Raw genomic sequence first — 55,664 nt, 5'->3', positions numbered from 1 at the left:
AGCCTGCGGCCGACGCCACAAACCCGTGACCCGATTCCGCGTGCACGCAGACGAGTCCGTCAGTCGCCCGCCCGCACCGGAAGCCTTTCAGCTCAACGGCAGCGTCATCCGCGAGGACGGGCAGCCGCGTGAGCGCGTGCTCACTCTCCCCGGTGCCGGGGCCCAGTTGGGCTTCCATCAAGGTCATTCCCACCCGGCAACCGCCGTAAGTGACACCATCCGCCGTGAGCAGGACAGTGCCGCCCTTGAACCCGAGGGTGGTGCCATGGCAATCGTCTGTCACCTCGGCAGGTTCGGGATAACGAGCGAGTTCGCAGTACACCGCTGGGACGGCAAGCAGGGTGTCATCGCGTGTTCCGCCGGAGAGCCGCGGGTCCACGGGTGAATTGATGATCCCGCCCTGCTCAGTGGTGATGGCGCAGTACGTATTGCGGTCCTGTGTCAGGAACGCGGCCACGTCCCCGTCGAGCTGCTGAAGCTCGGTGACGGGAACCTCCGGCATGGCTACCAATTCCTCGAGCGGGCTGAGCTCCGGTGCGAGGCTGGGAGTGGGATTGCTGATGGGAATCTCGACGCATCCGCTCACCGTCAGCAGCGCAGTCAGAGCCAAGATTACGACGACGACGCGCGCCCTGGCACACGCCCGGACTCCCCCGATGACCGGTTTCATAGTCGCACTAACCCACTTTGGTGAGCGGTGCGTAACGCAGCAGCAGTCGCTTCTCGCCGATGTCGAACTTCACCTTGGCGACCATCTTGTCCCCGGCGCCCTCCACCGCGAGGACGGTGCCGTTGCCGAAGGTGGTGTGGTTGACCTTGTCTCCCGCGGACACTGCGACAACTTCCTTCTGGGGCTGCACCCTGCCTGCCGCCTTGCCGGGCAGACCGCGACCGGAATCATTGCCCGAGGCGCCACCGGCTCCCCAGTAGGAGCCGCTGAATCGAGGGCCGTTGATGCTCTGGCCTCCAGTCCAAGCCGGTCGTGCACTTCCTTCACGCTTCCAGTCGATGAGCTCCTCCGGCACCTCACCCACGAACTGGCTTGCGGGGTTGTACTGGCTCTGACCCCACAGGCTGCGAACCTCGGAGCGCGTGATGTACAGCCGCTTCCGTGCACGGGTCAGGCCGACGTACGCCAGACGGCGTTCCTCGGCGAGCTCAGCGGGATCGGTTGCCGAACGTTGGTGCGGGAAGATTCCCTGTTCCATGCCGGTGAGGAAAACCACCGGAAACTCAAGTCCCTTCGCCGTATGCAGGGTCATCAGTGTGACAACGCCCTGCCGGCGTGCCTCGGCTACGGCCTTCTCGACGTCCTCGTCCGAGCCTGCCGGAGCATTCGGAATCTGGTCTGCGTCCGCCACCAGTGAGACCTGCTCCAGGAACTCACCGAGCGCGCCCTCCGGGTTCTCCTGCTCGAATTCGCGGACAACCGCCACCAGTTCAGCGAGGTTCTCCACGCGTGATTCGTCCTGTGGATCTGTGCTGGTACGCAGCTGCGCCAGGTACCCGGTCTGCTCCAGGACGGCTTCAAGTGCCGCTGAGGCGCCCGAACCGGATGCCACCTCCGCAAGATCGTCGATCAGCTTCACGAAAGAAGCGACAGCGTTGACCGATCGCGTGGCCATTCCCGGCGCCTCGTCCGCACGGCGCAGTGCCTCCATGAAGCTGACGCGGTCACGTTCGGCGAGCGCTGCGATTGCATACTCTGCCCGGTCGCCGATGCCACGCTTGGGTTCGTTCAGGATGCGCCGCAGGTTGACGACGTCGTCCTGGTTCACCAGCACGCGAAGGTAGGCCAGCGCGTCCTTGATCTCCTTGCGCTCGTAGAAGCGCGTTCCACCGACCACCTTGTAGGGCAGCCCGACGCGCATGAGGATTTCCTCGATGGACCGCGACTGCGCGTTGGTCCGGTAGAACACTGCGACGTCGCCGGGCCGCAAGTCCTCTTGATCCTGCAGACGGTCAATCTCGTCTGCGATAAAACGAGCTTCCTCGTGTTCGTTCTCGCCGACGTAACCGACAATCTTCTCGCCGTTGCCCTCGGCAGTCCACAGCCGTTTCTCGGGCCTGTTTGGGTTGCGGGAGATTACCGCGTTGGCCGCGTTGAGGATGTTCTGGGTGGACCGGTAATTCTGCTCGAGCAGAATGGTGCGGGCGTTCGCGTAATCCTTCTCGAACTCCACGATGTTGCGCACATCCGCCCCTCGGAAGGCGTAGATCGACTGATCCGAGTCGCCGACCACGGTCAGCTCGGCGGGTTCGTCAACCGTTTCGCCCTGGACGCCGACAATCTCCCGGACCAGCGCGTACTGGGCGTGGTTTGTGTCCTGGTACTCATCGACCAGCACATGCCGGAACCGCCGGCGGTAGTAGTCGGCGACTCCCGGGAAGGCACGGAACATGAACACCGTCTGGGCGATCAGGTCATCGAAGTCCATGGCGTTGGCCTGACGGAGCCGCTGAGCGTACCCCTTGTACACCTCTGCCACTGCCTGCTCGAACGGGTCCGAGTAGTTGGCCGAGGACGCGTAGGACTCCTCATCAATGAGCTCATTCTTCAAGGCCGAGATCTTGTGTTGGATTGCTTTCGGCGCAAACCGCTTGGGATCGAGGTCCAGACCCTTCGCAACCAGCGTGATGAGCCGGAGGGTGTCCGCCGAATCGTAGATGGAAAAGTTGGAATTCAGCCCGATGGACGCTGCTTCACGTCGGAGGATCCGCACGCAGGAAGAGTGGAACGTGGAGATCCACATGCGCTTGGCAACCTCACCCACCAGGCCCTCGATGCGCTCCCGCATCTCCGCGGCCGCCTTGTTGGTGAACGTGATCGCGAGGATCTGGCCCGGATGCGAGCGCGCGGTAGCCATCAGGTAAGCAATACGGTGGCTGAGAACCCGGGTCTTCCCGGAACCCGCCCCCGCCACGATCAGCAGCGGCGATCCGCTGTGTTTGACCGCCTCCTCCTGCTGCGGGTTGAGCCCCGCCAGGAGTTCCTTCGCGCGGGCCTCATCGACATGCCCCCCGCGGCGGTGATGCTCCGACGAGTCAGGGGACGACGACGGCGCGCCGCGCCTGCCGGCTGCGGGTGTGCTGAGGTGCGGGTCGAAAAGCAAATCCATGGTGCCTTTAAGTCTAGGTGCTGGCACGGACAGAACCTGTCCGCCGTCGTCGTGCTGGCCGTTCCTCCCACCGAAAGCGGACGTTCATTGGGAAGGAACCGTTCGTTCCCAGTGAATCATCCCTTTCACTGGGAACGTTGGGCAGGGCAACTTGCCCGGAACATGGCAGTGCCCGCCGGAACAGCCGATCCGGCGGGCACCTCGAAGGGACTTGAGGTTTAGCGGACGGTGGCTTCGCGGTCCTCGGGCTCGGTGCCCAGTTCCAGAAGCTTCCCGCTCTTGCGGTCCGCAAGGTAAGCCTTCATTTCGCGCTTGATTACCGGCAGGAGCATGTATACACCCAGCAGGTTGACGAACGCACAGACGAAGAGCGCCGAGTCCGCGAAACTGAGGACCTGGCCGAAGGTCAAGACACAACCGGTCACAGTGAAGAACAGGAAGACAATCTTGTAGATGACTTCCGAGGTCTTGCTGCGCCCGAACAGGTATTCCCACGCTTTGAGTCCGTAGTAGGACCAGGTGATCAGCGTGGAGAAGGCAAACAGCGCAACGGCTACGGCAAGAACGATCGGGAACCAGTCGATCACCGTGGCGAATGCATCGGATGTGAGGATCACGCCGTCGGGCGCATCGCCTCCGCCCTGCACCTGGTCAATACCAGCCTGCAGGCTTGGTGCACCGGCAATGACGATCGTCAGTGCGGTCATAGTGCAGACGACAACGGTATCGATGAGCGGTTCGAACATTGCGACGAAGCCCTCGCTGACCGGGCGGCGGGTCTTCACTGCCGAGTGCGCGATCGCAGCTGAGCCAAGGCCTGCCTCATTGGAGAAGGCTGCACGCTGGAAGCCCACGATCATGACGCCGACGATGCCGCCGGCCATACCTGCGGGGGCAAACGCACCTTCAATGATCGCGCCAAATGCTGCGGGGACCTGGCCGATGTTCACGATGATGACGAAAAGGCATGCGGTCACGTAGATGATGGCCATGGCCGGGACGAGCCTGCTGGTGGTCGCGCCGATGGACTTGATGCCGCCGAGGATCACGGCACCAACCAAAGCGGCCAGGACAATGCCGAAGATCAGTGCAGCGCCTGCGTTCCCGAGGAACCCGTCAGTGCCGCCAGTGACTTCCTGCGCCTGGGCGAAGGTCTGGTTGGCCTGGAACATGTTGCCGCCCGCGACGCCGAAGATGAGGATCGCAACCGCGAAGATTCCGGTCAGGATCTTCGCCGGCCATTTGCCGAACTTGGCGAACGCGATCGGTAGGTACTTGAACGGGCCGCCCGACACTGTGCCATCCGGATGGACCTCGCGGTACTTCACGCCGAGTGTGCACTCCGCGAACTTGGTACACATGCCGAGGAGGCCGGCGAGGATCATCCAGAAGGTTGCACCGGGCCCGCCCAGCGCCATTGCTGCGCCGACACCGGCAATGTTGCCAAGCCCTACGGTGCCGGACAATGCCGACGTCAGAGCCTGGAAGTGCGGAACTTCTCCCGGGTCATCCTTGGATGAATAGCGCCCTCGGATGACCTCATAGGAGACCTTCAAGCCGCGGAACTGGATGAAGCCGAAGTAGATCGTGAAGATGACGGCGGCGGCGATCAGCCACGCAACCACCACCGGAAAGCTGACCTCGCCGATAGTGATCGGAACGAAGACAACTGCAGCGAACCCCTCCGCGATCGGCTCGAAGACGGCGTCTATGGCGTCCTCGATGGCGGCTAGCCATCCCACCTGATCAGCGACTGTAGACATGGGTAGTACTTGGTTTATAGCCATTCGTTAAAGACAACCCGTTTCGGTCTGTGATTGCAATCACAGACGGGCTTCTTCATCCATCGTGATGAAATCGAGATCAAATTCGCACTAGATTTTCCTGAACGGCTACAGGATCATATCGGGCTAGCATGGGCGTATGGGCAAGACGAAGGCGCAGATCGCACGCAAGCACGGACCAGCGGCAGCCGGCCTGCCGGTCCCGGCCACGGGGGAACGGAAAGAGGCGCCCCGCTCAAACGGCAACCTCATCCTCATTCCTGCCATCTCGGCCGCGCTCTTCCTGTTCTGGTACTTCCACCTGCTGACGCTCTCGCAAATGACCCAGCTATCCGGCGGGTTGACGATGCCGGACATGCTCTTCGGCGGATACGACGCGAACTACATAACCGGGCTCCAGTCAGCCATGAGCGCGGACGCGCTCGGGCAGTTAAGCTACGTGCACAAGACCGCTGGAACGCTCTTTCCGCTCATTTTCGGGCTCGCCTGGCTGCTGCTCATCGAGCTCAACGCCGGGCGGCGGAAGCTCCGCTGGATTCTGTGGACTCCGGTACTGCTGTTCGTCGTCGTGGATCTGTGGGAGAACATCGCAATCGACTCGCTTCTTGCGGCCTCCACGGCCGACGGCGGTGCCGTCGCCCTCGCGTCGACGCTGACGGTTTCGCGCTGGGTGCTGTTCGGGTTGTGCTGCGTGGCCGGGCTTCTCGCGGTGCTGCTCCCTCGCGCTGTGCGGATCGGCAGCCCGAAGACGGTAAGCTAATACCGCTTGCGATTCAGGTTGCGTTCTGCGCACCACCCGCCTCTGTAGCTCAGTAGGATAGAGCGTCCCTCTCCTAAAGGGAAGGTCGTCGGTTCGATTCCGGCCAGGGGCACGTACCGATGGACAGCCCTCCCCATCGTGCCCGTCTTTGCCGGCCGGTAGGTTGATTCCCATGGGGACATTCACTTCAGTGCCGGGGCCAACGCGGATTGTCCGAATCTCGGACATTGCCTGGGCATTAGCCCTGGACGCCGCCGGCACGACGTTCGCGGCGCACGACAGCGACAATATTGCGGCGAACACCCCGAGCGCTACAGCGGCCCTTCCTCAGGAAACCGTGAATCTGGCGTGGGCAGAACTGCGCACGGCGGGCATCGCGCGCGGCGACGCCATCACTGACGCATGGCTCGGCGTAATTAACCTCATCCTCTTCCCCGGCACCCTAGTTCGGATGACCGCCGAATACAACGGGCTCTCGGGCCAAAGCGAACTGAGCATCACGGGCAGTCGCGGCGCGTGCGTTTACCGCCGCCGCACCATCGAAAGCCTGCCCAACGGCGGGACCCGCATCACCGGACGCGAACCCGCCGTCGAGATCAGCCTGTTCAACGCTGCGCAGTTCTGGGGAAGTGCCGTGCGCGTCCTTCCCCCGGTGGAGGAGCTTCGCGCCGACGCCGCCAATGCCAGGGATGTGACCGGCGAGACTCCCGTCGTAGTTCCGCGAGAGGTCTCCGCCGCAATTGCGACGCACCTGCAACAAAAATCCGACGACGACGGCGGGTTGGCTGCTGCCCTCCCCGGACTCGACGTTCCGGCGGAACTGACCGACGTCGTCGTTCATCAGACTGCGTCCGTGACGGCGACTATGGAAACCCGGGCGGGCGGCCGGGTTCTCACCTGGGCGGGGATGTGGTCGTTCGCGGACGATCAGCTGTACGTGATCCGGACCCGTGCCGACGAAGGCGCGGTCACGTTGACGCGGGTCCAACCGGGCCATGTGGCCCGTGAGTTGTCCTTTGCCCTGGTGGGTGCGTATGACTTTGCTGGATCGGCTCAGGGGGCGCGGGCATGAGCGCCATGCTGGGAATGGACCCTGCCCAGGTGCGGGACTTTGCCCGCGCGTTGGATTCCGCCGCGGGGAACATTGAACTGATCGGCGCCCAGGTGAGCGGCATTATTTCCACCATCCCCTGGCAGGGTGGAGACGCCGATGGGTTCCGGTCAGCCTGGAATGGGGGTCGCCGGTTGGCGTTGATTCGCATTTCGGATCAGTTGCGGGAGCACGCCCAGGTTGCCCTGGAGAACGCTGACGCGCAGGACCGCACCAGCGATGAGCTTCAGACGCGGGCTGGTGCGGCCGGTCCTGGCTCCGGTTCCGGTGACCAACCGGACTTCTGGGACGAGCTCTGGTATGCCGCCGAAGAACTTTGGGACGGGTCCGGCGACGTCTTCGACAGCGCGGTGGACACCGTCGGCGACGGCGTGGAGGACGTGTCCGGATGGATTGAGGATGGCCTCGCATGGGTTGCCGACGACATCGACCTCCGGATCGACAACCTCGGTGACGCTTACGAGAGTTCATTCGAGCACTCGCTCCACGCCGCAGGCATGTTCCACAGTTTTCGGAACGGCGAGCCGCCCTCGGTCACTGAGGCGGTCGCCACTTCGATCCTCCTCTACGGAGGCTCCATCAATTTCGCCGGAACACTCCTGACCGGCGGAGCTTACAATCCACGACTCTTCGATGATGGAAGCGCATGGGCCGGCGAACCTATCCCGGTTCCAGTTGAAGCGGACGGAGCTAGGCCCTCAGAGTTTGGACACCTGCCCACTCATGTGCCAACCAGCTTGCAGGATATTGCCCGAAACACCGTCAGAGCCTACGGCGATGCAGATGTACCGGGCACGGGTGATGGTGCGGTTCGAATTACGAGAATCATCAGCGACGGGAAGCCCGCCTACATCGTGGACATCCCGGGTACACAGGAGTGGTTCCGCACCGGAGAGCCAGCAATGGACGTCACCGGCAACGTGGTTGTGGCCTCGGGGCAGCTTTCCACCGGTTCACACGCCGTAAGCCTGGCGATGGAACAGGCAGGCATTTCACCGAACGATCCGGTCATGCTGTCGGGCCACTCGCAGGGCGGCATGATCGCGGCCACGTTGATCGGTGACTCAGGATTCATGGAGAAGTTCAACGTCACCAATGTGATGACGTTTGGTTCGCCCATCGACACGAATCACTTCCCGGGTGACGTGGATGCAATCGGATTCCAACACGAAGCCGACGTCGTACCACGGCTCGATCTTGGTGGCCTGCTGGCGGGTGACGGGCATTCGCCGGTTGGCGTCGCAGAAGTGATGCTGAACGGGGTTCCTGAAGTGTCGTTACCGAACCCCACCCATCTTCTGGACGTAGCGGGAAATCATCATGCTGGTGCTTACGCTGAATCGATCGGGGCCGCCGAGCAGGATCCTTCCGGACTCGCTTACCAGTATGCCGCTATGCCGTCGACTAAAGTCTTCCTGACTGCTGATCCCATGGAGGTACATTCCTGGGTCATCCCCATCGCAAGGAGGCACTGATGTCGAGGTCACGGCTCCTGCTTCTCCTATTGCTATGCCTAGCCAGCCTCTCTGCAACCGGCTGCTTCAGCGAGTCGAGGGAAGATAGGTATGCAGAAGCAATCGCCAGTGTCGAGGGGGTCGACAGCCAATCTGTCAGCTATTCGAACCATGGAGGCATGAGTAGCACGACCCGGATCGAGGTCGCCACCTCCACTAACGACCGCCAGGAACTGCTTCGCATCCTGGAAGACAGTTTGAGAGCGTTCGCTGCCGAAACCGGTGACGAATCAACCGACTTGAGTTACCTCGTGTACTCGCAAGATCGCTCCGCCTACGTCACTCCCAGCGATCTCAGTCCAGACCTCGATTTCCTGAACGACATCCGCGCCTACTTCGATCTGTAAGCAACACCCATGCATTCCAGCCCGGCCCTCCGTGCCTTCCTCCCGGGAACCTGGGAAGTCCGCCGCACCCTGAAGGATCTGACGTCCGGCACCAAAGGCACCTTCAACGGGACCGCGACTTTCACCAAGCACGACGACGACGGCGCCCTCCTCCACCGCGAGCACGGCACCCTGGCCTGGGCCGGCCTGGCCCCAACTACCGCTACACGGGCGCTGACTTGGCGGCCGGGCATCGACGATTACTCAATGAACGTGTTCTTCGAGGACGGCCGGTTCTTTCACGCACTGAATCTGGAGAACGGATCAGATACCCCGGAACACCTCTGCCAACCGGATCTCTACCGGGGCTCATTCGCCATCAAGGACAGCGATTCCTGGAATTACACCTGGCGGGTGACCGGTCCGAACAAGAATCTGAGGCTGACAACCAGGCTTTCGCGGCAGCCGGATCAGACCACTTCAGCCAGATAGCCGGCTTCCGAATGCTGCGCGAACGGCAACGCTTGCCAACACCGAGCCAGGATGTCAACGGCACGTTCCGTCTGCTCTGCCGGATAACTGAATGGAATGCGCAGGAACCGTTCAAACGCGCCATCGAGCCCGAAGCGCGGCCCGGCGGCCAACAACAAGCCCTCGTTGCGTGCGGCCAGGGTGAGCTGCGAACTTACGGGACGTCCGAGCCCAACCCAGAGAGCGAGCCCTCCCCTCACCTCTGGAACGTCCCAGCCTGGTAGCCGGTCCCAGAGCAGCGAAGCCAGTTGGTCACGCCCTTCGCGCAGCCGGCGCCCGCGCTCGGCCAGGATGGACTCGTACTGTCCGAGCACATCCGCTGCGATCAGCTGCTCAAGGATAGGCGTACCAAGGTCGGAGGAGAAGCGGGCCCTTACCAGCCGCTGCACCAGATCCGGCTCCGCCCGAATCCACCCGATACGAAGCCCACCCCACACTGTCTTGCCCAGCGAACCAATGAGCACGGCCGGCCCGTAGGCTGCGAGCGGAAGGGGACGACCGCCGTCGTCGTCGTCGATCGCCAGTTCAGCCATGGTCTCATCGGCCACAACAACGGTGCCGTACTTTGCAGCGGTCCGCAGGAGTTCGGTTCGTTGCTCCGGCCCCATGGTGCGGCCGGTCGGGTTCTGAAAATCCGGCATGACATAGGCGAGCGCCGGATGGGTGCGTGCGAAGGACTGCCGAAGGGCGTCCTCGTCCCAGCCGCCGCCGGTGGTGACGTTCACCGGTACCAGCCTCCTGGCTGCCGAGCGCAGCGCGTCGTAGGCGTGGGGATAGCTTGGCGTCTCGACGACGGCGGTATCACTGCGGTCCAGCAGCACCCTGGACAGAAGCGCTATTGCGTGTTGTGCGCCGATCGTCACCATAATCCGTGAGGGGTCGGTGGGCAGGCCGCGTGCGGCATAGCGGTCGGCTATGGCCTGCCGGAGCTGGGGCAATCCGACAGGGTCATAGCCCGGGCTACCCAGAAACGCGGGAAGCGAAGCGGCTGCCCGGGTTGCAGCATCCGCCAGTTGGTGCGCGGCGGGTAGCGCGGCCTTGCTGAAATCGAGCAGTCCCTGGCCCGGAAGCTCCGCCGCCACTGGTTCGCCGGCAGGAAGCATTGCAACGCTGCCCGATCCGCGTGTGCTCGAAAGGTACCCGGCATCGCGCAGACGGGCGAATGTAGCCGTGACCGTGGTCCGGCTCAAGCTCAGTTGCCGGGCAAGTTCACGTTCGGCCGGGAGACGTGCCCCGATCGGGATCCGTCCATCGAGGATGAGCAGGCGGATGCGGTCTGCGAGCGCACTGTAGGCGGGATTTCCGCTACGCCAATCAGCGAGGAGCATGACCAACCGGCGGGCCGAAAGAGTTTGCATCAAGCCAGTTTATGTAAATTGGCCTCTTGTGGGAAGGCCAATATCGCAGTTCACTGGAACAATGCCCTTCCTTCTCGTGCGCCGCATAGTGCAGCTTCTGCTTGGCCTTTTCCTCTACGGCTTCTCTATCGGCATGATGATCCGAGCCGGGATCGGTGTCTCACCGTGGGATGTCCTTGGCCAGGGCGTTTCGCTGCAGAGCGGCATCCCTTTTGGACTGACCACCAACCTGATTGGCCTGGCGGTCCTGCTGCTCTGGATTCCCATCCGGCAGAAGCCTGGCGTCGGAACCATCCTGAACGTCCTGCTGGTCGGGCCGAGCGCTGAGGTGGCTCTCGCCGTCGTGCCGCAGCAAACCGAGCTTTGGGTGCAGATTCTCCTCTTCACGGCAGGGCTGCTCCTCCTTGCAGTAGCTACCGGGCTCTACATCGGAGCCCGGATGGGCCCCGGACCGCGCGACGGGCTCATGACCGGCATCAACCGCCGGTGGGGGTGGGCCATCTGGAAGGTGCGCACCGGGATTGAGGTCTCAGTGCTCGCCCTCGGCTGGGTGCTGGGCGGAACCGTGGGCGTTGGCACCGTCGCCTTTGCGCTTCTGGTGGGCCCGCTGGTGAATATCACGCTCCCCCGGTTGCAGGTACCGGAGGGCAAGGAGTCAAAGCTCGACGGCGAAGCAACCCCGACCAGCGCTACTCCGTGAGTGCTGCGTCGAGCTCCTCCGGCAGCTCATCCGGCGCAACTGCCTTCTGGACGGCGAACTGCGTACGGTGCAGTTCCGCGTAACGGCCATCGCTTGCAAGCAGCTCGTCATGGGTTCCCCGCTCCGCGATGTGTCCCTCCTCGATCACCAGGATCTGGTCCGCACTTCGTATGGTTGACAGCCTGTGTGCGATGACGAGCGCGGTCCGACCCTCCAGCGCTTCGCTCAGGGCAGCCTGCACTGCTGCTTCCGATGTTGAATCCAGTGCAGCGGTGGCCTCATCCAGGATCACTACACGGGGCTGGGCCAGCAGCAGCCGGGCGATGGTCATGCGCTGGCGTTCACCGCCGGACAACCGGTAGCCACGCTCTCCGACCATGGTGTCCAGCTGATCGGGCAGCGCCCTGATCAGGGTTTCCAGGCGCGCCCGGCGCACCGCGTCCCACACCTCCTCATCCGTGGCGCCGGGGCGCGCCAGCCGGAGGTTGGCTCCGATGGTTTCGTGGAACAGGTGGCCGTCCTGGGTCACCATTCCGAGCGTGTGCCGCATAGACTCGAACGTCACATCGCGAACATCCTTCCCTCCGATCCGGACCGCGCCTTCGTCGACGTCGTACAGTCGGGCCAGCAACTGCGCGATCGTGGATTTTCCTGCTCCTGAAGTGCCCACCAGCGCCACAGTCTGACCGGGTTCTATCCGGAAATCGATGCCGTGCAGAACCTCCTCACCACCGCGGGTGTCCAGCGTGGAGACCTCCTCAAGGGAAGCCAGCGAGACCTTGTCCGCAGACGGATATCCAAACCGTACGTTGTCGAATTCAACGGCAACCGGACCGGCCGGGATGGTTCCGGCGTCGGGCTTTTCCTTGATCAGCGGGTCCAGGTCCAGCACCTCGAACACCCGCTCGAAGCTCACCAGCGCACTCATGATCTCGACGCGTGCGTTGGCCAGCGACGTCAAGGGTGCATAGAGCCGCGTGAGCAGGAGCGCGAGGGTCACCACCTCGCCGGTGTCCAGCGCTCCGCCCAGTGCAAGCGTTCCGCCGAGCCCGTACACGAGAGCCAGTGCGAGAGCTGAGACGAGCATCAGTGCCGAAAAGAACACGAACTGCAGCATCGCCGTCCGGACGCCGATGTCCCGGACCCTGGCAGCTCTGATCCGGAATTCGTCCGACTCCTCATCGGGACGCCCGAAGAGCTTCACGAGCGTGGCGCCCGGAGCCGAGAACCGCTCAGTCATCTGCGTGCTCATGGTCGAGTTGTAGTCCGCTGCCTCACGCCGCAGCGACGCCAGCCGGCGTCCCATCCGCCGGGCGGGCAGCAGGAAAATCGGCAGCATAACGATCGCGAGAACTGTCACCAGCACAGACGTGCTGAGCATGACAATCAGGGTGAGGATCAACGCCACCAGGTTGCTGACCACTCCGGAGAGCGTTCCGCTGAACGCCTGCTGCGCACCGATCACGTCGTTATTCAGCCGGCTCACCAGCGCGCCGGTCCGGGTCCGCGTGAAGAACGCAATCGGCATCTTCTGCACATGGTCGAACACCGCGGTGCGCAGGTCGAGGATCACTCCCTCGCCGATGCGCGAGGAGTACCAACGTGTGGCCAGGCCCACACCAGTGTCCGCGACCGCAACGAGGGCGATGACGACGGCGAGCCACACGATGGTCTCCACGCCGGTTCCGGCGATGATCGCGTCGACCACCTGCCCTGCGAGGACCGGGGTGGCAACTGCCAGGAAGGCCGAGACCACCGAAAGCACAATGAACAGCACCAGCTTGAACTTGTACGGCACGGCGAAAGAGAGGATCCGCTTCAGCGTCTGTCTCGAAAACTTGTTGTTACCGTTCTTGGCGGAGGAGATCCGGTAAAGGGAACTCCAGGCCGCGCCTTCCATGCTCATGGATCGCCTCCCGTTGGTGGGTTCTCAGCTTAGGACCTATCGCGGACACTTTCGGTCCGCTCCGGTGACGGTGCTGCCGAGGGCGTAATTCACCATGGGCAGCACCTCGGTACCCAGCAGTTCGATGGACTCAAGCACCTGCGCCTGCGGTACCGAGGAGAAGTCCAGCTGCAAAATATGCCGCTCATGTTTCATGGCCGAGTGCGTGAGCACAATCTTCTCGGCGACTTCCTCGGGTGTACCGACGTACAGCGCACCGGTCCGCGCAGCCTGCATGTTGTAGGTAACTCCGCTGGGTTTGGGGAACCCGCGTTCCGCCGATATCCGCGTCATGGTATCCAGCCAGTAGGGCCGAAACGCCTCCTGCGCCCCCTGCCGCAGGACGAGGCCCACGCCGCTCACTCCCAGCCGTGGGACCCCGCCGGACGATGCATGAAACTCGTCCCGGTAGAGCGCCGCGTGCTGCGCAAAGTTGTCCACCGCGCCGCCAAGCAACGCGAAGATAACCGGCCGTCCCAGCCTGGCGGCCCGAACCGACGACGACGGCGTCCCTCCCGTGGCGATCCAGATGTCCAGTTGCTCGCGGGTTGGCCGGCGCAGGATGAGCGCGTCCTGCAGCGGTGCGCGGAAGCGGCCGGACCAGGTTACGCGTTCCTCGGCATTGAGCTGCAGCAGGAGCTGGATCTTCTCCTCATACAGTGCGTCATAGTCCTCCAGTGCCGCCCCGAACAGCGGGTAGGACTCGATGAAGGAACCGCGGCCGGCCGTGAGTTCCGCCCGTCCACCGGACAGCAGGTCCAACGTGGCGAACTGTTGGTACACACGTACCGGATCTTCGGTACTGAGGACCGTTACCGCCGAGCCGACGTGGATGGTGCGGGTCTGCGCCGCCGCCGCTGCGAGTACGGGAACAACCGAGGAGACCGCGTAGTCGGGTCGGTGGTGTTCGCCGATGCCGAAGTAATGCAGCCCCACTTCGTCCGCCAGCCGCGCCCGTTCGAGGAGGTCGGCCATGCGCTGCTCGGCCGAGACCCGCTCGCCGGTGACCGGGTTGGGGTGAATGTCCCCGAAGCTGAAAATGCCGAGTTCCATACTTCTCTGCAACTCCGGGGTGTGAGTACCTATTCCGTGGCGATCCGGTGGGTGTGCGTGTAGCAGTTCAGGCTTTCCCCGCGGCTGAACCCGACGAGCGTGATACCTGCTTCTTCCGCGAGATCCGCAGCCAACGACGACGGCGCACTCACGGCCGCGAGCATCGGCACCCCTGCGAGGTGGGCTTTCTGCACGAGCTCGAATGAGGCCCGTCCGGAGACCTGCAGAACGGTGCCGCGCAGCGGCAGCCTTCCATTCCTCAGTGCCCACCCGACCACCTTGTCCACCGCGTTGTGCCGGCCGACATCCTCGCGGAGGCACAGTAGCTCACCGTCCATCGAGAACAGGCCCGCAGCGTGAACACCTCCTGTGCGGTCGAAGAGCTTCTGGCTCTCCCTCAACCGTTCCGGCAGGGAGGCAAGTACCGCGAGGTCCACTGTGCCGTCGTCGTCGTGCACGTCGAAGTGGGCGGACTTGCGGACGGCGTCAATGGACGCGGTGCCGCAGATCCCACAGGAACTGGACGTGTAGACGTGGCGTTCCATCCCGGTGTCGGGTAGAGCGACGTCCGGGCGCAACTGCGCCTCCACTACGTTGAAGGTCTGAAGCCCCTGCTCGTCTACGCCGGCGCAGTACCGCAAACTGATCAGCTCTCCAGGGTCTCTGACCACTCCCTCGGACACCAGGAAACCGGCTACAAGGTCGAAGTCATCACCGGGAGTGCGCATCGTGACAGTGAAGGCCTTGCTGCCCAACCGGATCTCGAGCGGCTCCTCCCCTGCCAGCCTGTCCTCGCGGCGACTCGGAGGACCATCCAGTCTGAAGCGGACAATGCGCCTGCGATCCAAGTTCCTTGCCACGCGATCACCTTCCTTCTCACTTCGACGTTAGCGGACACTTGCCCTGACGGCTGCCGGAGGCGTTGTGGAACCTCGGGCCCCGTGCTAATCCTTGGAATACTTGCCCTTCCGGTTTCGCTCAGCCCGGATCCCATGAGGCACTCGCGAAAGGAACCGACATGGCCACCGTCGACGGCAACAAGGAAGACCTGGACCAGTGGAGCCAACGGCTCACCCAGGCCTTGCAGATCCTCGACCTCAAAGTAGACACCCAGGAAATCCTTGGCCTCGCCGAACGAATCTCCGGGCTGGTGTCGCCCGGCGCCGGCGCCCTCGCCGCGTTCTACGTCGGATACGCGGCAGCAAGCGACGCGAGCGTGGGCGACGGCTCCAAATCATCCGACGAGGCAGTGCGCGACGCCGCGGCTACCGCCGAACGCGTCGCGGGTGACGGACCGGACGGCGGCCCCGACAGCGCCGGGTTCGCTGCCACCGGCCAGTAGGACGCGCTTTGGCGGATATGCCGGTTACACGGTGGCCGGCATGTCAGCACGTCCGTTCTCCTCGCCGGCGCCGCCGGCCGGGCCTTCCGACGCAGCCTCGAGACGCACAATAATGCCCTTCGAGACGGGCGTGTTGCTGCCCTTGACCGTGTCATCCAGGGGCACCAGCACGTTGCCTTCCGGGTAATACACGGCTGCACAGCCGCGGGCCGTGGGGTAGGAAACCACCCGAAACTTCCGCAGGACGCGGTCCTTTCCGTCGGCGTACTCTCCGTGGACGTCCACGAGCTGACCGTCCTCGAAGCCCAGTTCCGAAAGGTCGTCGGGGCTCACAAAGATCACATGCCGGCCCTTCTTGATTCCACGATAGCGATCGTTGTACCCGTAGATCGTGGTGTTGAACTGGTCGTGGGAGCGCATGGTCTGCAGGATCAAGCGGCCGGGAGGGCAAGCGATAAGGTCCAGGGCGTTCACCGTGAGCTGCGCCTTGCCCGTAGGTGTGTTGAAGGTACGTGAATCCCGTGGCCCGTTAGCCAACACAAACCCACCCTTTTGGCGGATGCGCTGGTTGTAGTTTTCGCATCCGACCACCACTCGGGAGATGTGCTCACGAATCCTGTCATAGTCACTTTCGAAACCATCCCAGTCAGCAGCCACCTTGCCGCCCAGCGTCGCCTTCGCGATCCGGCAGATGATCGCCACCTCCGAAAGGAGGTGGGGACTGACCGGATGGACCTTGCCCCAGGAGGGGTGAACGGCGCTGACGGTGTCCTCAACAGAGACGAACTGGGGACCAGTCGCCTGGGTATCGATTTCCGTCCTGCCCTTCGTCGGGAGGATCAACGCTTCTTCGCCAACGACAGTGTGGGAACGGTTGAGCTTCGTTGATACCTGGACATTCATCTTCAACTTCTGCATCGCGGCCTCCGTGGCTGCGGTGTCCGACATGGCAGCCACATAATTTCCACCGAGGCTCATGAAGAAGGAAATTTGGCCATCACGCATCCGGCGGACTGTCTCGACAGCGTCTGCGCCGTGTGCCCGTGGCGGCTCGAAGGAGAATTCCTTGCCCAGCGCATCGAGGAACGCCGGCGGCATTTGCTCCCAGATGCCCATCGTGCGGTCGCCTTGCACGTTGGAATGACCGCGGATCGGTGATGCGCCGGCACCGGGCTTACCGATGTTTCCCCGCAGCAACAGGAGATTGATGATCTCCTTGATGGTTCCCACGCCGTTCTTCTGCTGGGTCACGCCCATTGCCCAGCAGATGATCACCTTCTCTGCCTTCATGTATCGCTCGGCCAGTTCATCAATCTCAGCGGAAGTCAGCCCGGTGGCTTCCAGGACCAGTTGCTCGTCGAGATCGGCCAGGTGCAGCTTCAGTTCGTCGAGTCCCTCGCAGTGCTTCGCCAGAAAGTCATGGTCCAGCACGGATCCCGGGGTGGCGTCCTCGGCGTCGAGCACGCGCTTGGAGACCGCCTGCAGAAGTGCCATATCCCCACCGCTGCGGATTTGGAGGAACTGATCGGCGAGTTCTGTCCCACCGCCAACCACACCGTTGGGCTTCTGGGGATTCTTGAAACGCTTAAGCCCTGCTTCGGGCAGTGGGTTGACGGCAACGATGTGGCCGCCATTCTGCTTCTGCTTCTCCAACGCGGAGAGCATGCGCGGATGGTTGGTACCCGGATTCTGACCGATGAGAATCAGAAGGTCAGCTTCGAGGTAGTCGTTGTAGGTGACAGTTGCCTTCCCGACGCCGATCGTCTGGCCCATTCCCCAGCCCGAGGACTCGTGGCACATGTTCGAACAGTCGGGCAGGTTGTTGGTGCCGTAGCCGCGGATGAAGAGCTGATAGAGGAACGCCGCCTCGTTGGAGGCTCTGCCGCTGGTGTAGAAGGCTGCGTGATCAGGAGATTCCAAACCATTGAGCTTGTCCGCCACGATGGAAACAGCCCGATCCCAGCTGATTGGACGGTAGTGGTCTTCTCCCGCCGGTTTGTAGACAGGCTCCGTGAGCCGCCCCTGCATGCCGAGCCAGTACTCGGACTTGTCCCGCAGCTCAGTGATTGAATGCTCTGCCCAGAAGTCGGAGGCTATGGTGACCGGCGTCGCCTCCCACGTTACGGCCTTCGCACCGTTCTCGCAGAACTCGAAGGCGCTTCGGTGGCCGGGATCCGGCCACGCGCAGCTCATGCAGTCGAACCCCTCCTTCTGATTCACGTTGAGGAGGGTCCTGGCGCTGCGCTCCGGCCCCATATGCTTGACGGCGGGCTTGACGGAGTAGAAGACAGCGGGCAATCCACCGGCCCAGTCCTTCGGCGGGCCAACCTCGAGGTCAGACTCGTCAGCTTCCTCGACCTGAGGATCATGTCGGGTCATGGTGCGCTTCCCTTCTTGTTGCCTCGCCCCTAGACCACCGTACCCGGCAGCTGTTGATTGCGCTAAGCAATCTTCCAGCAAATTTTTCTTCGACTGCAGCAGGAAATAGCAGCGCAGGTCAGACGCTTACGCCCCGGTGCGCCACGGCAGCGGGATGGCCGGTATTTTCTCGTCTACCTCACATCCATTGGCGGGAACCACGAGGATGCCATCGGCGTCGGCAAGGCCCCGGAGCATCCCGGACCGGTGATGCACGGTGGGCATCGCCCGCCCTTCGGTGTTCCGGTAAGGGACGAGACGCGTCCGGCCGGGCAGTGCCTCGAAATCCTCACCGGCAAGCGCTCGCTGCGGCTCAGGGAACGCCGCTCCCCGCAATCCGGCCAGGAGCGGGCGGGCCACCGTGAACAGGGCCATCATCGCGGCCAGTGGATTGCCCGGGAGTCCCACGAAGAACCGGCCGTCCTGCAGTTTCGCCAGGAGGGTGGGATGGCCCGGGCGCATCGCGATCCCGTCAATGATGAAGTCAGCCTCAAGGACGGTGAGCGCACGGCGGATGTGGTCCGCGTCTGAGGATCCGGTGCCGCCGGTGCTGATCAATACATCACCCGAGGCCCGGGCCAGGGACAGCTCATCCAGCGCTTCTGCGCTGATCGCGGCCACGACATCGTCGAGATCGTCGCGTACCCTGGCCACCGTGTCCACATGCCCACCGAGCATGGTGACCAGTCCCGGGAGTTGCGGCCCGAATGTGTCGCGGACCTGCCCGGGTTCTGGAAGACCTGCCTCGATCACTTCATCACCGGTCAGCAGTAGCGAAACACGGGGAGCCCGGAGCACAGGCAGGAAGTCCCAACCGCACACGGCGGCAAGGGCGATTTGTGCAGGGTTCAGGACAGATCCCGCGGCAATGGCCTCGGTTCCTTCGGGCGCCTCTTCGCCTGCCGGCCGGATGTGCTCCTGATCGGCAGGTTCATCTGCCCTCGCCTGATCGTTCCGTGTTAATGTGCAGCCCCGGATGGCTCCGTGTTCGGTCCGCAGAATTCCGCTGGCTCCAGGCGGCACCACGCCGCCGGTCAGGATGAAGGTGGCCTCGCCCGGCGCCAGATCCGCATAGCCGGACGTCTTGTGCGCGTGCGCACGCTGCCACGGGCTGTCTTCGACCGGTTCGGGAGTGACCAGGGTCCAAGGGGGCTCACCGTGCACTGCCCATCCGTCCATGGCCGAGGACGCGTAATGCGGTATGGGCTGCAGTGCCACCACGGGTTCTGCGAGGGTCTGGCCCAGGGCGTCCGCGAGCTTGACGGTTTGCGCGGGCTTGGGCGTCGCTGCGTGGAAAGCCAGCCTGAGCGCCGTCTCCCAGGAGACGTTCCTGCCCGATTCCGTCACTGGCGCTCCCCGTCCGCTGTGGGTGGGCACGCTGCGCGCGCTGCCTCGATGGCCGACCGCTGGGCGGTTGCACTATCCGCCTGCCCGATCCCCACCGCCATCCCCGCGGCATATCCTGCGATGAACGTGGTCAGCGGAGCTGCAGGCCGGACCACTGAATGTGCGGCAATCCCGGCAAGCGCCAGGACGGCGTCGACGTCAACCTCCGTTCCGTCGAGTTCGAACATTTCGATGAGCTGCTCACTCCACTGCCGCAGCAGGCGATCCCGATCCTCCATGGTGAACCTTTCGCTATTGGTCCGCGTCCGGCTCCTCGATCCCAAGTTCTTGGGCGTCGGACCACGTATCGACGTCGTGGGTTGAGCCCGCGGGTACCTCGACTGCACTCCATTGCACCCTAGCAAGCAGGTGGCGCATGGACAGATTCGTGAACACCCCGCTATCGACGGCGGGTTCAAGGTCACTCCAGCGATACAGGGCCGCCAGCGGCTGGTCGCGGCCGCCGTCGTGCGCCAGAACCGAGGCACCGGTTTCCCGTGCACCTGTCAGAAGTGCCGGCAGCGCTTCGACGATACGCGGCATGTCGCAGGCGAGCACCAGCAGCCACGCTGCGTGGTTGGAACACAAGTGCCCGACGGCAACCGCCACCGCCGCCGCCGGCCCCCCGAACGGCGGTTCCTCCCGGAGTAGCTCTGTCCGTTCCGGCACTCCAGGCGTGGACTGCCCGACGACGACGAGACGCCGGGCAGCCGACGCCGCCTCGCAGGTGCGGGCAAGGAGGGTCCGGTCACCGATCCGCAAGGATGCTTTCGGGACACCACCAAGCCGGGAAGACCTTCCACCACTCAGAATCGCCGCGTCGAACAAAAGAGTGTGATCACGCCCAGGCTTCGGGGCCGAAGCACTCACGCAGCGTTATCGGCAGGAAGAAACTCGCTCCACTGCGGCGAGGGCTTTTCCAGCTCCCGGATCTGCCAGCAGGTACCCCGCGGCGGCCTGGGAACCACGCGCAGCGACCAACCCAATGACGCCAGGGTCTTATCCCCCTTGGCATTGTTGCAGCGGAGGCAGCAGGCAACGAGATTCTCCCAGCTGTCCTCACCGCCGCGGGACCGCGGGAGAACATGGTCGATCGTTGACGCCGCCTTGCCGCAGTAAGCGCATAGGTGATTATCGCGCCGGAGCACGCCCCGACGGGTCGCAACCAGACTGTGGCGGTACGGAATGTTCACGTAGCGATTGAGGAGGATCACCGAGGGGCGCGAAAGTATTTCGGTGGGACCCACAACGGGGTCATCTCCTTCAGCGACCACGCTGGCCTTCCCCGTGAGCACAAGCACCAGCGCCCGGCGGAAGGTCACCACCGCCAGTGGTTCATATCCAGCATTCAGAACGAGAGTGCGCATGCACATTCCTCTTTGCCGTCCATACCCTGAAACCTGAGGGACGTCCCTGAAGTTACAGCGAAGGTACTTCGGATTGACACTGCAAGGGTAAGCCGTCAGCCTAAGGATTCGTCAATCGCCACACGCAAAAGGCCCCCTGCCTGGTGGCAGGGGGCCTTCAGTCGAGAGCTTTTGGACTAGCCTCCGACGCGGATGAATACCGGTCCGGAACCGAGGTTTGCCGGAGCTACAACGGTCTGGTTCCCGTTGAAACCGCCGTGCACTGCCTGTCCGCCGCCAATGTATACAGCGATGTGTGCTGCACCCATGCCGCCGTCGGCGTAGTAGATGAGGTCACCTGGGATCGCTTCAGCGGCGCTGACAGTGCGTCCGAGCGATAGGTAACCTGCTGGCCATCCGTGGAAGTTGATGCCTGCTGCAGCGAGGGCGTTGCTGGCAAGGCGGGTGCAGTCCTGGATCACACCGAGCTGGCCTTGGGCTGCTGCGGCGATCGTTGCTGCTACGCCCGAGGAGACCTCGGGAGCAACAGGCGCCGGTGCTTCAGGCTGAACGGCTACGGTTTCGGCAGCAACTTCTACTTCAGCTGCGGGCTCGGAGACCACAGGCTCCGCCACAACAACCGGCGCGGCTTCCACAATCTCTTCAGCCTGCAGTGTCACCGCAGGGGCGGCCACGGTGGGCGCAGCAACGGCCTTTACAGCCGCCTTGTTGAACGAAACCTTGGCGTCGGCAGCCGCCTGAACGGGGGCTGTGACGGCCTGGATCTCCAGGGTGCTTGTGACTGCGTTGCGTTCAGCGGGCAGTTCCACCGCATTGGCGGCAACACCGCTGCTGAGGACAAGCCCGGACGCAGCGGCGATGACCGCTGCCTGGCGGCCTACTCCGCCGGCATTATCGCTGACGGCGCGGGCAATGGAGGAAAGGTGGGCCGACCGCTGTACTTCGGCACGGTGGCGCGCAATGGTGGCGCGGGAATTCGAGGTCATGTGTTGAAGCTCCAGGTCGATCTGGTTCTAGCTAACGCGTACGAAGCTGTAGCCGGAGAGGTCGGACAAGTTGTGAAGAACGGTGTTCATGCCGTTGAAGCCACCGCTGATGACCTGACCGTTGCCTACATAGATGGCGACGTGACCGGCTGAAATGACAAGGTCACCGGGTGCAGGCGAGGAGACAACCGACCCGAATGCGAAGAAGTCGCCCGGCGCAATGTCGCCCACGGACTTGCCGATTGAGCGCAACGCGTTCTCAACCATCGCGGTGCAGTCCTGCGACACACCAATCTGGGCGTAGGCCGAACCAACGAGCGCTGCGCCGATTCCACTGGCCGATGGCGCTTCAACCGGCTCAGGAGCCTCAACGGCCGCTTCCTCCACCTCGACCGGTGCTGCCGGCGTTGCCTCTACGGTAACCGGCTCAGCGGCCGGGACGGGAACCGGTGCTTCCGCCACGACGTCGGCCTGGACGGCAACAACCGGAGCGACCTCGACGGGAGCTACCTCAACGGGAGCAGCGACGGCTTCCACGGCTGCGCGCTCAAAGGTCACTGCCGCATCCGCGGAAGCGCTGACGGTCGCCGCTTCGGCGGAGATGGAGTTCAGAGTCTTGACTGCCTGCGCCGAGCGCTGGGCGTCTGCGGCACCGTGTGCCGGGAGGCCTGCGGTAAGGACGAGACCGGAAGCTGCGACGATAACCGCTGCCTGGCGTCCTACCGATCCGGCGTTCGAAGATACAGCTTTGGAAATTGCTGCGAGCGAGTTGGTATGAGCCGGAACCGCGCGATGGCGTCCGAGCGCAGAGCTGTTTGACACGTTAAATTGCCTCTCCCTACGCCTGCGAGGTGAGCTGTCGGATTCGGATGGGAGTCACCCGGCCGCGGATCTTTCAGATCCTGCGACTTAACCCCTAGGACTTCTTTCGAAGCCCGCAATTGGTTCCCCCGCCCCTGCCATGCGATTGTTGCGAACGGACCTCGAGCAGTGGCAGAGCTAGGCGATCTGCGCGAGGGTGCCAAACCCCCTGCGATTTGGCACGAGTTAGACGGTACATCAGTTCAGCGGCTATGTCACATTCCGATCACGGAACGGTGTGTCGCCCGTTATAAACGGGGACGAAAAACGCACTGGCTTCCTAGAGCCAGCCGAGCGGATCGACGTTTTCCCCGTCGATCATCACTTCAAAGTGCAGATGGCAGCCCGTGGACGCGCCCGTGCTTCCCACGCGCGCGATCGACTGGCCCCGCAGCACTTCCTGTCCCACGGTGACGTCCATGACGGACAGGTGGTTGTACGTGGTCTTGAGCCCATTGCCGTGTTCGACGACAACGCGGTTGCCACCGCCATAGGCGTGCCACCCGGCAAAAGTGACAGTTCCGGAGGCAGCGGCCTTCACGGCGGTGCCACAGGCCTCGCTCATGTCCTGGCCTGTGTGGAGTTCACCGGCACCGGTAATCGGGCTGATGCGGTTTCCGAAGGGCGAGCTCAGCTGCACGTTGTCCAGCGGCGCAGAGAGGGAACCCTTGGACTCTGCTGCAACGATGTCACTGCCGGATGCGGACACGATCTCGGCCAGTTTGGCATCAGGGTCGAACTTCCCGTGCAGTGCGGCGCGGTCAAAGGTCACCTCGGCGCTTGCGGCCGCCTGGACGGGCTTCGCCGCGTCCTGGCCGGTGTGTGCAGCCTGCTGCATCTGGGCAGGTGCGACGGCCGCAGTGGTGGGCAGTGCGACGGTAAGCACCATTCCCGATGCGGCAGCTGCGATGGCCACTTTTTGGCTGAGTCCGGTGAAGGAAACATCCCGCCGTGCGGTTGCCGCCCTGCGCCGGCGTTCGCGGCGCTGTGCGTCCCGCGGCTTCATCGGTGCGGCGGGTGCGGTATAGCCGCCGCGGGCACTTCGGCGAGTGTGCTGCGTGCGAATGCACTCCTGCATGGGCACACTGGCAACCTCAACTGCCGGCGCCAGTGTAACGGCCGGAGCCGACGGCGCAGCCACAGCCGGAGCCGCAGACACTGAAGCAGCGCGAGCCGGGCTCGGGGACACAGCCGAAGCCGGAGCTGGAACAAGAGCCGGAGCGCTTGCACCGGCGGTTGCGTGGGCTGCTGCCCGCTCGGCACGTTCACGCCGGTGGGCGTCGCGAGGCCGCGCTTCAGCGAGCGGGGTGCTGGCACGGCGGCGCCCCGAAGCAGTATTCGACAAGGAGACCCTCTCTCATTTTTGCCTGCGAAGTTAGCTGTCGGATTCGAGTATGAGAAACTCGGCTCACCCGCGGCCACATTCATGGTTGCTGGTGAACTTCACCCCAAGGTCACGGATAGCCGTGGCCGATTGGTGGGTCCTCCGCCCCTGTCACATGTCTCAGCACAGAATTCGCCGACAGGGTTAGGCATGCGAATTAGGTAACGCTGAAGTATCAACGCCAGTTTTCCACTATAGAGGTGCTAAAGCAAAAGTAACCATTCCGTTATCAACATGTGGATACCTTTCGCCTATCCAGCGCATCAGACTGACGGCTGAACGGCGACGAATACGTGTGAGGCGACCTCCGGTGGGAGTTCCAGAGCCCCTTCAACACCCGGTACGCGGACAGAGACGTAATCCCCAACCGCCTCCAGACGCAGCGTCGCCCCCGGACGCAGTCCGCCCTCATCCAACTGCGTCAACAGTTCGGGATCAACCTGGATGGGCTCTGCCAGACGCACCAGGGTCACCGTGGAGCCCTGCGCGTAAGTCACCATCGCATCTGTGAGGCTGCTCACGCCTGACGTAAACGCAACGGACGGCTCGCCGCCGAGAGCCTCAAGCCCCGGGATCGGATTGCCGTAAGGCGATTCCTTTGGTTGGCCGAGCAGTTCATACAGTCTGCGTTCAACCCGTTCGCTCATGACGTGTTCCCACCGGCAAGCCTCATCATGGACATACGCCCAGTCGAGACCGATGACATCGGCGAGCAGGCGCTCGGCGAGGCGATGCTTTCGCATGACCTCCGTCGCCCTGCGACGCCCAAGTTCGGTGAGTTCCAGGTGGCGGTCACCTGTGACGATCACCAGTCCATCGCGCTCCATCCGGCCAATCGTCTGGGACACCGTTGGTCCGGAGTGGCGCAGCCGCTCAGCGATCCGCGCACGCAGTGCAACGATGTTCTCTTCTTCCAGCTCCAGGATGGTCCGCAGGTACATCTCTGTGGTGTCGATGAGGTCCGTCATGCGGGTTCAGCTCCTAGGCACTGGTGCGGTTTGAGCGTTGATGATCCGGTTGTCTATTCGGCCCCGGGCCGAGCTCCCGCCTTCATCCGTACGCCTCACAAGGTTAACCCATCGACACCTGCTCTTATGCTGTGCGACGACCGGGCAACGGGTCACAATGCATTGCCGCTGTGCGTGCTGGTGCAGAATGGTTTTTCGACCCCACATTGCCCAAGACCGTCCTGGAGCGACCATGAGCAACACTGCCGATATCCGCATTCCCACCGAACTCCTCCCCCAGGATGGACGGTTCGGCGCCGGGCCCTCGAAGGTGCGCTCAGCGCAACTGGAAGCCCTGAACGCTGCGGGTATCACCCTGCTGGGCACTTCGCACCGACAGGCCCCGGTCAAGAACCTGGTGGGCTCGGTGCGGTCCGGCCTGTCGGAGTTCTTCCGGGCACCCGATGGATATGAGGTGGTCCTCGGAGTAGGTGGTTCCACGGCGTTCTGGGACGTTGCCTCCTTCGGTTTGGTGAACGCGAAGGCTCAGCACCTTTCATTCGGTGAGTTCGGGTCTAAGTTCGCCGCAGCAACCTCCAAGGCACCTTTCCTGGAGGATTCGACCGTCATCACTGCAGAGCCCGGGACCCGTCCGAGCCCGGCTGCCGAGTCCGGCGTCGATTTCTACGCATGGCCACAGAATGAAACCTCCACCGGCGTCGCGGCTCCGGTGGAGCGTGTTGACGGGGTCGACGACGGCGCCCTGGTTGCGATCGATGCCACCAGCGCTGCAGGCGGCCTGCACGTGAACGTTGCGCAGGCAGACATCTACTACTTCGCACCGCAGAAGAACTTTGCCTCCGACGGCGGTCTCTGGCTTGGACTGTTTTCCCCGGCAGCGCTGGAGCGCGCTGCCGGCATCAAGGCATCGAAGCGCTGGATCCCCGACTTCCTCGACCTGCAGACAGCCATCGACAATTCCCGGCTGAACCAGACCTACAACACCCCCGCGCTAACGACGCTCGTGACGCTGAATGCACAGGTGGAGTGGCTGAACAGCAACGGCGGCCTTGAGTTCGCTGCCAACCGGACGGCGGACTCGGCCGGACGGGTTTATGGCTGGGCAGAGCAGTCAAGCGTAGCCACTCCGTTTGTGACCAATGCGGCGGACCGCTCGAATGTCATCGCGACCATAGATTTCGACGACTCCGTTGATGCGGCGTCGGTGGCCAAGGTCCTGCGCGCAAACGGGATCGTCGATGTCGAGCCCTACCGAAAGCTTGGACGCAACCAGTTGCGCATCGCCACTTTCGTAGCAATCGATCCGGAAGACGTCTCCTCCCTCCTGCAGTGCATCGATTACGTCCTGGAGCGCTCCTAGCCGTTGCGATCGGCGGTATCGCGTGCCGTGGCGGCCAGGGTCAGCCTGAGCCGCCTCGGCGAGGGACGCACCAGCCGCACCGTAATCCGGTGCGAGCGCCAGATCCAGATCAGACCGGCGAGGGCAGCCACCACTCCGGAAGCCGCCGCAACCACCAGCCCCCACCGCGGTCCGTAGGCATTGGTCACCCAGCCCACAATGGGAGCGCCGATCGGCGTGCCGCCGAGGAAGATCGCGAAGTACAGGGACATAACCCTGCCACGCATGGCCTGCGTTGTTGTGGTCTGGACATAAGCATTCGCGCTGGTCATAAGAGTGAGCGCGAACAGGCCTACAGGTACCAGTGCAACACCGAAAAGCCAGACCGACGGCGCCAATGCGGCGAGCATGCAGGCCACCCCAAAAGCTGCTGCTGCGCCAAAAACGAACCGGAGCCTCGGGCCTTCCCGGCGGGCCGACATCAGCGCACCCGCCACGGAACCCACAGCCATAATGGATGACAGGGTCCCGAATACACCGGCCCCGGTGTTGAACTCGGTCCGGGCCATAGCTGCGATGTAGACGGCGAAGTTGAGTCCGAAGGTGCCTACAACGAAAATGGCGAACATCACCATGATCAGGTCGGGGCGCTGCCTCACGTACCGGAACCCTGCCCGGATGCGCCCGCGGCCAGGCGCTGAGCGGTCAAGGACGCGCAACTCATTCCGCCGGATGGTGACCAGAACAAAGATCATCGCACCGAACGTAACGGCGTTAATCAGGAAGACCCAGCCGGGACCGACGGCGACCGTGAGCAGGCCGGCTACTGCGGGGCCGAACATTCGCGCACCGTTGAAGGAGGCGCTGTTCAGCGCGACGGCATTGGGTAGATAGTCATCGCGGACCAGTTCGGACACGAACGTCTGGCGTGCCGGGGCATCGATCGAAGAGACGATCCCGAGTGCGAGGGCGAACGCATACACATGCCAGAGCTCCGCGAGCCCCAGCACTACAAGGATGCCCAGGCCCACACCAAGCGCCGCCATGGCGGACTGCGTCCCGATCAGGAGTTTGCGCCGGTCGACGGAGTCGGCGATCAACCCGGCCCAGGGCGCCATGAAAAGCTGCGGACCGAGTTGTAGCGCCATGACAATACCCATGGCCGCTGCATCCTGTTCGGTCAGGACGTCGTATACGAGCCAGTCCTGGGCCGTGCGCTGCATCCAGGTCCCCACGTTGGAGATCAGCGCACCGATGAACCACAGTCGATAGTTATGGATGTGCAGGGAACGGAACGTGCCCATCAGGACGCCTTCCTTTCTGCCGTGCACTCCTTGCTAGGCAACTGGGGGTTCGCCTCCAGGGGTCTTTGGCTCGGCGTCGTCCTCTGCTGCCTGTGTATCCGCGCTCACCGTGTCGGGCACAATCGGCTCGGTGATGGGCGCGTCGGCCTGCCCGCTGACGGAAGAGGTTTCCTCCCCCGCGGCGTCTGTTGCCGCGGCGTCCTCAGGCTGATCGGCATCCTCAGGCCGCACGCGCTCGGACCAGGGAACCCAGTCCGGGGCGAGCAGTGAATGTTCGGAGGGCAGAAGACCCAGTTCGCAGACTGTGACGTCCTTGCCGCGGGGCACACGGGCGAGCGTGGCGAACCACTGCCAGCCCACATAGCCCGGTACGTCCGCGGCGAAGCGGTGGGTGACCAGCCGCTCCGCTTCGGGGAATACGCCCAGATGTTCTCCCACTTCGGAATCTCCCGCAATCTGCTCCACCGCGCCGCGGGCAGCGTCGACTGCCGCGGCCAACACGGCGTCCGGCTTGGAAGGTTTACGCAGCGGTTTCCGCTTCGGTGGATTGGCTAGTGCCGTTTCCGCCGAAGTTGGAGATGATTCCGGAGACTCGGTCACTGGACCTAGACGTCCAGATCATCGGCAACGGCGCGGAGCACCGCTGCAACTTTGGCGGAGTGGGACTTGTCCGGGTAGCGGCCGCGGCGAAGCCCGTTGGAAACATCATCGAGGAGCCGGATCAGGTCTTCGGTAATGATCGCCATGTCTTCTGCGTTCTTGCGGGTGGCTTTGGCAACCGATGGCTGCGTCTCGAGGATTCGCACGGACAGGGCCTGGAGGCCCTTACGTCCGTCGGCGACGCCGAACTCCAGCTTGGTGCCGACCTTCACTTCGGACACCCCGGCTGGGAGCGCCGAGGCGTGGAGGAATACTTCCTTGCCGTCATCCGTCGCCAGAAAGCCGAAGCCTTTCTCGGAGTCGAACCACTTAACCTTGCCGATAGGCACGTCATTACCTCGTTCTCGAACTGCTTGCGCACGCTGTGGCGTCCAGGACCTGCCGGCGTATCCGGTTGGTCCGCTCACTCGGTTGGACGTGCGCGGGGGAAAGTCTGCCTTAATAGGATACCGGTCGCTCGGGGCCGGTTTGGGCCTTCAGGGCTCTTGTACGCTGGAAGCAATATGAAACAGAAACCCGGGACGCCGCAACCAGCCGACGACGACGCCCGCCCGGCCGGGGAACGGGGCTCAGGTGCGCGGCTCGTCTTGCTCATTGCCGCCGTCGGCTTCTCCGTTCTGGGCCTGCTTGCCCTCCTCGCGGTTCTTCTGACTGCGCTCCTTGGCGCTGAGGTATGGCCGGGGTTCGTTGTAACGGCCTACGTCTGCCTGCCGCTCGGCTTTGTCCTGATGGTCGTCAACGTTCTTCTCGGTCTCCGCCTTCGCGGCCGCTCCTGACCAATTCATCCGCGCACAACGCCGCCCTCACCGCGTACGAGTAACGTTAATGCGGTGTCCGCCATCCGCGCCCTGTCCCGGGACCTGGCTTCCCGAAGCGACGCCGAACTCCGGCAGCTGATGTCGGCGCGCCCGGATGTGGTACTCCCGCCGGTTCCCGATTTCTCCGCCCTCGCTGCCCGCGCCTCTACCCGGGTCAGCGTGCAGCGCGCCCTGGAGAGCCTTACTGCCCCGCAACTCCTGGTACTCGAAGCCGTGGTGCTCGCAACGGATGTTGATGCCGCCACGGGCACTACCGCCGCGCAGTTGAAGAAGTACATCGCGAACACCACGGCCAAGACGCTGGAACCGCTTCTTGCGCACCTGCACGGACTCGCGCTGCTTCGCACCGGCACAGCAAAGGGCCCTTCCTCCTACTTTCCCCTGGATACGCTCACTGAGGCCCTCGGACCCTACCCCGGGGGGCTCGGGCGTCCGATAGCCGCCCTGTCGCAGCGATACCCGGAATATACCGCCCAGATACGCAACGGGATGGCAACCTTTCGGGCTGAGGGCGTCCGGTTCCCCGGACTAGCAACCGCCGACGACGACGCCGCCACCCTTGCAACAGGGCTGGCCGCTTGCTGGGACACCATCATGGGCCTGGCGCCAGAGCGAACGGGCGCCCTGCTCGAGAAGCTCACGGCGTCACCCGTGGGTTCGGCTCCCGCGTCAGAGGCGACGTCCGCAACTCCCGTGCAGTGGCTGCTGGAACGTGGGCTGTTGATCCGACTGGACGCCAATCACGTTGAACTGCCCCGCGAAGTAGGCATCGCGGCCCGCGGCGGCGTCATCATTCCTGCCTTGCCGGTCACTCCCCCGGTGCCGAGCCTCAAATCCGTCCGCTTGAGCCTCCGCGACAACGCCGCCTTCGGCGCTTTGGCTGAAACACTGAGGCTCCTCACCGAGTTACTCGCCGTCATCCACGGGGACCCAGTCACGACGCTGCGCACGGGTGGAGTGGGCGTACGGGAGATCCGTCGCCTGGCTGACGCCATCCGGGCAGATCGCGAGCAGGTGGTGTGGCTGCTCGAGCTGGGTGCCGCTGCCCGGCTGATCGTCCTGGATCCCGACAGTTCCCGCTGGGTGGCGGCCTCCGACGGCGTCTGGCACTCCATCGACCGGGACGAACAGTGGGCCGGGCTTGTCCGTGCATGGCTCGATCTGGAACGGGCCCCGTCCCTGATCGGTGGCAAACTTCCGACCGGCAGCCAGGTGAACGCACTCTCCTCCGAGGCAATCCGCACGGATGCCCCGGCAGTCCGGCGTCGTACGCTTGTCGCCGCGGCTGCGCTTTCGGCCGAGGCGGCCAACGACGGCGGTGCCTGCGTATTGGACGCATCTGCGCTGATCACACGGCTCGCCTGGGAGCGGCCCCGGCTGCGACGGCGCTTCGCCCGCCTGGTGCCGGGAATCCTGGCTGAGATGGGACATCTTGGCCTGCTCGGTTCTGGAGCCCTGACCGAGTTGGGAGCCGCTGTCGCAGAAGAACGCTTCGACGAGGCCCTCGTCTCGCTGCGCGATGCCCTGCCTAAACCGCTCAGCCACTTCATGCTGCAAGCGGACCTGACCGCCGTCGCACCGGGTTATCTCGAACCGCCGGTTGCACGCGAGCTCGCCCTGCTGGCTGCGGCCGAAGGGCAGGGACCGGCAACGGTGTACCGCTTCTCTGCACAATCCATCCGGAACGCGCTCGATGATGGACAGGACGCGGCGTCGATCCTCGCCTTCTTGAACAAGCACTCGGCCACCGATGTGCCGCAGCCGCTGCACTATCTCGTTGAGGACACCGCGTCCCGCTACGGGTCCCTGCGTGTGGGGCCAGCCTTCAGTTACGTGCGCAGCGACGACGACGCCGCCCTGACCGCCCTGCTGTCGGACCCTGCAGCCGCGGCCCTCGGGCTGGTCCGGCTGGCTCCGACCGTCGTCACGGCGCAGGCCACCCCGGCTGAACTGTCCGGCGCGCTGAGGGAGCTCGGCTACTCTCCCGCCCTCGAAGGAGGTGCGGTGCCGCGGCCGTCGGTCCGGGCAGGCGGCGGCGCGCCGTCGTCGTCGTCGTTCTTACCCGCCACCAAAACCAATCCGTGGGTTCTCACCGATGAAGACGCCGCTGCGCAACTGAACGTGTTGCGGGGCAGCGCGCGGCCCGGTCCGGCCGCCGGAGCGGAAAGCGAGGCGCTGATCGGGCTTGAGACGCTGCGGACGGCGATCAGGACCAGACAGCCGGTCAGGCTGGGTTTCGCGGACAGTGTCGGGAATTCGATCCGGCAGGTCTTTGTTCCACTGTCGGTTTCGGGTGGGCGCGTAAGGTTGATCGATCCCGAGAAAGACACTGAACGCGTGATTTCTGTGCACCGGATCATGGATGTGGAAACTGTGGAAGGGGCTTAACGGATGCCTAATGGGCCGCTGATCGTCCAGAGCGACAAAACCATCCTGCTTGAGGTGGACCACGAGCAGGCAACCGAGGCGCGGCATGCGATTGCGGCGTTCGCCGAACTCGAACGCGCACCGGAGCACGTGCACAGCTACCGGCTCACCCCGCTGGGCCTCTGGAATGCGCGCGCTGCCGGCCTCGACGCCGAGCAGGTACTGGACACCCTGCTGAAGTACTCGCGCTTCCCGGTCCCGCATGCGCTGCTGATCGACGTCGAGGAGACTATGTCGCGTTACGGGCGCCTTCGCCTCGAGAAGGACGCCCAGCATGGGCTCGTGCTGCGGACCAACGACTACCCGGTCCTCGAGGAAGTGCTGCACGCCAAGAAAATCGAGCCCCTGCTCGGTCCGCGGATCGACGGCGAAACGGTGGTGGTGCATTCCTCACAGCGTGGTCAGCTCAAGCAGCTGCTGCTCAAGCTGGGCTGGCCGGCGGAGGACCTCGCAGGCTACGTCGACGGGACCCCGCACCCGATCGCGCTGGAGGAGAACGGCTGGTCCCTCCGGCCGTACCAGAAAGTAGCGACGGAGAATTTCTGGGCGGGCGGATCCGGCGTCGTCGTCCTGCCCTGCGGTGCCGGCAAGACGCTGGTGGGAGCAGCCGCGATGGCCACCAGCTCCACCACCACGCTGATCCTGGTCACCAACACCGTGTCAGCCCGGCAGTGGAAGGATGAGCTGCTCAAGCGGACGTCGCTGACCGAGGATGAGATCGGCGAGTACTCGGGCTCGGTCAAGGAAGTCCGGCCGGTCACGATCGCCACCTATCAGGTGCTCACTCTCCGCCGCGGCGGACTGTATCCCCACCTCGAACTGCTCGATGCCAATGACTGGGGCCTGATCGTCTATGACGAGGTACACCTGCTCCCGGCGCCGATCTTCCGAATGACCGCCGATCTGCAGGCCCGCCGACGGCTCGGGCTCACCGCCACACTGGTGCGTGAGGACGGGCGCGAGGGCGAGGTGTTCTCGCTCATCGGCCCGAAGCGCTACGACGCGCCCTGGAAGGACATCGAGGCGCAGGGCTACATCGCCCCCGCCGATTGCGTGGAGGTCCGTGTCGATCTCCCCCGCGACGAGCGGGTTGCGTACGCAATGGCCGACGACGGCGACAAGTACCGCCTCTGCGCAACGTCGGACACGAAGAGCTCCGTGGTGGAGAAGCTCGTTGCATCGCACAAGGGCGAGCAGTTGCTGGTGATCGGTCAGTACATTGACCAGCTGGATGAACTCGCCGAGCGGCTGGACGCTCCCGTCATCAAGGGTGAGACGTCCGTGAAGGAGAGACAACGTCTGTTCAACGCCTTCCGCGCCGGGGAGCTGAACACCCTGGTGGTGTCCAAGGTCGCGAACTTCTCGATCGACCTGCCGGAAGCGTCGGTGGCAATTCAGGTGTCCGGATCGTTTGGGTCGCGACAGGAGGAAGCACAACGCCTCGGCCGGTTGCTGCGCCCCAAGGGTGATGGCCGCGCTGCCCGCTTCTATACCGTCGTGGCACGCGACACCATTGACCAGGACTTCGCGGCCAAGCGCCAGCGGTTCCTCGCAGAACAGGGTTATGCATACACGATCATGGACGCTGCGGATATCCCTCAGACATAACCAGTTGACTATCCGCAAGCTCCCCGAATACGTCCAGAAAACTCCCAGCTACTGGGAGCACACTGGGAACCGTGAATAAGTCGGTACCTGAAGCCAAACTACTTGTAGTCGATGATGAGCCGAATATCCGGGAGCTGCTGTCCACCTCGCTGCGTTTTGCGGGGTTCGACGTCGTGGCTGCCGCCAACGGACGTGATGCCCTGGCCGCGGCAGAAACCCATAACCCGGATCTCGCCGTCCTCGACGTGATGCTGCCGGACATGGACGGCTTCACAGTCACCCGGCGCCTGCGCGCGGCCGGGCGCCACTTCCCCGTGGTCTTTTTGACGGCCCGGGATGACACCGATGACAAGGTCACCGGTCTCACCGTCGGAGGCGATGACTACGTCACGAAACCTTTCAGCCTCGATGAGGTTGTCGCGCGTATCCGGGCTGTGCTTCGCCGCACCCAGCCGCTTGACGACGACGGCGCGGTCATCCGCGTTGACGATCTTGAACTGGACGACGACGCCCACGAGGTCCGCCGGGGCGGTGAGGTGATAGACCTCTCCCCCACCGAATTCAAGCTGCTGCGCTACCTGATGATGAATCCCAACCGGGTGCTGTCCAAGGCACAGATCCTGGACCACGTGTGGGAGTACGACTTCAATGGGGACGCTTCCATTGTTGAGTCCTACATCTCCTACCTTCGTCGCAAGATCGACAAGAATCCCGAAGCGCCGGCGCTGATTCAGACCAAACGCGGTGTCGGCTACCTCCTGCGTACCGCCGACAAACGGTAATCCCGCACCGTCATAGCCTTGTCTCGATACTGGAATTCCGCGTCGCTGCGTACGCAGCTCATCGCCATCATGACGCTGCTCATGGTGGTAACTGTCGCGATCACGGGAATCGTCACCATCTCACTGCTTCGCAACAGCCTGGTCACCCAAATGGACCAGGATATCGAAGCCAACGCACAATCCGTGTCCGACAGCATGGCAAGCGTGGAGTCGGACGCCAGCGGGAACCTCTTCCGGTTCTACGGAGTCTGGCTGGACTCTGAGGGATTCCCCGTCCGCACCACTCACTCTTCTGAACTCAATGTCCCTGACATTCCCCGGCTAACCGTTCAGGAGGTAATCGCCCTGGGCGGGTCTGGCTTCACCGTTCCTGGAACGCAAGGCGAGAGCGACTGGCGCGTAGTCGCCTTCACAATCGACGATGGCGAAAGCTCCGTGGCGGTGGCAACGCGGATGTCTCCCGTTAACGAAGCGGTCTCCGAAGCCGGCCGCATCATCTTCACCGTGGGTCTCTTTTCGATCGCTGCCGCGTCCCTGGTGGCATACCTGGCGGTGACCCGTCAGTTCCGTCCGCTGAGCCGCGTGGAGAAGACCGCCGCGGCGATCGCTGCCGGGGACTTGTCGCGCCGCGTCGAGGTGGAGCGGCCGGCCACCGAAGTGGGCCGGCTGTCCCGCTCCCTGAACGCGATGTTGGCGCATATCGAGTCTGCGTTTGCTGCCCGCATGGAGTCGGAGCGGAAGATGCGCCGTTTCGTCGCGGATGCCTCCCACGAACTGCGCACTCCGCTGGTCACCATCCGGGGCTTCTCGGAGCTGTACCGCCATGGTGCCCTGCAGAACGATGACGACATCCGCGCCGCGATGGGCCGCATCGAAAGCGAAGCGAAGCGCATGGGGCAGCTCGTTGAGGACCTGTTGACGCTCGCTCGGATCGATGAGCAGCGCCCGCTCGAATCCCAGCCACTCGACCTGCTCGTTCTGGGCAACGATGCCGCCCTTGATGCCCGGGCAATCGCCCCTGAGCGGGACATCCGCGTGATCGGCCTCGACGGCGGCAAGGCCAGGCACGCGCCGACCGTCGGCGACGAGGCGCGGCTGCGCCAGGTTGTAGCCAACCTGATGACCAACGCCCTGCGATACACGCCCGAAGGCACACCCATCGAGATCGCGGTGGGAGTTGCGCCCGTGATCCACGGCCGGAGCGATTCAGTGATCGAGGTGCGCGACCATGGGCCGGGCATTTCCGACGACGACGCCGCGCGGGTCTTCGAGCGCTTCTACCGTGCCGATTCCTCCCGCTACCGGGAAACGGGAGGAACCGGCCTCGGACTCGCCATTGTGGCCGCCCTCGTTGCGCAGCATGACGGGACAGTCCGCCTCGATGAAACTCCCGGAGGCGGAGCCACGCTGTCGATCCGGCTACCTCACGCCGCAGGGACGGACGAGGTCACCGAACCGGAATAGCGCCGGCTGTAAGCGCGTCACAGCTACCCCATACTCGCTCTGCTCGCCCGGGTACCCCTCGCTGCTAGCGCGTCACAGCTACCCCAAACTCGCTCCGCTCGCCCGGGTACCCCTCGCTGCTAGCGCGTCACAGCTACCCCATACTCGCTCTGCTCGCCCGGGTACCCCTCGCTGCTAGCGCGTCACAGCTACCCCAAACTCGCTCCGCTCGCCCGGGTACCCCTCGCTGCTAGCGCGTCACAGCTACCCCAAACTCGCTCCGCTCGCCCGGGTACCCCTCGCTGCTAGCTGCGCAGCTTGCGGTACGCCCGCGCGGAAAGCGGCAGGAAGATCGCCGTGATGGCCAGCGGCCAGAGAAGCGCCATGGTGAGCGCATGGTCCGCGAGCCAGCCGCCGGTCGCGCCGGTCGGGTTGCCGAAGAGTTCCCTGGCGGCGGTTGCGGTTGCCGAGATCGGATTCCACTGGGCGGCCGCACCCAGCCATCCGGGCATGGTCTCCGGCGCTACAAACACGTTCGACAGGAAGCCCAGCGGCCAGATGAGAACCTGCACCGCCGTCGTCGCGCCCGCGTTCCTCAGCGTGAGGCCGAGAAAGATCCCTACCCACAACAGTGCGAAGCGCAGCCAGAGGAGAAGCACGACGGCGAGCGCGGCTGAACCCAGATCTGAGGTTATCCCCCAGCCGATGAGCAGCCCTCCAACCACGAGGACGCCCAGGTTGAGCGCCGAGTAGGCCATGTCCGCGCCGCTTCGTCCGAGGACAACCGCTGTGCTTCCGATGGGCAGGGACCGGAACCGGCTGGTGATGCCCTTCTTCGCGTCGCTGGAGATTGCGGTCATGGTCTCGTCCAGGCCGAACATCATCGTCAGTGCCAGCATTCCGGGCAACAGGAACTGGATGTAGCTTCCTCCGCCCGGTACTTCGATCGCTCCGCCGAAGAGGAAGCCGAACATGAGCAGGAGCATGATCGAGAACATCACCCCGAAGATGGGTGTCGCGGGCTGGCGCACCCAGTGGAGCAGATCCCGTTGAGTGATGATCCAGCCGTCCCGCAGCGCTTTGATCGGGCCTGTCCGCGTGTAGGTAACGTCAGTCATTGTGGACCTCCATACGTGTGGATCGGGCCGGATCGGTTTCCGTGAGGGCGAGGAACACTTCGTCCAGGGTGGGACGCCGCAGCACAATGTCGTCGGCCTCCAGCTCGGCTGAGTCAAGCGCGCGGACCGCAGCGAGGAGAGCCGTTGAGCGGTCGGGGACCTCGAGCGTTACCGTGCGGACATCGTCGCTGACCCGTGCCTGGACTCCCAGGGCGCCGCTGAGCACCTGCACAGCCTCCTGCAGCCGGCGGGAGTCCTTGATCACCACCTCCAGCCTGTCACCGCCGCGTTGCCTCTTGAGCTCTTCCGGCGTGCCCTCGGCGATGACCCTGCCGGCGTCCATGACCGAAATGCTGTCCGCCAGCTGATCGGCCTCGTCCAGGTATTGGGTTGTGAGGAGCACGGTGGTTCCCTCTCCTGCGACCTGGCGCACGGTCGCCCACACCTCATTGCGGCCACGGGGGTCCAGGCCGGTCGTGGGCTCGTCGAGGAACAGCACGGCTGGCCGCCGGATGAGACCGGCGGCGATGTCCAGCCTGCGCCGCATGCCGCCCGAGTAGGTAGCTACCGGACGCTCGGCGGCCTGGGTCAACTCAAACCGGTCCAGCAACTCCGCCGCGCGTTCCACCGCAGCGGACTTGCGCAACCCGAACAGCCGCCCGAACAGCACCAGGTTCTGCCGCCCGCCCAGCACTTCATCAACCGCCGGCGACTGCCCTACCAGCCCGATACGACTACGGACCAGCTGCCCCTCGGTCGCCACATCGTGTCCGGCGATGCTCGCGGTGCCGGAATCCACCTCTATGAGCGTGCAGAACGCGCTCACAGCCGTGCTCTTTCCGGCACCATTTGGACCCAGCAGTCCGTGGATGGTCCCGGCGCGCACCTCAAGATCGAAGCCGTCCAGCGCCTCCGTATCCCCATAGCGCTTCCGTAATCCCTGAGCTGTCATTGCACTCTCCGTGCTCATAACCGTCCTTAATTTCGTACAACATACGGCGTAGTTAGGATCATCAGCGTACACCATACGGAGAAGGTATGGTAGGGGGAATGGCAATCGAATCGACCGGCACCGGAGACGTGGACCGCACGCTCAAGTTGCTCTGGCGCCAACAGCTCGGCGAGCCCCAGGGCAGCCGCGGCCCGAAGCAAAAGATGAGCGTGGACGACGTCGTGATGGCCGCCGTCGCGCTCGCGGATGAAGAAGGGGTCGAGGCCGTCACAATGCGCCGGATCGCGGAGCGGCTGGGACTCGGCGTGATGTCCGTCTATACCTACGTTCCGAGCAAGTCCGAGCTCATCGACCTGATGGTCGACTGGGTGGTTGGCGAACAGGGCACCCCGGAGCACGTTGGATCACCACGGGAGCGCCTCACCCGTCTGGCTCGCCTTCAGTGGGACGAGTACCTGCGCCATCCCTGGCTGTTGGAGGTTGACACGAGTCGTCCGCCGATCGGGCCAAACAGCGCGGATCGTTATGAGTGGCAACTGGGTACCGTGGAAGGGATTGGGCTTGATGACATCGAGATGGACCAGATTGTGGCGCTCGTGGTCGGCTTCGTGTCCGGGCCGGCCCGCGGCAGGCTCAACGCGCAACGGATAGAGCAGAGCACCGGCCTTAGCGACCTCCAATGGTGGGAAACCAACGCGCCGCTCCTTGAACAGATCATGGATGGAAGCCGCTACCCCGTTTCAGGCAGGGTTGGCCAGGCTGCGGGTGAGGCGTACAACGCCACGGCCAATCCAGAGCTGACCTTCGAGTTCGGGCTCGAACGCATCCTGGACGGCATCGATCTGCTGATTCAATCGAAGGCCCACTAGTCCTCCACAGCCGAGCGTTTCACGGCTGGTTTTCCACATTCCTGACTGCCGACTGGCCGTAGAGAAGTTCGTTCCCCTAGCGTCGGCTGTACACGGGTACAACTACAGGAGGAACAATGACTTTCTTTCACGTCGACACCGATTCGCTGGCAGCCAAGAGCGCGGATGTCCAGAACACCATTGCCCGGCTGCAGGCGGAGGTGAACGCGATGCAGTCCGGACTCCGCTCGCTCGAGTCCGAATGGCAGGGCCAGGCCTCGCAGAACTTCCAGCAGTTGGTTACCGACTGGCGCGCCACCCAGGCCAAGGTCGAAGAGTCTCTGGCCAGCATCAATGAGGCGCTGGGAATGGCAACCCAGCAGTACTCGGAGGCGGAGGCAAGCAACGCGCGGATGTTCATGCACTAGGAACCGCTGAGCCGTAGATGCCCGGTGGGTTCGCCCGTCCCGCACCCGCCGGAACAGCGTGCTATGCCGAAGAAGGAAGGCCGGTCACCCCATGAGGGGTGACCGGCCTTCCTTTTGTTCTTCGCGGGGAACGGAAGGGGACTAGAAGCCGCCCATCCCGCCCATGCCGCCCATCTCGTCGCCGCCGCCGGCAGGAGCAGCCTTCTCAGGCTTGTCTGCGACAACAGCTTCGGTGGTCAGGAACAGTCCGGCAATGGATGCCGCGTTCTGCAGGGCAGAGCGGGTTACCTTCACGGGGTCGTTCACACCGGCGGCAAGGAGATCCTCGTAGTCGCCGGTTGCGGCGTTGAGGCCATGACCGGCAGGAAGACCGCGGACCTTCTCGATAACAACGCCGGGCTCGAGGCCTGCGTTGAAAGCGATCTGCTTGAGCGGGGCGTCGATGGCGATGCGGACGATGTTCGCACCGGTCGCCTCGTCGCCTTCCAGGTTGAGGTTGGCGAATGCCTTGGCACCGGCCTGGATCAGGGCAACGCCACCGCCGGCAACGATGCCCTCTTCCACCGCAGCCTTCGCGTTGCGGACGGCGTCCTCAATGCGGTGCTTGCGTTCCTTGAGTTCAACCTCGGTTGCGGCTCCGGCCTTGATGACAGCAACACCGCCGGCCAGCTTGGCCAGGCGCTCCTGCAGCTTCTCGCGGTCGTAGTCCGAGTCGGAGTTCTCAATCTCTGCACGGATCTGGGCCACGCGGCCGGCGATCTCGTCAGCGTTTCCGGCGCCCTCGACGATGGTGGTCTCATCCTTGGTGACAACAACCTTGCGGGCCGAACCGAGCAGGTCCAGGGTTGCGTTCTCCAGCTTGAGGCCAACTTCCTCGGCGATGACCTGGCCGCCGGTGAGGATGGCGATATCGGCCAACTGTGCCTTGCGGCGGTCACCGAAGCCCGGAGCCTTGACGGCAACGGACTTGAAGGTGCCGCGGATCTTGTTGACCACGAGGGTAGCCAGGGCTTCACCCTCGATGTCTTCGGCGATGATCAGCAGCGGCTTGCCGGACTGCATGACCTTCTCGAGGACAGCTACGAGATCCTTGACGTTGGAGATCTTCGAGTTGACGATCAGGATGTAGGGGTCTTCGAGAACCGTTTCCTGGCGCTCTGCGTCGGTGACGAAGTAGCCCGAGATGTAGCCCTTGTCGAAGCGCATGCCCTCGGTGAGCTCAAGCTCAAGACCGAAGGTGTTGGACTCCTCGACGGTGATGACGCCTTCCTTGCCAACCTTGTCGAGGGCTTCAGCGATCAGGTCACCGATCTGCTGGTCCCCTGCGGAGATCGAAGCGGTAGCGGCGATCTCTTCCTTCGTCTCGATCTCCTTGGCGGAGGCGAGCAGCTCGGCGGTCACAGCGTCGACAGCCTTCTCGATGCCACGCTTGAGGCTGAGGGGATCGGCACCTGCGGCTACGTTACGCAGGCCTTCCTTGACCAGGGCCTGGGCGAGCACAGTGGCGGTGGTGGTACCGTCGCCGGCGACGTCGTCAGTCTTCTTGGCAACTTCCTTGACCAGCTCGGCGCCGATCTTTTCGAACGGGTCGTCCAGTTCGATCTCCTTGGCGATGGACACGCCATCGTTGGTGATCGTGGGGGCGCCCCACTTCTTCTCGAGGACAACGTTGCGCCCGCGCGGGCCCAGCGTTACCTTGACTGCATCAGCGAGGGTGTTCAACCCGCGCTCGAGGCCGCGGCGAGCCTCTTCATCAAAAGAAATGATCTTGGCCATAACGGCTTAGGTCCTTTCGGGGACGGTCATGCTTAGTCAGCTGCTACCGGTCTGCGATGCCCGCGACGGACGGACTTCACCGGGATGATCTCTGTACGTCCCGGTTCTGCCCTCACCGCAGAAGGTGCTTGTTCACTCGAAAGGCGACGCCTTAGCAGTCGTCACGCTCGAGTGCTAAGTCAATAATTAGCACTCTAGAGGTGTGAGTGCAAGCTGTTCGCGGTGGGAAAACGACGACGACGCGCCCCCCGCGTGGGGAACGCGCCGTCGTCGTTCTGGAACGTGGGTGCTGATCAGGAAGCCAGCCGCACGGCTTCAGCCTGCGGCCCCTTCTGCCCTTCTCCGATCTCGAACTCCACCCGCTGCCCCTCATCGAGTGCGCGGTAGCCTTCCATCTGGATCGCGGACCAATGCACAAATACGTCCGCTCGACCTTCATCTACGGTGATGAAGCCGTATCCCTTTTCAGCGTTGAACCATTTAACGGTTCCCTGCGCCATGTTGTTCTCCCACTGTGTAGATCCCCCGCTTGCTGTTGATGGCGGGGCTGCAATACATCTAATCCCACTTGAAGACTTCAGTGATGCAGAACACAGTGAATGTTATTGATCCTTAACCGGACCCGCTTATTGGAAGCCGGGCCCAACCACGACGGTTATGTTCTCAGAGAAACCTGCATTGCCCTGGACTGTGGTTATGCCGAGTACGCGCCCGAGCTCTTCGGCGGAAGCACGCTGCTCCTCCCCGTTGTAGAGGATGAGAGAGCTTTGCACCGGCTGCCCCGCCCAGTTGGCAATCTGCGCTACATTCCAGCCGTCCGTCTGCAACCGCCCTGCCGCGGTGCTGGCCAGGCCGGCAACTGTGGTGGCGTTGAGCACTGCTACGGGTTGCGCCCTGTCGACGACGGCCTCCGGCTCCGTCTCCGTCTCAACAGGTGTGGGTTCCGGCGTGGGCGCTTCGGAAGGACTCGGATCCTCGCTGGGAGCCTCGCTGGCGGTTTCCTCCGTTGATGGCGTTGACGGCGCCGCGCTGGAAGTCTCCGGCGCTGATTCGCTTGCCTGGCCGATTCCGAGCCGCGGGAAAATGAAGTAGGCGGCGAACCCGACTGCCAGCACCATCAGACCAACAAGGATCTTCAGCGCCAGCCCGCCTGATCGGGGCGGTACAAGCCGTTCCCTGTGCACTCCCTGACGTGCGGCGGTTTCAGGCACCTTGTCGAACTCGTCGCGGGGGTACTGGCTCATGTGTTGGGGAATCCTTGAACTGTGGTTGGGCGTAGCCTTAGACGTCAACTCCGAGACGGCGCGCCGAACGCGCGCGCTGTCGGGTTGTACGTAGTCTACGCAATCTCTTCACAAGCATCGGATCGTGAGCCAGCGCTGCCTCGGTGTCGATGAGTGCGTTCAGGATCTGGTAATAGTGCGTGGCCGAAAGGTCGAACATTTCCCGGATGGCCTGTTCCTTGGCTCCGGAGTACTTCCACCACTGGCGCTCGAGCTCCAGCATCCGCTGTTCCCTCTCGCCCAACGCGGCATTGACGGCGTCAGCCCCCTCGACATCCTGCGCCTGCGTTGCAGCACCCTGTACTCCCACGACACACCGTCCAATCCGCTGTTTCCGCCCGAACTTCTTCGTCCATGGTAAAGGCGAATCACATGCTTGTCATTCTTACCCTTGGCGGTTCGGCGATCGGAAGCTGAACCGCCAAGATAGAGGGATGAACGACGACGGCGCACTATTCGGCCCGACCGGGCCAACACTTACCGGAGCACTGCCATTCGCCGCACCGGCAAGGCTGACCGAGGTCATGGCACCGGACTGGGCCGCAGCGCTGGCTCCGGTACAGGATCACGTGCACCAACTGGCCCGGGCGTTGCAGGCGGAACGTCACGCTGGTGCGCACCTGTTGCCGGGCCCGGACCACATCCTTCGCGCTTTCACCTACCCGATGAGCCACGTGAAGGTCCTTATTGTGGGACAGGATCCTTATCCCACTCCCGGCCACGCAGTGGGGCTCTCCTTCTCGGTGTCGCCGCAGACGAAGCTCCCACGCAGTCTGGTGAATATCTACAAGGAGCTCGCTGCCGACCTCGACGCGCAGGCTCCGCCTCAGGGAGACCTCTCCGGCTGGGCCGAGGAGGGAGTCCTCCTGCTCAACAGGGTCCTGACGGTCCGCGCCGGTGAAACGGGGTCGCATCGGCGGATCGGCTGGGAATCGGTTACGGATGCTGCCGTCCGCGCGTTGGCGGAACGGCACCAGCCGTTGGTGGCAATCCTTTGGGGACGGGAAGCGCAGCAGCTTAAACCGCTTCTCGGTTCCACCCCGCTCATCGAGTCAGCCCACCCCAGCCCTCTCTCTGCCGCGCGGGGGTTCTTCGGTTCGCGGCCCTTCAGCAGGGCCAATGCGCTCCTGCAGGCCCAGGGCGCCACGCCGGTGAACTGGCTGCGAACCTGATTCGAAGCGTTTGTCAGCGGCGCCGGTTGCGGCGCCTTTCGTTGCTGCTGAGCTTCCGGGTGAACGGACGTGCCAGGTTGTCGCCGAGGACCACTCCCCCGGCTATGGCGAGGATGATCGTGAGGGCGTTGAAAAGGCCGATCGCGCCGGCACCGGAAACGTCGCCTTCGATGGTGAGGTCATACATCGACCGGAAGATGGTGAGACCGGGATAGAGGAACATCACCGCTGGAACAGCGACCACCAGCTGCGGTGCCCCCATCCGGAGCGCTAAAACGCGGGCCAGCATGCCGATCACGACCGCCGCCAGGGCGGGAGCAAGGCGGTAGCCGACTCCCAGTGCGACCACCAGGGAGTAGAGCAGGAAACCCGCTGTGCCTATCAGCGAGGTTGGAAGCACCAGCCCCATGTCGGTCTGCTCCGCAATGCAGATCATTGCGACGGCGATGAAGACCAGCACCGCGACGACGGGCAGTGGATAGAGAGACCCGCCAGAGGAGGTGACATCCAGTTCGGGCACTCCGATGATGCTGCCAATGACCAGAGCGACGGCGATTCCCGACACTATGCCCGCGAAGACAAGGAATGCGGAGAGGAAACGACCGGCTGCTGTGACCGGGAACCCGTTGATTGCGTCCTGGGTCGCGGAGACCAGCCGGCCGGTGGGCAGGAGCAGCAAGATCCCTCCCACGACCACCAGCCCCGGTGCGATCGGCACGTTCAGCCACCAGAACAACATGGCTGTCAGCGTCACGAGGGCCGCGGAGGTTGCCGTAGCGAAGAACTCGGGGACCCGCCAGCGGCTCAGCTGGCGGGACAGCAGATCCACGCCGATACAGCTGCCGAATGCGATCAGTGCGCCCAGCGGCCCAGCACCGATGAACAGCACGATGGCCGCCGCGAACACTCCGAACGCCGCAGTGACCATCCAGCGGGGGAACGGCTTGGGCTTCGTGGTGATCTCGTCCAGGCGGCGGACAGCCTCGGCACGGTCCACTCCGCCTTCCACTATCTCGGTCACCAACTGGTGGACCCGTGTGAGGCCCGCGTAATTGTTGGTCCAGGAACGGACCACCCTGAGGACTGTGGTTGGGGTCTGGTCCTTCGCCGAGTAGTTCAGCACCACTGACTGGTTGGTGATGTCCACTTCGATGTTGTCCAAGCCGAACGCAGCGGTGACCGCGATGATGCTTGTTTCGACTTCGAGGGCGCCTGCACCGTAGCGGAACATCGTTTCGGCCAGACTGAGCGCGAAATCGAGGGTCCGGCGTGCGCCGACGTCGGGACCGCCCGCCTGGATGGTGGGATTCGCGTAGGGGCTGCCGGCGAGGCGCTCGACGAGGTTCATCGCCTGGGTTGGCGGAGCTTCGCCCTGCACCAGCCTTCGAAGCACTTTGCGCGCTGCTACGTGTGAGCGGTCCGGACGGGCAGAACGCGGCGTAATCGGCAGCGCGTCAGTTGGACTGGCCGGAGTGCGCGCCGCACTCTCTGTTTTCCTGGCGATTTTCGATGCGGCCTTGCCCGGCGTCTTGCCCGGGGGCTTGCGCGAAGCCTTGTCTGTGGATTTGCCCGGCGACTTGCCCGTGAGCTTTTCCGGCAGTTTGCCCGCAGGCCCTCGCGGCGCGTTAGGCACAACCGGCAACTGCTCGGCCACCGGGGAAGGGTTGGTGTTAGGGCTCCGGCGGTTGTCCTCGCCGGTGTCATCTGCCACTGGGTGCCCCTTTCCTTGTGTAGAGCCGCAGGTCCTTGCGGTTTAGTAGAACGGTTGGCGGTGTCGCCGCCAGTACAGTTGCCGCAGGACGCGTTCGCCCAGCTTCTGCCACGCACGGTACTTGGTTGGACTGAGCACCAGGTCATAACAACCTACGAAGTCCGTCACCGTTTTGGTGAAGCTGGTCTTGAACAGTCCCAGCCCGTGATGCTGGTGAGTCTTGTCCTTGAGTTTGTCGCTTGGGGGCGTGCCGCAGAAATCGTATTCGACAATTCCGTGTTCATTCTTGAGATCGGTGATCGCGGTCCACTGGAGCAGGTGCGAATCACCGTATTGAGAGCGCCGGGGCTTCGATCCGCCGTCCTTGTACGTTCCCTTACGGCCATAGTTGATGACGAAGGCGCCAACCGAGGGTTCGCCCTCCTCATGCACGAAGTACAACCGCCCCTGTCCGGCCGAAACGAAGTTGGACCAGAACCGCTGATAGTAGTCAAAGGAGCGTAACCGGGCGGCGGACCTGTCTTCGATGTGCGTCATGAGCCGGTACATCGTGCGGAAGTTCTCATCCGTCGGTTCCATACGCTGCACGGTGACGCCCTCGCGCTCCGCCCGCCGCACGGCATTCCGGCCGCGGCTGTGCAGGTTCCTCAGCAACAGGTTCGGTTCCGGGGTTGTGTCCAGGATCGCAGTGGAGTCATTGGGCTGGAGGTTGAACGTCTTGATCAGTCCGGCCCGGGCGAAGACATCCCGGACGTCGCCGTTGTCAATAATGTCCGGCTCGATCTTGACCGCGAAGACCGCGAGGTTTGAGCGGTGGATGAACTCGGTCAGTGCGGCCAGGACCGCTGGAACGTCCGTCGGGGTTGCTACGTCGGGGCCCTTGATCAGGTACCAGAAGCGGCCCAGAAGCGGCACCTTCTTCTCGATGATGAGGTTGTACGTGGAGTATTCGTCCGACTCGAAAACGACGAACAACGGATTCCAGCCGTGATGCGACTTCACCTCGGCGAAAGATGCCGATTGAAGCATATTGCCGCCATTGGGGTTGGCGGTGACCAATGAATCCCAGTTGCCCCGTTCTTCCTCGGTGGCAAAACGCGCGGTAAACGTACCCATGTTCCTCAATCACAACTGGCCGGCAGGACTCGATTCAGTGTAGCCGTTTGCCCGGCCCGCCCTTCGCTGCCCTGTACCGCAGTTGATCAGCATGGATAGCATCGAAACCATGGACTTTAGATACCTCGGAAACAGCGGCCTCAAAATTTCGGAAATCACCTACGGCAATTGGCTGACTCACGGGTCGCAGGTGGAGAACGACGTCGCCACCAAGTGTGTCCGTGCGGCCCTCGACGCCGGCATCAGCACTTTCGACACAGCCGACGTCTATGCCAATACAGCGGCCGAAACCGTGCTCGGGGAAGCACTGAAAGGCGAGCGCCGGCAGTCGCTGGAGGTTTTTACGAAGGTCTGGGGGCCAACCGGGCCTAAGGGCCATAACGACGCCGGGCTCTCCCGCAAGCACATCATGGAATCCATTGACGGTTCGCTGACCCGGCTGCAGACGGAATACGTGGACCTCTACCAGGCGCACCGCTATGACCATGAGACACCCCTTGAAGAGACGATGCAGGCCTTTGCGGACGTAGTCCGGCAAGGCAAAGCGTTGTATATCGGCGTCAGCGAGTGGACTGCCGAGCAGTTGCGTGCAGGGCACGGTCTGGCGAAGGAGCTTGGGTTCCAGCTCATCTCCAACCAGCCGCAGTACTCAATGCTGTGGCGGGTCATCGAGGATCAGGTCGTTCCCACATCCCAAGAGTTGGGCGTCTCCCAGATTGTTTGGTCCCCGGTGGCCCAGGGTGTGTTGACCGGCAAGTACCGGCCCGGGCAGTCGCCGGAGCAGGGCTCGCGCGCCGCCGATGACAAGGGCGGTGCGGACATGATCAAGCGGTGGATGTCGGATGAGGTACTGATCGGGGTACAAAAGCTCCAGCCGGTCGCCGACGAAGCAGGCCTGACCATGGCACAGCTTGCGATCGCCTGGGTGCTGCAGAACCCCAACGTTGCATCGGCGATTATCGGCGCCTCACGTCCTGAGCAGGTTGAGTCGAACGTTGCTGCAGCGGGGGTCACGCTTGAACCCGCCCTGATGGAGAAAATCGACGAGGCGATCGGGCACCTCGCCGAGCGGGATCCTGCGAAGACCACCTCACCAGAAAAGCGTCCCGCGTGAGGATCGCGGTTACCGGCGCCAGCGGGAAACTCGGCCGGAGCGTCGTCGTCGGGCTGCGCGACGCCGGACACGATGTCCTTGAGTTCGACCTCCACGGTGAGCGCGGTCCGAATTTCCTGTCGATCGACCTGACGCGTTACGGGGACGTTGTTGATGCACTGCTGGGTGTGGATGACAGGCACTCAGGCCTTGACGCCGTCGTACATCTCGCCGCCATCCCGGCGCCGGGGCTGCAGGCGGATGCCGCCACTTTCTCGAACAACATGCTGGCGACGTACAACGTGTTCCAGGCATGCAGGCGCGCAGGGGTGAAGCGGATAGTGTACGCCTCCAGCGAGACCGTCCTGGGACTGCCCTTTGACGAGGACCCACCGTATATTCCGGTCGATGAGCGGTATGACGCACGCCCGGAAAGCACCTACTCGCTGGTGAAGCATCTGGAAGAGCAGATGGCCGTTCAGCTGACCCGCTGGGATCCGGCTCTCAGCATCACTGCGCTTCGCTTCTCGAATGTGATGAACCCGGAAGACTACGCCGGGTTCCCGTCCTTTGACCACGATCCACGGCAAAGGAAGTGGAACCTCTGGGGCTACATCGATGGACGCGACGGAGCCCAGGCGGTGCTGCGGGCCCTTGAAAACGCCGGACCGGGGTTCGACCGGTTCATCATCGCTGCAGCCGACACAGTGATGTCCCGGTCCAGCGCGTCGCTTGCTGCCGAAGTGTTTCCCAAGGTGGAGGTGGTCAAGGACGTTGGCGAGCATGAGACGCTGCTGTCCATCGACAGGGCCAGGAGCGTGCTCGGATTCGAGCCGAAGCATAGCTGGCGGGATCACGTGGACAGCTAGCTTCTGCCGCAGATGCTCAGTAGGCTTACTGTTAGGGCATGTCCCCTGAATTGGAATCGTCGAAAGGATCGGTCATGACTGAGAATCTTCCCGATGAGGAACTGAACGTCGTCAGCGAAGAGCCCGACGCCGCCAATGAGTCGATCGCGCCGGAGGCTTTGGATCCGGTACAGGAGGGCCAGCCGGACAGCTATCCCACGGCAGCCGAAACCGATCCGGATCATTGGGAACAGGATCCACTGTTGCAGGATGAGCCGGGCGTCCAGGCCGAGGGCCTTCAGGAAAGCGACCAGAACCTGCGCGACGAGACTGAGGATGAGCGCTTTCGCGGCGGCGAGGAGCAGGTCCCGCCCGAGGAACCAACCATCGGGGAAGCCGCGGCGGACGTCGATTTCGGGGACGCCATGAGCGATCAGGAGGTCGACGCCAGCGACGACGACGCCAACTTCGGTGGATCTCCACTGAGCCAGTTCGAACCGGAGGACCTCGACCGCTAACCCCAAGGGGCCTGGCACAGGCCCGGCTAGACTGGAGCGGTGAAGAAACTTGCAGCACTGCTCATTCTCGTGCCCACGGCTGCCCTGCTGGTGGGCTGTAACCAGATCGAGGAAACGGCGGGCGACATCGCCAGCGATGCGGCGTCGCAAGTGGCCAACGCCGCCGCTGATGAGGTCCGGTCGCAGGTGTGCGGTCTGGTGGAGGATGGCCTCGTCAGCGTAGAGGACAAGGAACTCCTCGGCGGTCTGGTGACGGCAGCGGAAACTGCCGGTGTCCCCGCCGAGATCACGGAACCACTGGGCGAGATCGCTGCCGCCGGGGACGAAGTTCCGGCTGAATCTGTGGATGCGCTGCGCGAGGCGTGCACGCCGTCGTCGTAATATTCACAACGCAAACCGCCTAATATTCCGTTTCTGTGTCGATTGTCTATCAAGTGTGTTTTTGAGCTCCGCTTAGCAGTACCTTTGCCGTATGAAAAGCGGCTCGGACCGGGTCACGCTTGAGGCGACTGCGCATCCTGAGGCGCACTCACGCTCAGTACGTGCAGCCTGCGCCCGTTGGAGGGCGATCGAACTCGAGTTCGGACTGCTGAGCGCTGCTGAAGTCGATTTGCTGCTTGGACCGGGTTGGCCACCAGCCGGTTGCCTGGCCGCTGAGCGCCGCATCCTCGGAGTCGCCACCAAGGCCGGACGCGTACTCTACCCCGGCTTTCAATTCGATCGAGAGGCCCGAACAGTGAGGCCCGTCATCGCCGAGGTCGCCACGATCAGCCTCAGCGCGGGCTGGAAGGACAGGCACATCCTGCAGTGGCTGTGCGCGCCCAACGGGTACCTGCACGGTGAACGTCCGGTTGACGCACTCGATGACAGGGAGCATCTGCTGGCGGCGGCGAACTCTGATCTGGAGGCATTGTGGTGAAGGGCCTTTCTCTGGGCCTCCTGCTGGTCCTCGTCCTCACAGGCTGCGGCGCGGTGTCCACTCCTGGCGGCACCGTCGATGAGACGCAGCCTGCCGCTTCGGAGGAATTGATCGGCCAGGGGACCGTCCTCTCGAAGGACGGCGGGCCCGCCATGTTTTGTCTCGGCGGGGTCATGGAGTCGTACCCGCCTCAATGTTCCGGTCCGGAACTCATCGGCTGGGACTGGTCGGCGGTGGAGCAGTCGGAAAGCGCGAGTGGTGTCACCTGGGGTACCTATGCCGTCCAGGGAACGTGGGATGGCTCCGCGCTAACCGTGACGCAGCCGCCGATTCCACTGTCCCTGTACAGTCCGCCGGCGTACATTGACCCGCGAACCGACAAAGAAAATCCGGGGGCGGGGAACGAGGCCGATCTGGCCCGCCTGCAGGAAGAGCTTTTCATGGCCAAAGACGCAGAGCTGCTCACCGCGTGGGTCGAGAACGGCTACCTCTTCGTCACTGTGATTTACGACGACGGCGCGCTTCAGGACACGTACGACGCGAAGTACGGACAGAACATCATCGCAGTGCAGTCGGCACTGCGGCCCGTTGACCCGTAGGCCTTCCCAGCTCGCCAGACGGTCCAAACGAAAATGTCAGTGCGCGGCAGTACCTTGAACGCATGAACACATCAGCACATCCGAAAAACACTGTCAGCCACCCCGAGCAGGGCCGTCGCTACACCATCGAGGAGCTCCGTGAACTCGCCCTCCAAGGGAATGCATGGGCTCTGTGCCAGGTGGATCAGTGGGAGCTTGAATACGGGAATGAATACGCGGGGGTCCTGTCCGAAACGTGCGCTGACCCGGCATGCGAGGGTTACGGCGAGCCTGTCGGGTTTTGCTGCGATGAGAACGGTGAACTGATCGACGTGGACCACGGCGGTTGGGGTCATGCGATGGGGTGGGCGCGCGCAGCTTGATACGCCGTTAGCGCTGCGCATCTTTCGCCTAGCTCAGCGGGGACGCAATAGTGCATCAGCTTTGGCCGCTCAGCGGCGAAACATAGGGTTTTCCGTGGGTCCCGCTGGCATGATTCAACGGTGATCGTTTCCCGTACCCGTCGTGTAGTGTCCTCAGCCGCAGCTGCGCTCGTCCTCGCATCAATAACCGCCGGCTCACTTGTCGCCGTTCCTGCGTCCGGCGCGGACCTTTCTTTCCCATTGCTTGAACCGGCTACTTCCCTAAACGGCGTGGAGTATCCGGACCGCTTCATCGTGAAGTTCAAGGGTGCCGGTGCGGTAAACGCCGGAGTACGTCACGAGGCGTACCTCGATGCCTCGCGGGCAGTCGAGACGCCTCTGACCGAGGTAAAAACAATGGCCGACGGCGCCGCTGTCGCCACAGCGGAACAAGAGCTGACGGCCGCCCAGACGCAAGCAGTACTCCAGGAATTCAGCACGCGCCCCGACGTGGAGTACGCCGAAGTTGACCGGTGGGTGAAGCCTGCCGCCACCCCCACCGACCCGTTCTACCCGGACCAGTGGAACCTGTCCGATCCGATCGCCGGCATGAGGCTGAACGCGGCGTGGGACCGTTCGACCGGCGCGGGGGTGCGGGTTGCAGTCATTGACACGGGTATCACCACGCACAGGGACCTTGCCGGGAACGTGATCGGGGGCTATGACTTCGTTTCGGACCTCGACGTGGCCGTGGACGGGAACGGACGCGACAATAATCCCCAGGACCCCGGAGACTGGTGCGACGTCCCCACCGGAAACGGCACCGAACGTGTCCCCTCCAGTTGGCACGGTACGCACGTCGCCGGGATAGTCGCTGCCCAAGCCAACAACGGCGTGGGTGTCACAGGCGTTGCCTACGGTGCAAAGGTCCAGCCCGTGCGTGCCCTGGGCGCGTGCGGGGGCTGGGAAAGCGACATTGCAGACGCTATTGTGTGGGCGGCAGGCGGTTCCGTGGCCAACGTCCTAGACAATCCAACGCCTGCGAAGGTCATCAACCTCAGCCTCGGTGCAGACGGCGCATGTGACGGCGTTTTCCAGTCGGCAATCGATACGGCAACCGAGCTGGGCGCCGTCGTCGTTGTGGCCGCGGGCAATGAGGATCAGAATGTTGCAAACGTGGCGCCCGCGAACTGCGCCAACGTCATCAGTGTCGGCGCCACTGGACGGGACGGTGCGCGTGCGTTGTACTCGAACTTCGGCGCGGCAGTGGATGTCAGTGCCCCCGGTGGTGACTTCATCAACGGCGATGAGAGCGGCATTCTCTCGACCTGGAACACCGGGAACGCGGGTCCCGCTTCTGAGTCCTACGCGTTTATGGAGGGAACTTCCATGGCGGCGCCGCATGTTGCCGGTGCGGCCGCCCTCATGCTCGCGTTGAATCCCACTCTGTCCCCGGCGCAGGTCGAAACCCTGATGAAGCAGAGCGTGCGTCCGCTGCCCGTGCCCTGCTCCCTCGGGTGCGGCACGGGGCTCGTCGACGGGACGGCGGCAGTTACGGCAGCGTCGGTGTCATTGAGGGCACTGGTGGCGCCGACGCCGACCATCAGCGGCTTTTCTGCCGTCGGCTATCCGCTGGACGCTATCCCCGGTTCCTGGGCCGCCGGAACAACGTTCAAGTACCAGTGGTACCGGTCAGGAATCCCCATCTTCGGCGCAACCGGTTCCCGGCATAACGTCACCTCGGCCGACATCGGCACAGTACTCTCCGTGAAAGTAACAGGATCCAAGCCGGGATACAGTGCCGCGGGCGCGACCTCAAAGATCACCCTCGCGGTTCCCACGCCATTCGTCGATGTGAAAGCGGGCCGGATCTTTCACCGTGAAATTTCCTGGATGGCGGCACGGCACATCAGTCTCGGCTGGAATAACGACGACGGCACATCCACCTATCGCCCGCTGCTGGCAGTGAATCGTGACGTGATGGCGCGCTTCATGTACAGGCTCGCCGGCAGCCCAGCGTACAAGCCGCCCGTCAGGTCGCCATTCACTGATGTTCCTACCACCCACGTCTTCTATAAGGAGATTGCCTGGCTCGCGGAATCGAAGGTCAGCGAGGGGTGGGCCAACCGGAACGGAACGCGGTCCTTCCGCCCGTATGAGCCGGTGAACCGTGACGTGATGGCGGTCTTCATGTATAGGCTCGCCGGTTTCAACGAGTATGACTACGCCCCACCTGCACGCTCACCATTCGTTGATGTGCCCACAATCCACGTCTTCTACAAGGAGATCGCCTGGCTCGCGGAATACAAGATCAGCGAAGGCTGGTCGGTGGGCGGTAGTCGGGAGTTCCGGCCATACAACGCCGTGAACCGCGACGTCATGGCAGCCTTCATGTACCGCTTCGATGAAAAGTTCGACCCCGTCCAGCTGGCACCAGCGCCCTGAATGCTCGGTGATGCTGAAGTCCGCTGATTAGTAGGGTTGGACGTGTGCTGTCAGTTGCGGGAGATTGGGTGGTGAGCATGCCAGCGGTGCTGATGGTCGACGTCGACGGCGTCCTGATCCGGCAACCGCCAGGACGCGTCTGGTACGCCACTTTGCAGGAGGAATTGGGTATCGACCCCGATGAGCTCCAACGCGAGTTCTTCGATGCGCACTTCGAGGACGTCGTCACCGGGCGGGCGGATCTCCTTGAACGGCTTGGGCCGGTGTTGGCCGGCATCGCATCACCGGGCGAAGCACTTATGGGAGAAACTCGGCCTGCAGGATCATTTCGACCGCATGCACTACGCCGCCGATCTTGGTTGCAGGAAGTCGGATCCCGAGTTCTATCGGACTATCGAACAGCGGATAGGCATCGTAGGGAAGCGAATCTGTCTCATCGATGACGATCAGGCAAACGTGGACGCTGCGCGGCGCGCGGGCTGGAACGCAGCCCACTGACGGCCTGATTCACGTCTCCATGAGGTTCTGAGTCTTCTGCCGTCGTCGGACGCATCAGACTGACGTGCCGCGGCGTTTGGCGGCAACACTGTGTCATCAGCATTTCCTGCTGGTACTTCCGGGGAACCGAGAAGGCTGATGATGCGCCTGGTCTACCTCAAGCACGCCTTGTCGCTGATCCTGGCGTTCATCGGTGTGAAGCTGATCCTCCACGCCCTACACGAGAATGAGCTGCCCTTCATCAACGGCGGCCAACACATCGAATGGGTCCCCGTAATTGACACCAACCTTTCGCTCGCTGTGATCGTTGGAGTCCTGCTGACCGCCGTCGTCGTCAGCCTGCTCAGCCCCAAGGGCAAGCAGGCAAAGGTTGACGTCGAACTCGCCGCAGACGCAGAGCGTGCCCGCATCGGTGGGCGGGATTAGCCGATCGGGCGCCGGTCAGTCGCCTGCCTGCCGTTTGACGACCGCAGCGGTTTCGTGAAGTAGATCGCCGTCAGAGCAGCACTGGCCAGGAAGAACGCCCATGCGAGTACCGACAGGAATCCGGGCACGGGCAATCCGAACAGGAGACTCGATCCGATGACTGGGCCTGCAGCGCCTCCGAGGGCCGCTCCAGGAATACAAGGCTTTGGGGCTTTGGTAGCGGCAAGCGTATGGAGTCCAACGGCCGGTCCCGCAGCTGATCCAGTCACGCGATAGTGGCACACTTGGTGTCATGACTGCCGTGGTCCTCACCTGGTCGCCGGATCATCGGGGGTGGCCCGGCCACTACCCCGAGGCGGTCCAGCGCACTCGCGAGAGCGGTGGACTCGCGCTCCCGTGGACGGTCGAAGGTCTCTCCGACCAGCCGTTGCGTTCGGACGCTTGGCTCTTAGGCCAAGGCGATCTGCACCGGTGGGGTGTTACCGGGCACGGCATCCTCACCAGCGATCCGAGTGACGGCAGTGTTGATGCCCTCCTTGAACTCGATTGTTTACTCCCCTTTGGAGACGGCATTCCCATTCATCAATTACTCCAGGTCGTCTCCGAGGTCGATTGGAGCGACCCGCCTGCCGCGCAGCTCCTTCCGGCGGAATACGAAGCGTCGATGCGCACACTGTGGTCGGAGCACGTTGCACCGGCGAGCGCTTCCATCGATCCACCGTCCGGCATGCTGCCGGCGCACTCGCTGAAACGAGTCTTCGTCAATCAATTCGAACATGATCCGGATGCAACCCGCGTGGCTGTTGCCCACCATGGTTCCCAGTGCAGGGCATGCGGATTCGACTTCGAGGTCAAGTACGGTAAGCGAGCCACGGGCCTCGTTCACGTCCACCACGTTGTGCCGGCTGCGCAGCTCACTGCAAGCTACGAGCTCGACCCAGTAGCTGACCTCATTCCGCTGTGTCCCAACTGCCACTTCATGGCCCATTCAAGGCATCCGGACCCCTTTTCGGTAGCAGAATTACGGTCCATGATCGACGACGGCGGCCACCTCCCCGGAACGGTCGTCACAGAGCAGCAGCTGCGCGCCGAGGAGTTCGCACAACGGCTCACCGAGGAATAGTTCCAGCGCGCGGGCGCTGCCGCTCATGCCTGGGGTGGATGAATCCCGGACTGTTAGTTGTCAGAGTGGACGGGTGAAACCTGCGTCGCGAACGATACTTCTCTTCCTCTGGGCCCTAACTGCCTTAGCTTGGCTTGGCGCTCTTGTGATCGAGGCGGTCTTCTTCATGGGCCCAGTCTCCTGCGAGCTTGCACCGGGAAGCTCCATCTTTGGGGAAGCCCGCTGGTCCTGGCTCCCTCCGGGACGAATGTGCACATGGGAATTGGATGGCTCCACGGCGACGGAAGGTCCGACCCTCATCGAACTGCTGATTCCAGTCGCTCTGCTTGGCTGGCTTGCATCCCTACTCGTTAGGGTTCCTCGGCGAGCGTTCTGATAAGCCATGTGTAATTGTCACTCTGCATCCCGCCTCGCTTAGGCTGACGGAACGCTCAGACACTTCGGGAGATCATGGCAGGCGCAGCAACGGGAACAGACTCATCCGGCTCGACAAGTGCCATCGCGCTGTCGGTCGCCGGCACGCTCTTATGCGCGCTACCGGCTGCACTCGTCGGCATGGCCCTGGGCTACTATCCCTCGCGCATGGTCTGCACGCCGGAGACCGGGGGCGGGTCGGGGTGCTACGAGGGTGAGCTCCTCTATGCGGGCATCTTCTTCCTCGCACTGTTCACCCCGTTTGCACTCGGCTCATACACACTGACGAAGGGCCATCGTCGACACACCAGCCAAATCGTGAAGTGGTGGCCGTTTGGTCAGCTGGTCGGTGTCACCCTGACCATCGTCGGCATATATACGACCTCGGGCCTGCTGAATCCTAACGAGTACTTTTAAACAGGCCGCAACGGCCTTACGTATGAGGAGTGCCTCCGTGCGATCATTCGGGTGAAGAGACCAGATTCGTGTGGAGCCCCCTGCCGGATTCGAACCGGCGACCCCCTGTTTACAAGCTCTTTGGTGGGCTCCTACTGGAGAGAACGAACGAGTACGAACAGGGACGTCTTTCCCTTGATTCCGCAGGTTTTCTGCACATTCGGAGTTCGCGTTCGGTCAAGTCCCGTGGAGTGGTGTAGCCGTTCTGTGGCTTTTCGAGGTTGTTGAGGTTTAGAAGTTGTGGTTCTCGGATGGTGTGGCGGGTTCGGGTTCCTCCTCTCGTGCG

The 55,664-nt window shown here is 63.4% G+C and carries 57 protein-coding genes, 1 tRNA gene, 1 pseudogene and 2 riboswitches (1 of these 61 running past the window's edge); of the genes and pseudogenes, 30 read left to right on the top strand and 29 right to left on the bottom strand.

The window, feature by feature from the left end; all coding sequences use genetic code 11:
- The 3 genes from ACX80C_RS10800 to ACX80C_RS10790 form a co-directional block, all read right to left on the bottom strand.
- On the bottom strand, positions 1–670 hold the 5' portion of the coding sequence (locus ACX80C_RS10800) for a hypothetical protein (RefSeq protein ID WP_459326468.1). The gene continues 62 nt to the left of window position 1, outside the view; 670 of the gene's 732 nt are visible here — the first part of the coding sequence; it begins with the start codon at positions 668–670; its stop codon lies beyond the left edge, outside the window.
- Between the two features lie 7 nt (positions 671–677).
- Positions 678–3,119, bottom strand: a complete 2,442-nt coding sequence (gene pcrA, locus ACX80C_RS10795; RefSeq protein ID WP_459326467.1) for a DNA helicase PcrA — start codon at positions 3,117–3,119, stop codon at positions 678–680.
- Between the two features lie 218 nt (positions 3,120–3,337).
- Positions 3,338–4,882, bottom strand: a complete 1,545-nt coding sequence (locus ACX80C_RS10790) for an alanine/glycine:cation symporter family protein (protein ID WP_459326466.1) — start codon at positions 4,880–4,882, stop codon at positions 3,338–3,340.
- Between the two features lie 160 nt (positions 4,883–5,042).
- Between ACX80C_RS10790 and ACX80C_RS10785 the strand changes: the two genes are divergently transcribed.
- The 6 genes from ACX80C_RS10785 (at position 5,043) to ACX80C_RS10760 (ending at position 9,106) form a co-directional block, all read left to right on the top strand.
- Positions 5,043–5,663 carry a hypothetical protein gene (locus tag ACX80C_RS10785; protein ID WP_459326465.1) on the top strand — a complete coding sequence of 207 codons (621 nt, stop codon included), beginning with the start codon at positions 5,043–5,045 and terminating at the stop codon, positions 5,661–5,663.
- A gap of 38 nt (positions 5,664–5,701) precedes the next feature.
- Positions 5,702–5,775: transfer RNA gene (locus tag ACX80C_RS10780), tRNA-Arg, on the top strand.
- Positions 5,776–5,835: 60 nt separating this feature from the next.
- Positions 5,836–6,735 (top strand): hypothetical protein, encoded by a 900-nt coding sequence (locus tag ACX80C_RS10775; protein ID WP_459326464.1) that lies wholly within the window; start codon positions 5,836–5,838, stop codon positions 6,733–6,735.
- Positions 6,732–8,249, top strand: a complete 1,518-nt coding sequence (locus ACX80C_RS10770; RefSeq protein ID WP_459326463.1) for a WXG100 family type VII secretion target — start codon at positions 6,732–6,734, stop codon at positions 8,247–8,249. The genes ACX80C_RS10775 and ACX80C_RS10770 overlap by 4 nt, the downstream gene beginning before the upstream one ends.
- Before the next feature lie 158 nt (positions 8,250–8,407).
- Positions 8,408–8,635 (top strand): hypothetical protein, encoded by a 228-nt coding sequence (locus tag ACX80C_RS10765; protein ID WP_459326462.1) that lies wholly within the window; start codon positions 8,408–8,410, stop codon positions 8,633–8,635.
- A 9-nt stretch (positions 8,636–8,644) separates the two neighbouring features.
- Positions 8,645–9,106 (top strand): DUF6314 family protein, encoded by a 462-nt coding sequence (locus ACX80C_RS10760; RefSeq protein ID WP_459326461.1) that lies wholly within the window; start codon positions 8,645–8,647, stop codon positions 9,104–9,106.
- Here the strand turns inward: ACX80C_RS10760 and yczR are convergent.
- The gene (gene yczR / locus ACX80C_RS10755) at positions 9,085–10,503 is read right to left on the bottom strand and encodes a MocR-like transcription factor YczR (protein ID WP_459326460.1); all 1,419 of its coding nucleotides are present in this window, start codon (positions 10,501–10,503) and stop codon (positions 9,085–9,087) included. The two genes, ACX80C_RS10760 and yczR, sit on opposite strands and share 22 nt — an antisense overlap.
- Before the next feature lie 61 nt (positions 10,504–10,564).
- On the opposite strand from yczR, the gene yczE reads away from it, so the two are divergent.
- A complete protein-coding gene (gene yczE / locus ACX80C_RS10750) occupies positions 10,565–11,203 on the top strand; it encodes a membrane protein YczE (protein ID WP_459326459.1) in 639 nt (212 codons plus the stop codon).
- Here the strand turns inward: yczE and ACX80C_RS10745 are convergent.
- The 3 genes from ACX80C_RS10745 to fdhD are packed head-to-tail and all read right to left on the bottom strand — an operon-like array spanning position 11,193 to position 15,061.
- Positions 11,193–13,109, bottom strand: a complete 1,917-nt coding sequence (locus ACX80C_RS10745) for an ABC transporter ATP-binding protein (protein ID WP_459326458.1) — start codon at positions 13,107–13,109, stop codon at positions 11,193–11,195. The two genes, yczE and ACX80C_RS10745, sit on opposite strands and share 11 nt — an antisense overlap.
- 36 nt (positions 13,110–13,145) lie before the next feature.
- Positions 13,146–14,201, bottom strand: coding sequence for an LLM class flavin-dependent oxidoreductase (locus tag ACX80C_RS10740; protein ID WP_459326457.1), 1,056 nt, complete (start codon positions 14,199–14,201; stop codon positions 13,146–13,148).
- 29 nt (positions 14,202–14,230) lie between these two features.
- Entirely contained in the window at positions 14,231–15,061 is an 831-nt protein-coding gene (gene fdhD, locus ACX80C_RS10735; RefSeq protein ID WP_459326456.1) for a formate dehydrogenase accessory sulfurtransferase FdhD, read from the bottom strand.
- A 158-nt stretch (positions 15,062–15,219) separates the two neighbouring features.
- Here fdhD and ACX80C_RS10730 point away from each other — a divergent pair, with 158 nt between their 5' ends.
- Positions 15,220–15,543 carry a DUF6457 domain-containing protein gene (locus ACX80C_RS10730; protein ID WP_459326455.1) on the top strand — a complete coding sequence of 108 codons (324 nt, stop codon included), beginning with the start codon at positions 15,220–15,222 and terminating at the stop codon, positions 15,541–15,543.
- Positions 15,544–15,567: 24 nt separating this feature from the next.
- On the opposite strand, the gene ACX80C_RS10725 is transcribed toward ACX80C_RS10730, so the two are convergent.
- The 8 genes from ACX80C_RS10725 to ACX80C_RS10690 form a co-directional block, all read right to left on the bottom strand.
- Complete coding sequence (locus tag ACX80C_RS10725; RefSeq protein ID WP_459326454.1) at positions 15,568–17,922, bottom strand: FdhF/YdeP family oxidoreductase; 2,355 nt, start codon at positions 17,920–17,922, stop codon at positions 15,568–15,570.
- A gap of 126 nt (positions 17,923–18,048) precedes the next feature.
- Positions 18,049–19,308 carry a molybdopterin molybdotransferase MoeA gene (locus ACX80C_RS10720; RefSeq protein ID WP_459326453.1) on the bottom strand — a complete coding sequence of 420 codons (1,260 nt, stop codon included), beginning with the start codon at positions 19,306–19,308 and terminating at the stop codon, positions 18,049–18,051.
- On the bottom strand, positions 19,305–19,586 hold the full coding sequence (locus ACX80C_RS10715; RefSeq protein ID WP_459326452.1) for a DUF6457 domain-containing protein: 282 nt from the start codon (positions 19,584–19,586) through the stop codon (positions 19,305–19,307). Before ACX80C_RS10715 ends, ACX80C_RS10720 begins: the two co-directional genes overlap by 4 nt.
- A 13-nt stretch (positions 19,587–19,599) precedes the next feature.
- Positions 19,600–20,109, bottom strand: a complete 510-nt coding sequence (gene mobA, locus ACX80C_RS10710) for a molybdenum cofactor guanylyltransferase (RefSeq protein ID WP_459326451.1) — start codon at positions 20,107–20,109, stop codon at positions 19,600–19,602.
- A gap of 104 nt (positions 20,110–20,213) precedes the next feature.
- Positions 20,214–20,714, bottom strand: coding sequence for an HNH endonuclease (locus ACX80C_RS10705; RefSeq protein ID WP_459326450.1), 501 nt, complete (start codon positions 20,712–20,714; stop codon positions 20,214–20,216).
- 176 nt (positions 20,715–20,890) lie between these two features.
- On the bottom strand, positions 20,891–21,700 hold the full coding sequence (locus ACX80C_RS10700; RefSeq protein ID WP_459326449.1) for an NlpC/P60 family protein: 810 nt from the start codon (positions 21,698–21,700) through the stop codon (positions 20,891–20,893).
- 27 nt (positions 21,701–21,727) lie between these two features.
- Positions 21,728–22,522, bottom strand: coding sequence for an NlpC/P60 family protein (locus tag ACX80C_RS10695; RefSeq protein WP_459326448.1), 795 nt, complete (start codon positions 22,520–22,522; stop codon positions 21,728–21,730).
- A 5-nt stretch (positions 22,523–22,527) separates the two neighbouring features.
- A riboswitch (cyclic di-AMP (ydaO/yuaA leader) is annotated at positions 22,528–22,685 on the bottom strand.
- A 156-nt stretch (positions 22,686–22,841) separates the two neighbouring features.
- Positions 22,842–23,639, bottom strand: coding sequence for a M23 family metallopeptidase (locus ACX80C_RS10690; RefSeq protein ID WP_459326447.1), 798 nt, complete (start codon positions 23,637–23,639; stop codon positions 22,842–22,844).
- On the opposite strand from ACX80C_RS10690, the gene ACX80C_RS10685 reads away from it, so the two are divergent.
- Positions 23,638–23,940, top strand: coding sequence for a hypothetical protein (locus ACX80C_RS10685; protein ID WP_459326446.1), 303 nt, complete (start codon positions 23,638–23,640; stop codon positions 23,938–23,940). The two genes, ACX80C_RS10690 and ACX80C_RS10685, sit on opposite strands and share 2 nt — an antisense overlap.
- Positions 23,911–24,081: riboswitch (cyclic di-AMP (ydaO/yuaA leader) on the bottom strand. It overlaps the preceding gene by 30 nt.
- Positions 24,082–24,208: 127 nt before the next feature.
- Here ACX80C_RS10685 and ACX80C_RS10680 read toward each other — a convergent pair.
- Positions 24,209–24,913, bottom strand: coding sequence for a metal-dependent transcriptional regulator (locus tag ACX80C_RS10680; RefSeq protein ID WP_459326445.1), 705 nt, complete (start codon positions 24,911–24,913; stop codon positions 24,209–24,211).
- A 232-nt stretch (positions 24,914–25,145) separates the two neighbouring features.
- Between ACX80C_RS10680 and serC the strand changes: the two genes are divergently transcribed.
- Positions 25,146–26,273, top strand: a complete 1,128-nt coding sequence (gene serC / locus ACX80C_RS10675) for a phosphoserine transaminase (protein ID WP_459326444.1) — start codon at positions 25,146–25,148, stop codon at positions 26,271–26,273.
- Here serC and ACX80C_RS10670 read toward each other — a convergent pair.
- Genes ACX80C_RS10670 through ACX80C_RS10660 form a run of 3 tightly spaced genes read right to left on the bottom strand, consistent with a single transcriptional unit; the run spans position 26,270 to position 28,545 of the window.
- Positions 26,270–27,556, bottom strand: coding sequence for an MFS transporter (locus ACX80C_RS10670; protein ID WP_459326443.1), 1,287 nt, complete (start codon positions 27,554–27,556; stop codon positions 26,270–26,272). The genes serC and ACX80C_RS10670 overlap by 4 nt on opposite strands.
- Positions 27,557–27,589: 33 nt before the next feature.
- Positions 27,590–28,156, bottom strand: coding sequence for a DUF3027 domain-containing protein (locus ACX80C_RS10665; protein WP_459326442.1), 567 nt, complete (start codon positions 28,154–28,156; stop codon positions 27,590–27,592).
- Between the two features lie 5 nt (positions 28,157–28,161).
- The gene (locus ACX80C_RS10660) at positions 28,162–28,545 is read right to left on the bottom strand and encodes a cold-shock protein (protein ID WP_459326441.1); all 384 of its coding nucleotides are present in this window, start codon (positions 28,543–28,545) and stop codon (positions 28,162–28,164) included.
- A gap of 174 nt (positions 28,546–28,719) precedes the next feature.
- Between ACX80C_RS10660 and ACX80C_RS10655 the strand changes: the two genes are divergently transcribed.
- The 5 genes from ACX80C_RS10655 to ACX80C_RS10635 all read left to right on the top strand — a co-directional run bounded on the left by ACX80C_RS10655 (position 28,720) and on the right by ACX80C_RS10635 (position 35,315).
- Entirely contained in the window at positions 28,720–28,992 is a 273-nt protein-coding gene (locus ACX80C_RS10655; protein WP_459326440.1) for a hypothetical protein, read from the top strand.
- 54 nt (positions 28,993–29,046) lie between these two features.
- Entirely contained in the window at positions 29,047–31,422 is a 2,376-nt protein-coding gene (locus ACX80C_RS10650; RefSeq protein WP_459326439.1) for a helicase-associated domain-containing protein, read from the top strand.
- A gap of 3 nt (positions 31,423–31,425) precedes the next feature.
- Entirely contained in the window at positions 31,426–33,069 is a 1,644-nt protein-coding gene (locus ACX80C_RS10645; protein ID WP_459326438.1) for a DNA repair helicase XPB, read from the top strand.
- A 71-nt stretch (positions 33,070–33,140) separates the two neighbouring features.
- The gene (locus tag ACX80C_RS10640) at positions 33,141–33,851 is read left to right on the top strand and encodes a response regulator transcription factor (protein WP_459326437.1); all 711 of its coding nucleotides are present in this window, start codon (positions 33,141–33,143) and stop codon (positions 33,849–33,851) included.
- Between the two features lie 18 nt (positions 33,852–33,869).
- Positions 33,870–35,315 carry a sensor histidine kinase gene (locus ACX80C_RS10635; protein ID WP_459326436.1) on the top strand — a complete coding sequence of 482 codons (1,446 nt, stop codon included), beginning with the start codon at positions 33,870–33,872 and terminating at the stop codon, positions 35,313–35,315.
- Positions 35,316–35,599: 284 nt separating this feature from the next.
- Here the strand turns inward: ACX80C_RS10635 and ACX80C_RS10630 are convergent, their stop codons facing one another.
- Entirely contained in the window at positions 35,600–36,412 is an 813-nt protein-coding gene (locus ACX80C_RS10630) for an ABC transporter permease (protein ID WP_459326435.1), read from the bottom strand.
- Positions 36,405–37,382 (bottom strand): ATP-binding cassette domain-containing protein, encoded by a 978-nt coding sequence (locus ACX80C_RS10625; RefSeq protein ID WP_459326434.1) that lies wholly within the window; start codon positions 37,380–37,382, stop codon positions 36,405–36,407. The genes ACX80C_RS10630 and ACX80C_RS10625 overlap by 8 nt, the downstream gene beginning before the upstream one ends.
- Before the next feature lie 80 nt (positions 37,383–37,462).
- Here ACX80C_RS10625 and ACX80C_RS10620 point away from each other — a divergent pair, with 80 nt between their 5' ends.
- Positions 37,463–38,233, top strand: a complete 771-nt coding sequence (locus tag ACX80C_RS10620; RefSeq protein WP_459326433.1) for a TetR/AcrR family transcriptional regulator — start codon at positions 37,463–37,465, stop codon at positions 38,231–38,233.
- A 116-nt stretch (positions 38,234–38,349) separates the two neighbouring features.
- Entirely contained in the window at positions 38,350–38,640 is a 291-nt protein-coding gene (locus ACX80C_RS10615) for a WXG100 family type VII secretion target (RefSeq protein WP_459326432.1), read from the top strand.
- Between the two features lie 141 nt (positions 38,641–38,781).
- On the opposite strand, the gene groL is transcribed toward ACX80C_RS10615, so the two are convergent.
- From groL to ACX80C_RS10595, 4 genes are all read right to left on the bottom strand, one after another.
- Positions 38,782–40,416: a chaperonin GroEL gene (gene groL / locus ACX80C_RS10610; protein ID WP_459326431.1), complete on the bottom strand. Its 1,635-nt coding sequence runs from the start codon at positions 40,414–40,416 to the stop codon at positions 38,782–38,784.
- Positions 40,417–40,709: 293 nt separating this feature from the next.
- A complete protein-coding gene (locus tag ACX80C_RS10605; RefSeq protein ID WP_459326430.1) occupies positions 40,710–40,916 on the bottom strand; it encodes a cold-shock protein in 207 nt (68 codons plus the stop codon).
- A 126-nt stretch (positions 40,917–41,042) separates the two neighbouring features.
- Positions 41,043–41,660: a LytR C-terminal domain-containing protein gene (locus ACX80C_RS10600; RefSeq protein ID WP_459326429.1), complete on the bottom strand. Its 618-nt coding sequence runs from the start codon at positions 41,658–41,660 to the stop codon at positions 41,043–41,045.
- A gap of 37 nt (positions 41,661–41,697) precedes the next feature.
- On the bottom strand, positions 41,698–42,009 hold the full coding sequence (locus tag ACX80C_RS10595) for a DUF3263 domain-containing protein (RefSeq protein WP_459326428.1): 312 nt from the start codon (positions 42,007–42,009) through the stop codon (positions 41,698–41,700).
- A 124-nt stretch (positions 42,010–42,133) separates the two neighbouring features.
- Here ACX80C_RS10595 and ACX80C_RS10590 point away from each other — a divergent pair, with 124 nt between their 5' ends.
- Positions 42,134–42,871 (top strand): uracil-DNA glycosylase, encoded by a 738-nt coding sequence (locus ACX80C_RS10590; RefSeq protein WP_459326427.1) that lies wholly within the window; start codon positions 42,134–42,136, stop codon positions 42,869–42,871.
- A 13-nt stretch (positions 42,872–42,884) separates the two neighbouring features.
- On the opposite strand, the gene ACX80C_RS10585 is transcribed toward ACX80C_RS10590, so the two are convergent.
- Positions 42,885–44,375 carry a threonine/serine exporter family protein gene (locus tag ACX80C_RS10585; protein ID WP_459326558.1) on the bottom strand — a complete coding sequence of 497 codons (1,491 nt, stop codon included), beginning with the start codon at positions 44,373–44,375 and terminating at the stop codon, positions 42,885–42,887.
- A gap of 249 nt (positions 44,376–44,624) precedes the next feature.
- Positions 44,625–45,698 carry a lipid II:glycine glycyltransferase FemX gene (locus tag ACX80C_RS10580; RefSeq protein WP_459326426.1) on the bottom strand — a complete coding sequence of 358 codons (1,074 nt, stop codon included), beginning with the start codon at positions 45,696–45,698 and terminating at the stop codon, positions 44,625–44,627.
- A 109-nt stretch (positions 45,699–45,807) separates the two neighbouring features.
- Between ACX80C_RS10580 and ACX80C_RS10575 the strand changes: the two genes are divergently transcribed.
- The 8 genes from ACX80C_RS10575 to ACX80C_RS10540 all read left to right on the top strand — a co-directional run bounded on the left by ACX80C_RS10575 (position 45,808) and on the right by ACX80C_RS10540 (position 52,461).
- A complete protein-coding gene (locus tag ACX80C_RS10575) occupies positions 45,808–46,812 on the top strand; it encodes an aldo/keto reductase family protein (RefSeq protein ID WP_459326425.1) in 1,005 nt (334 codons plus the stop codon).
- Positions 46,809–47,660, top strand: a complete 852-nt coding sequence (locus ACX80C_RS10570) for an NAD-dependent epimerase/dehydratase family protein (protein ID WP_459326424.1) — start codon at positions 46,809–46,811, stop codon at positions 47,658–47,660. Before ACX80C_RS10575 ends, ACX80C_RS10570 begins: the two co-directional genes overlap by 4 nt.
- A gap of 74 nt (positions 47,661–47,734) precedes the next feature.
- Positions 47,735–48,157 carry a hypothetical protein gene (locus ACX80C_RS10565; RefSeq protein WP_459326423.1) on the top strand — a complete coding sequence of 141 codons (423 nt, stop codon included), beginning with the start codon at positions 47,735–47,737 and terminating at the stop codon, positions 48,155–48,157.
- A 39-nt stretch (positions 48,158–48,196) separates the two neighbouring features.
- Positions 48,197–48,538, top strand: a complete 342-nt coding sequence (locus ACX80C_RS10560) for a hypothetical protein (protein WP_459326422.1) — start codon at positions 48,197–48,199, stop codon at positions 48,536–48,538.
- A gap of 91 nt (positions 48,539–48,629) precedes the next feature.
- The gene (locus ACX80C_RS10555; protein WP_459326421.1) at positions 48,630–49,076 is read left to right on the top strand and encodes a hypothetical protein; all 447 of its coding nucleotides are present in this window, start codon (positions 48,630–48,632) and stop codon (positions 49,074–49,076) included.
- Positions 49,073–49,675 (top strand): hypothetical protein, encoded by a 603-nt coding sequence (locus ACX80C_RS10550; protein WP_459326420.1) that lies wholly within the window; start codon positions 49,073–49,075, stop codon positions 49,673–49,675. The genes ACX80C_RS10555 and ACX80C_RS10550 overlap by 4 nt, the downstream gene beginning before the upstream one ends.
- Before the next feature lie 62 nt (positions 49,676–49,737).
- A complete protein-coding gene (locus tag ACX80C_RS10545; RefSeq protein WP_459326419.1) occupies positions 49,738–50,037 on the top strand; it encodes a hypothetical protein in 300 nt (99 codons plus the stop codon).
- 120 nt (positions 50,038–50,157) lie between these two features.
- The gene (locus ACX80C_RS10540; RefSeq protein WP_459326418.1) at positions 50,158–52,461 is read left to right on the top strand and encodes a S8 family serine peptidase; all 2,304 of its coding nucleotides are present in this window, start codon (positions 50,158–50,160) and stop codon (positions 52,459–52,461) included.
- 50 nt (positions 52,462–52,511) lie between these two features.
- On the opposite strand, the gene ACX80C_RS10535 is transcribed toward ACX80C_RS10540, so the two are convergent.
- Positions 52,512–52,673: a hypothetical protein gene (locus ACX80C_RS10535; RefSeq protein ID WP_459326562.1), complete on the bottom strand. Its 162-nt coding sequence runs from the start codon at positions 52,671–52,673 to the stop codon at positions 52,512–52,514.
- Here ACX80C_RS10535 and ACX80C_RS10530 point away from each other — a divergent pair.
- Both ACX80C_RS10530 and ACX80C_RS10525 read left to right on the top strand, forming a co-directional pair.
- On the top strand, positions 52,642–52,959 hold the full coding sequence (locus ACX80C_RS10530; protein ID WP_459326417.1) for an HAD family hydrolase: 318 nt from the start codon (positions 52,642–52,644) through the stop codon (positions 52,957–52,959). The genes ACX80C_RS10535 and ACX80C_RS10530 overlap by 32 nt on opposite strands.
- Positions 52,960–53,094: 135 nt before the next feature.
- Positions 53,095–53,385, top strand: a pseudogene (locus tag ACX80C_RS10525) (TerC family protein); the annotation flags it as partial.
- Here the strand turns inward: ACX80C_RS10525 and ACX80C_RS10520 are convergent.
- Complete coding sequence (locus tag ACX80C_RS10520; protein ID WP_459326416.1) at positions 53,382–53,513, bottom strand: hypothetical protein; 132 nt, start codon at positions 53,511–53,513, stop codon at positions 53,382–53,384. The pseudogene ACX80C_RS10525 and the gene ACX80C_RS10520 overlap by 4 nt on opposite strands.
- 164 nt (positions 53,514–53,677) lie before the next feature.
- Here ACX80C_RS10520 and ACX80C_RS10515 point away from each other — a divergent pair, with 164 nt between their 5' ends.
- Together ACX80C_RS10515 and ACX80C_RS10510 are read left to right on the top strand one after the other, a co-directional pair.
- Positions 53,678–54,508, top strand: coding sequence for an HNH endonuclease (locus tag ACX80C_RS10515; RefSeq protein ID WP_459326415.1), 831 nt, complete (start codon positions 53,678–53,680; stop codon positions 54,506–54,508).
- 450 nt (positions 54,509–54,958) lie between these two features.
- On the top strand, positions 54,959–55,339 hold the full coding sequence (locus ACX80C_RS10510; protein ID WP_459326414.1) for a hypothetical protein: 381 nt from the start codon (positions 54,959–54,961) through the stop codon (positions 55,337–55,339).
- Positions 55,340–55,664: the final 325 nt, after the last annotated feature.

The sequence above is a fragment of the Arthrobacter tecti genome (assembly GCF_054511355.1).
The sequence above is the reverse complement of the archived record's forward strand: the minus strand, read 5'-3'. Positions and strand labels throughout refer to the sequence as shown.

What these genes read in the sequence shown, in the direction of transcription:
- ACX80C_RS10580 (WP_459326426.1), bottom strand. Translation starts at nt 45,698, where the DNA reads ATGGGTACGTTTACCGCGCGTTTTGCCACCGAGGAAGAACGGGGCAAC.
- ACX80C_RS10545 (WP_459326419.1), top strand. Translation starts at nt 49,738, where the DNA reads ATGAACACATCAGCACATCCGAAAAACACTGTCAGCCACCCCGAGCAG.
- ACX80C_RS10630 (WP_459326435.1), bottom strand. Translation starts at nt 36,412, where the DNA reads ATGACTGACGTTACCTACACGCGGACAGGCCCGATCAAAGCGCTGCGG.
- ACX80C_RS10680 (WP_459326445.1), bottom strand. Translation starts at nt 24,913, where the DNA reads ATGACGGACCTCATCGACACCACAGAGATGTACCTGCGGACCATCCTG.
- ACX80C_RS10555 (WP_459326421.1), top strand. Translation starts at nt 48,630, where the DNA reads ATGAAAAGCGGCTCGGACCGGGTCACGCTTGAGGCGACTGCGCATCCT.
- ACX80C_RS10730 (WP_459326455.1), top strand. Translation starts at nt 15,220, where the DNA reads ATGGCCACCGTCGACGGCAACAAGGAAGACCTGGACCAGTGGAGCCAA.
- ACX80C_RS10565 (WP_459326423.1), top strand. Translation starts at nt 47,735, where the DNA reads ATGACTGAGAATCTTCCCGATGAGGAACTGAACGTCGTCAGCGAAGAG.
- serC (WP_459326444.1), top strand. Translation starts at nt 25,146, where the DNA reads ATGAGCAACACTGCCGATATCCGCATTCCCACCGAACTCCTCCCCCAG.
- pcrA (WP_459326467.1), bottom strand. Translation starts at nt 3,119, where the DNA reads ATGGATTTGCTTTTCGACCCGCACCTCAGCACACCCGCAGCCGGCAGG.
- ACX80C_RS10740 (WP_459326457.1), bottom strand. Translation starts at nt 14,201, where the DNA reads ATGGAACTCGGCATTTTCAGCTTCGGGGACATTCACCCCAACCCGGTC.
- ACX80C_RS10575 (WP_459326425.1), top strand. Translation starts at nt 45,808, where the DNA reads ATGGACTTTAGATACCTCGGAAACAGCGGCCTCAAAATTTCGGAAATC.
- ACX80C_RS10620 (WP_459326433.1), top strand. Translation starts at nt 37,463, where the DNA reads ATGGCAATCGAATCGACCGGCACCGGAGACGTGGACCGCACGCTCAAG.
- ACX80C_RS10705 (WP_459326450.1), bottom strand. Translation starts at nt 20,714, where the DNA reads ATGCGCACTCTCGTTCTGAATGCTGGATATGAACCACTGGCGGTGGTG.
- ACX80C_RS10760 (WP_459326461.1), top strand. Translation starts at nt 8,645, where the DNA reads ATGCATTCCAGCCCGGCCCTCCGTGCCTTCCTCCCGGGAACCTGGGAA.
- ACX80C_RS10715 (WP_459326452.1), bottom strand. Translation starts at nt 19,586, where the DNA reads ATGGAGGATCGGGATCGCCTGCTGCGGCAGTGGAGTGAGCAGCTCATC.
- yczR (WP_459326460.1), bottom strand. Translation starts at nt 10,503, where the DNA reads ATGCAAACTCTTTCGGCCCGCCGGTTGGTCATGCTCCTCGCTGATTGG.
- ACX80C_RS10770 (WP_459326463.1), top strand. Translation starts at nt 6,732, where the DNA reads ATGAGCGCCATGCTGGGAATGGACCCTGCCCAGGTGCGGGACTTTGCC.
- ACX80C_RS10645 (WP_459326438.1), top strand. Translation starts at nt 31,426, where the DNA reads ATGCCTAATGGGCCGCTGATCGTCCAGAGCGACAAAACCATCCTGCTT.
- ACX80C_RS10685 (WP_459326446.1), top strand. Translation starts at nt 23,638, where the DNA reads ATGGGCACACTGGCAACCTCAACTGCCGGCGCCAGTGTAACGGCCGGA.
- groL (WP_459326431.1), bottom strand. Translation starts at nt 40,416, where the DNA reads ATGGCCAAGATCATTTCTTTTGATGAAGAGGCTCGCCGCGGCCTCGAG.
- ACX80C_RS10745 (WP_459326458.1), bottom strand. Translation starts at nt 13,109, where the DNA reads ATGAGCATGGAAGGCGCGGCCTGGAGTTCCCTTTACCGGATCTCCTCC.
- ACX80C_RS10590 (WP_459326427.1), top strand. Translation starts at nt 42,134, where the DNA reads ATGAACGACGACGGCGCACTATTCGGCCCGACCGGGCCAACACTTACC.
- ACX80C_RS10725 (WP_459326454.1), bottom strand. Translation starts at nt 17,922, where the DNA reads ATGACCCGACATGATCCTCAGGTCGAGGAAGCTGACGAGTCTGACCTC.
- ACX80C_RS10600 (WP_459326429.1), bottom strand. Translation starts at nt 41,660, where the DNA reads ATGAGCCAGTACCCCCGCGACGAGTTCGACAAGGTGCCTGAAACCGCC.
- ACX80C_RS10530 (WP_459326417.1), top strand. Translation starts at nt 52,642, where the DNA reads ATGAGCTCCAACGCGAGTTCTTCGATGCGCACTTCGAGGACGTCGTCA.
- ACX80C_RS10615 (WP_459326432.1), top strand. Translation starts at nt 38,350, where the DNA reads ATGACTTTCTTTCACGTCGACACCGATTCGCTGGCAGCCAAGAGCGCG.
- ACX80C_RS10655 (WP_459326440.1), top strand. Translation starts at nt 28,720, where the DNA reads ATGAAACAGAAACCCGGGACGCCGCAACCAGCCGACGACGACGCCCGC.
- ACX80C_RS10690 (WP_459326447.1), bottom strand. Translation starts at nt 23,639, where the DNA reads ATGCAGGAGTGCATTCGCACGCAGCACACTCGCCGAAGTGCCCGCGGC.
- ACX80C_RS10790 (WP_459326466.1), bottom strand. Translation starts at nt 4,882, where the DNA reads ATGTCTACAGTCGCTGATCAGGTGGGATGGCTAGCCGCCATCGAGGAC.
- ACX80C_RS10670 (WP_459326443.1), bottom strand. Translation starts at nt 27,556, where the DNA reads ATGGGCACGTTCCGTTCCCTGCACATCCATAACTATCGACTGTGGTTC.
- ACX80C_RS10605 (WP_459326430.1), bottom strand. Translation starts at nt 40,916, where the DNA reads ATGGCGCAGGGAACCGTTAAATGGTTCAACGCTGAAAAGGGATACGGC.
- ACX80C_RS10765 (WP_459326462.1), top strand. Translation starts at nt 8,408, where the DNA reads ATGAGTAGCACGACCCGGATCGAGGTCGCCACCTCCACTAACGACCGC.
- ACX80C_RS10510 (WP_459326414.1), top strand. Translation starts at nt 54,959, where the DNA reads ATGGCAGGCGCAGCAACGGGAACAGACTCATCCGGCTCGACAAGTGCC.
- yczE (WP_459326459.1), top strand. Translation starts at nt 10,565, where the DNA reads ATGCCCTTCCTTCTCGTGCGCCGCATAGTGCAGCTTCTGCTTGGCCTT.
- ACX80C_RS10625 (WP_459326434.1), bottom strand. Translation starts at nt 37,382, where the DNA reads ATGAGCACGGAGAGTGCAATGACAGCTCAGGGATTACGGAAGCGCTAT.
- ACX80C_RS10785 (WP_459326465.1), top strand. Translation starts at nt 5,043, where the DNA reads ATGGGCAAGACGAAGGCGCAGATCGCACGCAAGCACGGACCAGCGGCA.
- ACX80C_RS10700 (WP_459326449.1), bottom strand. Translation starts at nt 21,700, where the DNA reads ATGACCTCGAATTCCCGCGCCACCATTGCGCGCCACCGTGCCGAAGTA.
- ACX80C_RS10775 (WP_459326464.1), top strand. Translation starts at nt 5,836, where the DNA reads ATGGGGACATTCACTTCAGTGCCGGGGCCAACGCGGATTGTCCGAATC.
- ACX80C_RS10515 (WP_459326415.1), top strand. Translation starts at nt 53,678, where the DNA reads ATGACTGCCGTGGTCCTCACCTGGTCGCCGGATCATCGGGGGTGGCCC.